Here is a 57,671-nt window from a genome sequence, read left to right on the forward strand (position 1 = left end):
TGCACCTGGCGGTGCGGGCGCTGCGCGGCGGCGAGTGCGACAGGGCGCTGGCGGGCGGGGCGTGCGTGATGGCGACCCCGGAGATGTTCACCGAGTTCAGCGCGCAGGGAGGGCTGGCCCCGGACGGCCGGTGCAAGCCGTTCTCCGCCGGCGCCGACGGCACCGCCTGGGCCGAGGGCGCGGGGATGGTGGTGCTGGAGCGGTTGTCGGATGCGGTGCGTGGGGGGCGTCGTGTGCTGGCGGTGGTGCGGGGGTCGGCGGTGAATTCGGATGGGGCGTCGAACGGGTTGACGGCGCCCAGTGGTCCGGCGCAGGAGCGGGTGATCGCGGATGCGTTGGGTGATGCGGGGTTGGGGCCGGGGGATGTGGACGTGGTGGAGGCGCACGGGACGGGGACCAGGCTGGGGGACCCCATCGAGGCGGGCGCCTTGGCGGCGGCGTACGGGCGCGGCCGGGAGCGGCCCCTGGTCGTGGGGTCGGTCAAGTCGAACATCGGGCACACCCAGGCGGCGGCCGGGCTCGCGGGGCTGATCAAGTCCGTGCTCGCGATGGGGCACGGGCGCGTCCCGGCGACGCTGCACCTGCGGGAGCCGGCGCCGCACATCGACTGGGGGAGCAGCGGCCTGGTCCCGGCGGCCGAGGCGGTGCCGTGGCCGGAGACGGGGCGGCCGCGCCGCGCGGGGGTGTCGTCGTTCGGTGTGAGCGGCGCCAACGCCCACGTGGTGCTGGAGGAGCCGCCGACCGGCTCCGGGGCGGCAGGGGAGGTGCCCACTGAGGAGGAGGGCACCGGCGAGGAGCGCGCCGGAGGGCAGGGGCGCACCTGGCCGTTCGTGCTCTCGGGGGCCGACCCGCAGGCCCTGCGCGAGCAGGCGCTCCGCCTGGCGGACCATGTGCGGGCGAACGAGGGGTACCGGCTGCGGGACGTGGCCTACTCCTTGGCCACCACCCGCACCGCGATGGCTCGGCGCGCCGTCGTCCTCGCGGACGGCCGGGACGCGCTCCTGGACGGCCTGGCCAGGGTGGCCGGGGGCGAGGACGTGGTCGTTCCGCCGTGCCCGGGGGCCGATCCGGGGCCGCGGACACCGCCGTCCCCGGGCCCCGCACCCCGCTGCGACCCCGACGGGCCCGTGTTCGTCTTCCCCGGGCAGGGGACGCACTGGGAGGGCATGGCCGCCGGGATGCTCCGCGACTCGGCCGCCTTCCGGCAGGCCCTCCACGCCTGTGCCGACGCCCTCCGCCCGCACGTCGGCTTCGATCCCGTGGCCGTCGTGCGCGGCGATCCCGGCGCGGCCCCGCTCTCGCGGGTCGACGTCGTCCAGCCCGCCCTGTGGGCGGTCATGGTCGCCCTCGCCGAGGCCTGGCGCGCCGAAGGCGTCGCCCCGTCGGCCGTCGTCGGCCACTCCCAGGGCGAGATCGCCGCCGCCTGCGTCGCCGGGGCCCTCTCCCTCGAGGACGGCGCCGCCGTGGCCGCCAGGCGCAGCGCGGCCCTGGTGGAGCTGGCGGGCACCGGCACGATGGCCGCGCTCGCCCTGCCCGAGGAGCGGGTGCGCGCCCTGCGCGCCCCGGTGCACGTCGCCGCGCTCAACGGCCCCGGGTCCACCGTCGTCTCGGGCACCGTCGAGGCCGTCGACGCGGCCGTGGCCGAGTGCGGGGCGGCCGGTGTCGACGCGCGCCGCATCGACGTCGACTACGCCTCGCACTCGCCGCTGGTCGAGCCGGTGCGCGAGCGGGTCGAGCAGGCCCTGGCGGGCATCGCGCCCCGGCCCCCCGAGGTGCCGTTCCACTCGACCCTGCTCGGCCGCCCCCTGGACGGGGAGCCGCTCGACGCCGCCTACTGGTACCGCAACCTGCGCGGAACGGTCCGCTTCGCCCCGGTGGTGCGGACCCTGGCCGACGCCGGGAGCGGCCTGTTCATCGAGGTCAGCCCGCATCCGGCGGTCACCCCGGCGGTCTGGGCGACGCTGGAGGAGGCGCACGCCCCCGGCGCCGCCGTGGGCACCCTGCGCCGCGGCGAGGGCGGCGGGTCCCGCTTCACCGAGGCCGTGGGGGAGGCGCTGGCCCGGGGCGCCGCCGCCGACCCGCGCCGGGCCGAGGGCGGCGGGCGGCTGCTCGCCGCGGCAGCGGCGGCCTTCACCCGGGGCGCCCCCATCGACTGGGGCCGCTTCTTCGCCGACGGGCGCACGGTGCCGCTGCCCACCTACCCCTTCCAGCGGCGGCGGTACTGGCTGGCGCCCGCCCGCCGCCCCGGTTCCGCCGCGGCGGCCGCCGACCCCTCCGAGGGCGCGTTCTGGGAGGCGGTCGACCGGGAGGACGCCCACCGCATCGCCGAAGCCATCGGCGTCGACGGCGGCGAGCCGCTGAAGGCGGTGCTGCCCGCGCTCGCCGACTGGCGCCGCCGCCGCTGCGCCGACCGGGAGCAGGACGCGCTGCGCTACCGCGAGGAGTGGGTGCGCACCCCCGCGGCCGGGCGGTCGGCCCTGGAGGGCACCTGGCTGCTGGTGGCCGAGCGCGGCGGAACCGGTGCGGCCATGGCCCGCGCCTGCGCCCGCCGGATGGAGGAGCACGGCGCGCGCACCGCCCCCGTCGAGGTCGACCCCGGAACCGGCCGCGAGGGGCTGCGCCGCGCGCTGGCGGGCGCCCCCGGGCCGGTCGCCGGGGCGGTCTCCGTCCAGGCGACCGGAGAGCAGGGCCCGGCCTCCGCCGCGGCGCTGCTCCAGGCGCTCGGCGACGCCGCCGTCCCCGCACCGCTGTGGTGCGTCACCTCCGGGGCGGTCGCGGCCGCGCCCGGAGACCGCGTCGGCGACCCGAGGGACGCGGCCGTATGGGGGCTGGGCCGCGTCGCCGCCCAGGAACACCCCGCCCGGTGGGGCGGGCTGGTCGACCTGCCGCCCGGCCCGAGCGGACGCGACCTCGATGTGCTGTGCGCGGCGCTCGCGCGGCCCGGCGGGGAGGACCAGTTCGCGGTCCGCCCGCAGGGCCTGCTGGTGCGGCGGCTGGTGCGGGCGCCCCTGGAAGGGGCGGCCCCGCCACGGCGGTGGCGCCCCTCGGGCACGGTCCTGGTCACCGGCGGAACCGGCGCGCTCGGCGCGCAGACCGCCCGCCGCCTCGCCGCGGCGGCGGACCCGCCGCACCTGCTGCTGGTGGGGCGGCGCGGGCCGGACGCGCCCGGCGCCGCCGGCCTGGCCGACGAGCTGCGCGCCGCGGGGGCGGGCGTCACCGTGGCCGCCTGCGACGTGGCCGACCGCGCGGCCCTGGCCCGCGTGCTGGAGGGGATCCCCGCCGAGCGGCCGCTGACGGCGGTCGTGCACACCGCCGCCGAGCTCGACGATGCCCCGGTCGACGCGCTCACCCCCGAGCGCATCGGACGGGCGCTGCGGGCCAAGGCGGTCGGCGCCCTCAACCTGCACGACCTCACCCGGGACGCGGAGCTGGACGCGTTCGTGCTGTTCTCCTCGGCGGCGGCGCTGGTCGGCGTCTCCGGCCAGGGCAACTACGCGCCCGGCAACGCGGTGCTGGACGCGCTCGCCCACCACCGGCGCGGTCTGGGGCTGGAGGCGGTGTCGGTGGCCTGGGGCGCCTGGGCCGACCAGGGCATGGCCGCCGACGGCACCGGGGACCGGCTGGTCCGCCACGGCCTGCCCGGCATCGACGCGGCCACGGCGGTCGAGGGGATGCGGCGGGCCGTCGAGCACGGCGACACGGCGGTGGCGGTGGCCCGCTTCGACTGGTCGCGCTTCCCGGCGGCCTTCACCGCCGTGCGGCCCTCCGCCCTGCTCGACCTGATCCCCGAGGCGGCCGCGGGCGGAGCGGACGGCCCCGGCGGCGGGGGCGGGTCCGGCACCCTGCGCGGGCGGGTGCAGGCCGCGGACCGTTCCGAGCGGCGGCGCCTGCTCCTGGCGGCGGTGCGTGCCGAGGCCGCCGCGGTGCTGGGGCACCGCGCCCCCGGCGACCTCGCCGACGACCGCAGCTTCAAGGACCAGGGCGCCGACTCGGTCACCGCCCTGGAACTGCGCAACCGGATCGCCGGGGCGGTGGAGGAGCGGCTGCCCGCCTCGGTCGTGTTCGACCACCCCACCCCCGCGGCGCTCGCCGCCCACCTGGACGGCCTGCTGTCCGGGGCCGCCGACGGGCCGGACGCCGCCGGCCCCGCACGGGAAGGAGACGAGGAGAGGCTGAACCGTGCCCTGGCGGTGCTGGAGGAGGTGCTGCCGGGGCTCAAGGAGGGGGCGCCCGCGCGGGCCGCGGCCGAGGAGCGGATGGAGGCGCTGCTCGCCGGCGTGTCCTCGGCCTCCCGCGACGAGCTGTTCGCCCTCATCGACGAGGAACTCGGCGACGCGTGAGCCGCGCCGCACTCCCCCCGAAATCCCCGAACGGAGACGCCGCATGGCCGACGATGCGAAACTCCTCGACTACCTCAAGCGCGCCACCGCCGACCTGCGCCGCACCCGCGGGCGCCTGCGCGAACTGGAGGAGGCGCGCCGGGAACCGATCGCCGTCGTGGCGATGGCCTGCCGCTACCCCGGCGGCGCGGACACGCCCGAGGGCCTGTGGTCCCTGGTGCGCGGCGGCGGCGACGCCGTCGCCCCCTTCCCGGACGACCGGGGGTGGCGGGACGTGCGCGGCTACGCCGACAGCGGCGGCTTCCTCAAGGGGGCCGACGCGTTCGACGCGGCGTTCTTCGGGATCAGCCCGCGCGAGGCGGCGGCGATGGACCCGCAGCAGCGGCTGCTGCTGGAGGCCGCCTGGGAGGCGGTCGAACGGGCCGGGGTGGACCCGACCGCGCTGCGCGGCACCCGCACCGGCGTGTTCGCGGGCGTGAGCCACCTCGACTACCGGGAGTGCGCGGCCGGCGCGGAGGACGAGGCCGAGGGGTACCTGCTGACCGGGACCGTGGGCAGTGTCGTCGCCGGGCGGGCGGCCTACGCCCTCGGGCTGGAGGGGCCCACGATGACGGTCGATACGGCGTGCTCGTCGTCGCTGGTGGCGCTGCACCTGGCGGTGCGGGCGCTGCGCGGCGGCGAGTGCGACAGGGCGCTGGCGGGCGGCGTGACCGTCATGAACGGGCCGTCGCTCTTCGAGGAGTTCTCCCGGCAGGGGGCGCTGTCGCCGGACGGCCGGTGCCGCGCGTTCGCGGCGTCGGCGGACGGGACGGGGTTCGCCGAGGGGGTCGGGCTGCTCATGCTGGAGCGGTTGTCGGATGCGGTGCGTGGGGGGCGTCGTGTGCTGGCGGTGGTGCGGGGGTCGGCGGTGAATTCGGATGGGGCGTCGAACGGGTTGACGGCGCCCAGTGGTCCGGCGCAGGAGCGGGTGATCGCGGATGCGTTGGGTGATGCGGGGTTGGGGCCGGGGGATGTGGACGTGGTGGAGGCGCACGGGACGGGGACCAGGCTGGGGGACCCCATCGAGGCGCACGCGCTCATGGCCGCCTATGGGAAGGGCAGGGAGCCGGGGCGGGCGCTGCGGATCGGGTCGGTCAAGTCGAACATCGGGCACACCCAGGCGGCCGCCGGGGCGGCGGGGGTCATCAAGACGGTGATGGCGCTGAGGCACGAGGTGCTGCCGGGGTCGTTGCACATCGACGCGCCGACGCCGCACGCGGAGTGGGACGGCACGGTGCGCCCGGTCGCGGAGAACGAGCCGTGGGCGCGCGCCCCGGGGCGGCCGCGCCGCGCGGGGGTGTCCTCGTTCGGCGTGAGCGGGACCAACGCCCACGTGGTGCTGGAGGAGGCGCCCGACCCGGACGAGAGCGGCGCAGGGGCGGGCGCGGAGGCGGGCTCCTCCGGCGGGTCCGCCGACCCGCTCCCGTTCGCGCCCCGGCCCGGCAGGCCGCTGCCGTGGGTGCTCTCGGCCCGCACCCCCGACGCGCTGGCCGCGCAGGCCCACAGGCTCGACTCCCACCTCGCCGGTCCCGCGGCGGCGGAGGGCCCCGCGGCCCTCGGGCGGGCGCTCGCGCGGTCCCGCACCGCGTTCGAGTACCGGGCCGCCGTCGTGGCCGGGGACGCCGACGCCGCACGCACCGGCCTGCAGGCCCTCGCCGAGGGCCGCACCGCCCCCGGCGCGGCCCCGGACGGGGTGCGGATCGTGCCCGGCGGGCGGGCCGGGGCACCCGGCCGCACGGTGTTCGTCTTCCCCGGCCAGGGCCAGCAGTGGGAGGGCATGGCCCACGACCTCCTGCGCGAATCCCCCGCCTTCGCCCACCGGATGGGCGAGTGCGTGGAGGCGCTGCGCCCGCACGTGGACTTCGAACCGCTGGCCGTCCTGCGCGGCGACCCGGGCGCGCCCGCCCTCGACCGCGACGACGTCGTGCAGCCGGTGCTCTGGTGCATGATGGTCTCCCTGGCCGCCCTGTGGGAGTCGTGCGGCGTGCGCCCCGACGTCATCATCGGCCACTCCCAAGGGGAGATCGCGGCCGCCTGCGCGGCCGGGGCCCTGTCCCTGGAGGACGCCGCGCGCATCATCGCCGTGCGGGGCCGCGCACTGCTGGCCCTGGCCGGGCGCGGCGCGGCCGCCTCGGTCGGGCTGCCCGTCGGCAGGATCGAGGAGTGGATCGCCGACGACGGCGCCGAGCTCGCCCCGGCGGCCATCAACGGGCCCGAGTCCGTGGTGGTGAGCGGCGATGAAGGCGACCTGGAGCGGCTGGAGGCCTGGTGCGCCGCACAGGGCGTGCACAGCAGGCGGCTGGCGGTCTTCTTCGCGGCGCACGGCCCGGCCGTGGAGGACGTGCGCGAGGACGTCCTCGCGGGCCTCGCCGGGGTGCGGCCGCGCACCGCCCGGGTGCCGCTCGTGTCGTCGGTGACGGCCGGGCCGGTGGACGGGGCCGAGCTGGACGCCGAGTACTGGTTCCGGAACCTGCGCCGCCCGGTGCTGTTCGCCCCGGCGGTCGGCCGCGCCGCCGAGGACGGGGCGGGGCTGTTCATCGAGGTGTCGGCGCACCCGGTGGCGCGGGTCGGGCTCGCGCAGACGCTGGGGGAGGCCGGTGCGGCCGTGGGCACCCTGGCGCGCGGGGAGGGCGGCCCCGACCGCTTCCTGGCGTCGTTGGCCGAGGCCCACCGGCACGGGGCGCGCCCCGACTGGGACCGCCTCTTCCCCGAGGCGCGCGGCCCCCACCCCGACCTGCCCACCTACCCCTTCCAGCGGCGGTCCTACCGGCTGCGGCCCGCGCGGCCCCGGGGGGACCTGGCGGCGGCGGGGCTGGAGGACGGCGGCCACGCCATGCTCGGCGCGGCGGTCGACAGCCCGGGGGGTGAGCGCGCGGTGCTGACCGGGCGGCTGGGCCTGGCCGACCAGCCGTGGCTGGCCGAGCACGGCACCGGCGGCCGGCCGCTGCTGGCGGGGACGGGCCTGCTCGACCTGGCCCTGCACGCGGCCGCGGCGGCGGGGGCGCCGACGGTGGAGAGCCTGGAGCTGCTCGCGCCGCTGTGGATCCCCGCGACCGGGGACGTGCGCCTGCACGCCGAGGCCGGGCCGGGGCCGGAGCCGGGGGCGTGGCGGCTGAGGATCCACTCCCGGGAGGGCGAGGGCGACTGGCGCCTGCACGCCGAAGGCGTCGCGGTCGGGGAGGAGGCGGCCGACGGCCCCGCCGGAGGCGGTGGGCCCCGGGACGACGAGGCGCAGGACCACGCGTCCGCAGCCGAGGCCGGACGGGTCCCTCCCGGCGGGCGTGCACCGGACCGGGGCGGGGCCGACCGTGTGCCCGGTTCGGCGCATGAGGCGCCCCCCGGGAGCGCGGGGCCGGGATCTCCGGCGCATTCCTGGGCCGGCCACCCTCCGTTCCCTGCGCAGTGGCCGCCTCCCGGGGCCGAGGAGGTCCCCCTCGACTCCTCCTATGCGCGCATGGCCGAGATCGGCTACCACTACGGACCGGCCTTCCGCGGGCTCCGGCGCGCATGGGTGCGCGGGGAAGGCGTGGGGGCCGACGTCTACGGCGAGGTCCGTCTTCCGGACAGTCTGGAAGCCGACGGATACGGCCTCCACCCGGCCTTGCTCGACACCTGTCTGCACGCCATGATCGCCGTCCTCCCCGAAGTGCGGGGCGCGGGCGCCGCCTCCGCCGCGCGGGTGCGGATGGCCTTCTCCTGGGAGGGCGTCCGCCTGCACGCGGCCGGTGCCCGGGCCCTGCGGGTGCGCATCACCGAGACCGCCCCCGGCGTCCACCGGGTGACCGCCGTCGACCCCGCCGGTGCGCCGGTGCTCACCGCCGACGCCCTCACCATGCGGGATGCGGCCGGCACCTCGGCGGCCGAGGCCGCGGGGGCCGCCGCCTACCGGCTGGAGTGGCGCCCCCTGCCCGAGACGGAGGGCGCCGCCCCGGCCGCCCCCGCCGGCCTGGCGGTCCTGGGCGGCCTGCCCGCCCCGGTGGGCGGGACCGCCCACCCCGACCTGGCGGCCCTCGCCGCGCACGTCGACTCCGGCGCCCCCGCCCCCTCCGTGGTGGCCGCGCCGGTGCCGGCGCCCGACCCCGGGATCCCCCGCCCCCGCGGCGGCGCCCGCCCCGGCCCCGGCTCCGAAGCGCGCGGCGCCGTCCGGCGCACCCTGCGCCTCCTGCAGGCCTGGCTCGCCGACGAGCGGTTCTCCTCCTCCCGGCTGGCCCTGGTCACCCGCGGCGCGGTGGCCACCCGCCCCGGCGAGCCCGTCCCCGACCTGGCCGGGGCCGCCGTGTGGGGCCTGCTGCGGGCGGCCCAGACCGAGCACCCCGGCCGCTTCCTGGCCGTCGACGCCGACCCGGCGGCCCCCGGCGCCGCCGACCCGGCCCACGCGCTCGCCGCCGGGGAGCCGCAGGCCGCCGTGCGCGACGGCCGGGTCCTCGTGCCGCGGCTGGCCCCCCCGCGGCAGCGGCCCCCCGCCGACCCGGCCGACCGCACCTGGCGCCTGGTGCCGGACGGCAGCGGCCGCATCGACGGGCTGGAGCGCCGCCCGCACCCGGGCGCCGACGGCCCGCTCGCCCCCGACCAGGTGCGCATCGACGTGCGCGCCGCCGGGCTGAACTTCCGCGACCTGCTGCTGGCGCTGGGCTACTTCCCCGGCGGGGAGCCGATCGGGTTCGAGGCCGCCGGGACGGTCACCGCGGTCGGCGCCGACGTGCGCGACCTGGCGCCCGGCGACCGGGTGATGGGCCTGGTGGTGGGCGCGGTCGGCCCGGTCGGCACCGCGCACCGGGACACCCTGGCCCGCGTCCCCGACGGCTGGTCCCTGGCGCAGGCCGCGACCAGCCCCGGGGTGTTCCTGACCGCCTACCACGCCCTGGTCGGCACGGCCGCCGTCCGCCCCGGTGAGCGGGTGCTGGTGCACGCGGCCACCGGCGGCGTCGGCATGGCGGCCGTGCAGATCGCCCACCACCTGGGCGCCGAGGTGTACGCCACCGCCGCCGCGCACAAGCGGCACCTGCTGCGCGCCGTCGGCCTGCCCGAGGAGCGCATCGCCGACACCCGCACCCCCGGCTTCGCCGAGCGGTTCCTCGCCGCCACGGGCGGGCAGGGCGTGGACACGGTGCTCAACTGCCTGACCGGCGAGATGCTGGAGGCGTCGCTGCGCCTGCTGCCGCGCGGCGGCCGCTTCGTGGAGCTGGGCCGGACCGACCTGCGTGACCCCGCCGAGGTGGCCGAACGGCATCCCGGCGTGCGCTACCACTGCCTCGAACTGCCCAAGGTGGCCCCCGAGCGCGTCGGCGGCATGCTCACCGACCTGCTGTCCCTGTTCGAGCGCGGCCGCCTGCGCCCGCTCCCGGCCGCCTGTCTGCCGGTGGGGGAGATCGGCGCGGGCCTGCGGCGGCTGCAGATGGGACTGAACACCGGGAAGCTCGGGCTGACCGTGCCCCGGCCGCTCGACCCGGCCGGGACCGTCCTCATCACCGGCGGGACCGGCGCCCTGGGCGGCCTCGTCGCCGAGCACCTGGTGAGGGAGCACGGGGTGCGGAACCTGCTGCTGCTGAGCAGGGGCGGCCCCGGCGCCGCAGGGGCGGAGCGGCTCGTGGAGCACCTGCGGTCCCTGGGGGCCGAGGCGGTCGTGCGGGCGTGCGACGTCGCCGACCGTGCCGGCCTTGAGCGCGCCGTGGCCGCGGTGCCGCCGGACCGCCCGCTCACCGGGGTGTTCCACGCGGCCGCCGTCGTGGACGACGCGACCGTGGAGGCCGAGACCCCCGAGCGGTCGGGCCGGGTCTTGGCCGCCAAGGCCGAGGCCGCCTGGGCGCTGCACGAGCTGACCCTTGAGGACGACCTGGCGGCGTTCGTGCTGTTCTCGTCGGCGGCGGGCGTGCTCGGCAGCGCGGGGCAGGGCTCCTACGCCGCGGCCAACGCCTTCCTCGACGGGCTGGCCGCGCACCGGGCCGCGCTCGGACTGCCCGCACTGTCGCTGGCCTGGGGCCTGTGGGACGTGGAGAGCGGGCCCGCCGGGCGCCTCGGGCGCGCCGACCAGGCGCGCATGGCGCGCGCGGGCCTGGTGCCCATGCCCGCCGACGCCGGGACCGGCCTGCTCGACACCGGACTGGCGGGGGAGCGCACCCACCTGGTGCCCATGCTGTTCGACCCCTCGGGGCCGCGCGAGCACGCCCGCCGCGCCGGGGCGGTCTCCCCGGTGCTGGGCGACCTGGTGGCCCCGGCGCGCCCGCGGCGCCGGGCGCTGCGGGCCGCCGCCCCCGAGCGGACGCGGTCCCGGCCGGACGCCGCCTCGCTGGCCGCGCTCCCCGAAGCCGAGCGGTGCGCCGCCCTCCTGGAGACGGTGCGCGGGCACGCCGCCGAAGTGCTCGGCCACGCCGACGCCGCGGCCGTGCCCGCCGACGCCGAGTTCCTGGAGTCGGGGTTCGACTCGCTGACCGCGGTCGAGCTGCGCAACCGGCTCGCCACCGACCTGGGGCGGCGGCTCCCCGCGGGGCTGGCCTTCGCCCACCCGACGCCGGAGCGGCTGGCCGCGCACCTGGCGGAACTGCTCGCCGCCGACGCCCCTCCCGCCCCCGTCCCGCCGGCCGCGGGCGGGGAGAACCCGTCCCGGGAGGGGCACGGCCTGGTCGACCTCATGCTCCGTGCGTGCAGGACGGGCAGGGCGGCGGAGGGGATACGGATGCTGGAGGCCGCGGCGGCGCTGCGCCCGGTGTTCGAGTCGGCCCTCGACGCCGGGGACGTGCCGCCTCCCAAGCGCCTGGCATCGGGGCCCGGCTCGGCGCCGGTGCTGGTGTGCGTGCCGTCGCTGCTGATGAACTCCGGGCCGCACGAGTACGCGCGCTTCGCGGCGGCCGTCGAGGGGCGGGCCGAGGCGCTGTGCCTGACCCACCCGGGGTTCGCGGCGGGGGAGCGGCTCCCGGCGGCGGTGGACGCGCTGGTCGAAATGCACGCCCGCGACCTGCGCGAACGCGTCGACGGGCGCCGGTTCGCGCTGGTCGGGCGGTCGTCGGGGGCGTGGGCGGCGCACGCGCTGGCCGCCCAGCTGGAGAGCGCGGGCGTGCGCCCGGCCGGGCTGGTGCTGCTGGACCCGCCGATGCCCGACGACGGGCGCCTGCACGAGGTGGCGGCCCAGGTCCTGCTGGAGCGCGAGGAGGAGGTGCGCCTGGCCGACGACGCCCGGGCGACCGCGAGCGGCGGCCACCTGGCGCTGTTCCGGGGGTGGGCGCCGGAGCCCGTGGCGGCGCCCGCGCTGGTGCTGCGCCCGGAGGACGGCGCCCCGGGGGACGGCGGGCGGGTCCACCGCTTCACCTGGGAGCCGCCGCACGAGGCGGTGGTGACCGGCGGCGACCACCTGACGATGCTGGAGGGCCGCGCCGCGGACACGGCGGAGGCGGTCCTGCGGTGGCTCACAACGGCGGAGGACGGCGGCACGGCCCCCCGCCACCGGTGCGAACCGGTCCGCTGAGGAGGGGAAGGGCCGGTGGCGGGGTGTGGGCCCCCGCCACCGGTGCCCACAGCCGTCAGGGGCCGTCCTCCCCGCGTCCGCGCCGGATGCCGAACGCGTGGAGCAGATCGGCCAGGGCCTCCCTGCAGTCCCGGCGCCGGCGCGGATCCTTCGACAGGGCGATGGCCAGTGCCAGGATCGCCCCCACCGCCGTTACGGCCACGCACAGGACCGCGGCCGTGCCCACGGCGAGCGCCAGGGCCTCCCGGCCGCCTGGAAGGGCCAGTCCACCGGCCAGACCGCCGCCGAGCAGCAGTCCGGCCGGGGCCAGGGACGCGCGGGCGGTGGCACGGTCGGATGCGCCGGTGGGCGTTCGGGAGGACGCGGGAGAGGGAGGCGGCTCTTCGGACAAGGGCACCGGGTCTCCTTTCCGGAGAAACACGAAAGACCGGCCCGCGGAAATCGCGGACCGGCCTTCGGGTGTGGTCGGGACGGTGGTGGCCCGGCTGTGGAGGACCGGGGCGGGGACGGCGGAAATGAAAAAGGACCCCGGATCTTCCGGAGTCCTCTTATGATGATGGTCCGGTGAAGGTTGCCCTTTTCCTGGACGCGTCCGTTGATTATAGCATGCCGCTGTATCGTCGCCGGAGGTGAATAGCGCTACTGACGTGCGGGTTCCCGGGAATTCGAAATACTGCTGTGGGGTGGATCACGGACGATTCTCCCTCGGGAACGCGAGGCGGATCCGCCGATTCAGCCGCGTTCGTCGAGCCCGTCGAGCCATGCGCCGAATACCGCCTCCGCCGCCTCGGCGAGGGCCGGGCCGTAGGCCGCGGCGTCGGCGCGGACCGTGCGCGGGTCCACTTCTGCCGCCGCCAGCTCGTTCGCGTGGCCGATCAGCCACTGCTCGATCCGCGTGTGGTCGGCCTCCAAATGGAATTGCAGGCCCAGCGCGTTCGCTCCGAGGCTGAAGGCCTGGTTGGGGAAGTCCGGCGTCTCCGCCAGGCGCTCGGCTCCTTCGGGGATCGCGAACTCGTCACCGTGCCAGTGCAGCACCGGCGACCCGGCCAGGTGCTTCAGCGGCGACGCCTCCCCGGCGGCCGTCAGGCCGAGCGGAGCGTACCCGATCTCCTTGCGGCCCGCGGCGGTGACGTCCGCCCCCGCCGCGAGGGCCATGAGCTGGGCGCCCAGGCACACGCCGAGCGTCGGGGCCCCTGCCTCCAGGCGGCGGGCGACGGCCTCGGTCTCCCCGGCCAGGTAGGGGTAGGTGCCGGTCTCGTAGGCGCCGACGGGGCCGCCGAGCACCACCAGCAGGTCGGCTCCCTGGACGGTGTCCCCGTCGAGGGCGTCCACCCCGGCGTCGAGGTAGGACACCCGGTAGCCCCGGCGCTCCAGGATCGGGCCGAGGATGCCGAGGTCCTCGAAGGCGAGGTGGCGCAGGGCCACAGCGGTGCGGGTCGGTGCGGTGCTCATCGGGGCCGGGGTCCTTCCAGGCGTGCTGCGATCGGGGTCTTCGGGGGCGGGGCGGGGGTGCCCGTCGACGATAGTGGACGGACGCCCCATAGGAGAGAATCACCCGTGTGACCGGATGGTGGGTGGGGGACCTTCTGATCGGCGCCGCCGCGGCCGTGCTGGCCGTGTGGGCGGCGCTGGTCATCGGGCTGCTGGCGCTCCGCCCGCGCGGCGGGCTGCTCAAAGAGGCGGTGCGGCTGCTGCCCGACGTGCTGCGCCTGGTCCGCCGCCTGGCCGCCGACCGCGGCCTCCCGCGCGGGGTGCGTGTCCGCCTCTGGCTGCTGATCGCCTACCTGGCGCTCCCGATCGACCTGGTCCCCGACGTGGTGCCGGTGCTGGGCCACGCCGACGACGCCATCATCACGGCGGCCGTCCTGCGGTCGGTGGTCCGCCGCGCGGGCGCCGGCGCCGTGCGCGCCCACTGGCCGGGGACCGACGACGGCTTCGCCGCCCTGTCCCGGCTGACCGGCCTCGACGCGCACTGACGGTCCGGGGCGGATACGGGCCGCTCGTCAGTTGTGGCGGGCGGTCTCCAGCGGGCTCGTCGCGAGGTAGACCGTGTTGGAGGACTCTCCCCCTTGCAGGGGGTTGGGGAAGCGCACCTCCTCTGCGCGGGCGGTGGTGAAGACCTCCCTCAGCCGGGCGGTGAACCCCTCGTCGGGCGGGTCGTTCGACCACAGGGCGAACACCCCGCCCCCGGCCAGCATGCGCCGGGCGAAGGCGGTCAGGCCCTCGGTGGTGTAGAAGCCGGAGTGCTCAGGGTTCAGGACGTGCTCGGGGGAGTGGTCGACGTCGAGCAGCACCACGTCGAAGGCGCCTGCGTCGCCCTTCAGCGCGTCCGGCTCCTCGTCCCCGCGTGCGATGGCGAAGAAGTCACCGTGCACGAACGTGCAGCGCTCATCGGCGGACAGGACCGCACCCGCCGGGATGAGCCCCTCCTTGTGCCAGTCGATGACCTCGCCCAGCGCCTCGATCACGACCAGGGCGCCGACGCGGTCGTCCTCCAGCGCGGTCTGCGCCGTGAATCCGAGCCCCAGCCCGCCGACCGCCACCCGCAGCCCCCGTCCGGCGGCGCCCGGGGCGAGGCCCGGTTCCGCCAGGGCCAGGCGGGACATCTCCTCCTCGGCGGCGGTGAACGCGCTGGACATCAGGAAATCGTCGCCCAGTTTGATCTCGTGGACCTCGCGGCCGAGCACCGGGTCGAGCCTGCGGCGCAGGCTGATGTCGCCGATGGGCGTGGGGCGCAGGTCCAGCACCTGGAATCGTCGGCTCATGGGCGTCCTGTCCTGTCCGATGCGGGTCGCCGGGCCGCCCTGGGGTGGCGGCGGCCCGCGCCACGCTATCGGAGTCGGCCGCCGCCCGAGTGCACCGGCGCCGATTCCGTCACCAGTGCCGACTACGATCCGCGCGTCCGTGCATTCGAAGAGTCAGAGGTGGACCGGTGTTGTACAAGCCTGTCGTCGTCGCTCTGCGCAGGGACCCTGATCAGGGGTTGGAGCGGCGATTGGACCTGATCATGCGTCCCTTCGTCTGGGACCCCGATGGAGGCGGCACGGGGGAGACGGAGGAAGAGGAAGGGGCCGGCGCCGCCCGGTGCGACGGATGGCGTATCGGAGGCCGGTGGGCCGGGTGGTTCCTGAGCGCGGCGGGCCACCGCGGACTCGTCGACCCGGCGCCCTTCCCCGAGGACAGCCCGCTGGCGGGGCGCATCGCCCGTGACGGCGGCCCCAAGCGTCACCTCGACCTGGATCACGTCCGAGCGGCGGCCGAAGCGGAGGCGTGGCGCGGCTGGCCCGCGTTCGACGAGCGGCGGCGGTCGCCTTTCACGGGCCGGTTTCGCGAGCCGGAGACCGCCGCGTTCGTGCGGAGTTCGATCGGTACGCCGCCGCTGAGCGGGGCCGGGCCGTCGTGGATTCGGTACTGGTGACCCTGGAAGGGGAATGGGCCGAGGGGGACGGTCCGAGGTTCGGCGGCCACCCGTGCCGAATGGACGACTACATCGACGCCCTGGACGGCGATGTCTGGCTCGTCTGCCTCTGTGTCCACCACTGGGCGAGCTCCGCGGGCGGGCCGCCGGGTGTCCGGCGGCCCCCCCGACCGGTCTCAGAAGGCGTCGGGGTACAGCTCCTGGGAGATCTGTTCGACCGCGTCGATGTTGCCGAGCGTGCCCGGGAACAGGTGGCTCTTCTGGACCGCGATCAGGCGGCCCTCCTCCACGGCGGGCACGTCGGGGAAGGTCTCCTCCAGGTAGTCCCGGGTCTTCTTCTCCGAGTCGGCGTCCGACACGCTGAAGACGATGGCCTCCGGGTCGCGGCTGATGATCTCCTCCGGGCTGATCTCGGCGGCGAAGAAGTCGGCGAACTCGGGCGCGTCCGGGTCGAACACGTTGTCCCCGCCCGCCTGCGCGATGATGTCCGCCTCGATCCCGGCGCCGATCGCCTGCAGGGAGTTGCCGTCGACGAAGACCTGCGCCACCGACAGCCGGTCCACGCCGTCGAGCGCCGACTCCACGTCGGACAGCCGCGCCTCCGCGTCGGCGGACAGCTCGGCGGCGGTGTCCTCCTGGCGCAGGATCGCCCCCAGGTTCTCGATGTCGGTCAGCACGTCGGTCACCTCCGCGCTGCTCCGGCGGTCCAGGCACCCGCCGGTCGCCACGTAGGCCTGGGCGCCGTTGTCCTTCAGCTGCTCGATGCTGGCGAAGCCCTGCTCGGCGGTGAACTCGTACTCCGTCGGCGAGACGACGAGGTCCGGGGCCGCCGCCAGCAGGTCCTCGCGGGCGGGCGGCGCGTCGGTGCTGAGCACCGGGACGTCGGCGGTCCGCTCGGCCACGTCGTCCGGGAGCGCGGAGACGTCCGTCTGCGCCTGGCCGGACAGGGAGTCCGCGGCGCCGAGGCGGACGAGCAGCTCGGTCTGCGAGGGCATCATGCCGACGATGCTGCCGGGCGCCGCGTCGAACGACAGCTCGCGCCCGCAGTTCGTGACCGACACCGTCTCGCCCGAGCCGCCGCCCGCCTCCTGGTCGGCCGTGACCCCCGTCCCGCACGCCGACAGCACCAGGGGTGCCGCGGCCGCGGCGGTGAGCACGCCCAGTGGGCCCCGGCGGCGGGACCGGTTCGGCGGGGAGGAGGGGGAGGTGCTGCGGATCATGGGCGGATGCTTCCTTCCGGGGCTGTGAGGGACACCGGGGTTCCCTCGGGTTCGGGTGCGGTCTGCGGGCTGCGCGCGTCGAAGAGGAAGTGGCGCCGCCCCGACCGCGGGTGGTCGACCGCGGTGGAGTCGACGTCGAACGCCGACCGGATCAGTGCGGTGTCCAGGACCTCGGTCGGCGCGCCGAGCGCGGCCAGGCGCCCGTCGACCAGGACGCCGACCGCGTCGCACGAGCGCGCGGCCAGGTTCAGGTCGTGCAGGGCGACCAGGACGGTCTTGTCGGTGGCCCGGATCAGGTCGAGCAGTTCGAGCTGGTGGGCGATGTCGAGGTGGTTGGTCGGCTCGTCGAGGACGAGGACCGGCGTGTCCTGGGCCAGCGCGCGGGCGAACAGCACCCGCTGCCGCTCGCCGCCCGACAGCGCGGAGAAGGCGCGCCGGGCCAGGTGCGGGGCGCCGACCCGCTCCAGGGCGCCGAGGGCGACCGCCACGTCGCGGTCGGAGTCGTTGCCGAACCCGCGCCCGTGCGGGATGCGGCCGAGCAGCACCATGTCGAGGACGGGGATCTCGAACTCCTCGCTGTGCTCCTGCGCCATGACCGCCACGCGCAGGGCCATCTCCCTGCGGCTCAGCGAGGCGGTGTCCGCCCCGTCCAGGAGCACCCGCCCCGACGACGGGGCCGCGACGCCGGAGACGGCGCGGAGCAGCGTGGACTTGCCGCTGCCGTTGGGCCCCAGCATCCCGAGGACGGTCCCCGACGGGACGGAGACGCTCACCTCGGACACGACCCGCCGTCCGCCCCGGTGCGCGTCCAGGTCCTCGATGTCGACCCTCATCGGCCCACCCCCGCGCTCTCCGCGCGGTCGCGCCGCAGCAGCCACAGGAAGAACGGCGCGCCGACCATGGCGGTCAGCACCCCGAGCGGGATCTCCGACGGCTCGGCGAGGGTGCGCGCCAGCAGGTCGGAGGCGGCGAGGAACACCGCCCCGGCGAGCACCGCGACCGGCAGCATCCGCCGGTGGTCGGAGCCGACGATGATGCGGGCGATGTGCGGGATGATCAGCCCGACGAACCCGATCCCGCCCGAGACGGCCACGACCGCGCCGGTCAGCAGTGCCGCCGCGACGAGGACGGCCGTGCGCAGCCGGTCGGCGTGCACGCCCAGCGAGGCCGCCGCCTCGTCGCCGACGAGCAGGGCGTTGAGGGCCCGCGCGCGCAGCGCCGCGAACACCCCGACGGCGGCCAGCGCGGCGGCGGGCAGCGCCAGGGAGCCCATGGTGGCCGCCGACACCGACCCGAGCAGGAAGAACATGATGCTGAAGACGTTCTGCGCGTCGGTGGTGATGGTGAGGTAGCTGGTCACCGCGCTGAACAGGGACCCGAGCGCGACCCCGGCCAGGATCAGCCGCTGCGGCGCGATCCTCCCGTTCTTGCGGGCCAGGAAGTACACCGCGCCGGTCGCCATGAGCGCCCCCGCGAAGGCGGAGGCGCCGATCCCGAGGGAGCCGATCCCGATCCCCAGCACGATGTAGGTCACCGCCCCCACTCCCGCACCGGCGGAGACGCCGAGGATGTAGGGCTCGGCGAGGGAGTTGTGCACCACCGCCTGGATCAGCGCGCCCGCCAGCGCGAGGGAGGCCCCCGCCAGGGCGGCGAGCAGGGCCCGGGGCAGCCGGAACTGCCAGACGGCGTTGTCCTGCACCGTGGTCAGGGACCCGTCGGACATCCACGGCATGCCGGGCACCAGGTGCCCGGTGACGATGCGGAGGGCGTCCATCGGGGACACCGCGATGGTGCCGGTGCTCGTCGAGACCAGGACCACCGCCGCCAGCGCGAGCGCGAGAGCCGGGACCAGGATGCGGGCGGCGCGCACGCCCCGCAGGCGGGGAGCGCGGGCCGCGCCCGGACCGGGGGGAGCGGCGCGCCGTTCCGGCGGGCCCGGCGGGGAGTCGGGGGAGCGGTCCGGGGCCCTCACCCCAGGGCTCCGGTCGGTCGTCTCCGGCATGGAGTCACAAGCCCTTTCCGGCCTCAGGGGTCATGGTTCGGGGTACGGACGCCGACCGTGCCGGGCGGGCCGCCGTCGCGGCGAAGCCCAGGACGGCGGCGCCCAAGAGGTGCAGGCTGTCGAGGTGGTTGCCGCCGTGGCCGGTGCGCGGCGCGCGCCACAGGGCGGCTTCGCCGCCGGCGCGGCGCAGCGCCTCGACGACGGCCAGGGTGTCGTCGGCGGCCACCCGGGAGTCCTCGTCCAGCACGATGCCGAGGAAGCGGGGCGGTCCGGCGGCGCCGGCCGGCAGGTTCCTCGCGCGGTGCAGCGGGGAGATCCGCCGGAGGTGTTCGTTGCGCCCGTCCCGCTCGGGGCCGGGCTCTTCGGTGCCGTCCGGCCCGCCGAACTCGCCGATCCAGTGCCGTCCGAGCGGGTGCGCATCGAGGTTGAGCAGGTCGAGCGGGGCGGCGGTGCTGACCACCCCGGCGCACAGCCCCGGGGAGCCGAAGGCGCAGCTGGCCGCCACCACCCCGCCGTGCGAGGCGCCGACCAGGACGAGCAGGTCCGGCCGGGTGAGCCCGGCGGCGGTGAGCCCGCGCGCGACGGCGGCCAGGTCGTCGATGCCGCGTTCCTTGGCGGCGCCCCGCCCGGCCTCGCGCCAGGCGGCGCCGTGCTCGCCGCCGCCCCGGATCTGGGCGATGGCGTACCGGCCGCCGTGGCCGACCCAGGCCGGGACGGTCGGCTCGAAGGTGGCCAGGCTCGGGACGCCGAAGCCGCCGTAGCAGGTGAGGATCAGCGGGGTGGGCCCGGCCGCGTCCACCGGCGACGTGACCACGACGGGGACGTCCGTCCCGTCGTCGGCGGGGAAGGCGAGCCGCTCGGTCCGCGCGGGGACGGGTGCGGCCCCCTGTGCGGCGGTGGCCGGTTCCGTGGCCCGGTCGGAAGCCCGGTGCGTGCGGTGCTCCACGCGGCGGTCCTCGCACGGCTGCCCGGCGGCCGCGTGGGCGCGCGGGGAGGGTGCGGACTCGGCGGCCCCCTGCGCGGCGGTCCGGTCCGTGGGCAGGGAGGCGCTCTGCTCCCTTCGGGAGGCATGGCGCAGCAGCTCATCGGCCGCGACCACGCGCGGAGGAAGGACCGGGCCTTCGATCAGGACGTCGAACCGGTCCGCGTCGGCGCCCACGTCCGTCGCGACGGCCGGTTCGCCCCGGTACACCACCGGGGACTCGTCGACGGCCTCCCCCTCGCGGAGGCGCACCAGCACGCTGCGGCCCGCGCGCACTCCGGCCGCGAGCACCTCGCGCAGGGCGCCGCCTGCACGGGCGGCGACGGAGGTGACCCGCAGGGAGGCGTCCTCCCAGGACCACGTCTCGGAGCCGTCGCGCGCATCGAGGACGGTGATGCGCCTCCCGGTGTCCACCAGCACGCCGTCCCCCGCGCCGAGGACCCGGACGACCGCCGGGAACGTGCCGAGCACGGACCCCGTGGCGCGGTCGGTGAGCACGGTGGCGGCGCCGGGACGGCTCTCGGCCAGCAGCCCGCGCTCCCCGCCGGGGAACAGGCGGAGGCGCGCGCCCGTCGGCGCGTCCGAGGTGCGGACGGCCCCGGTCCGGGCGTCGAGTTCGACGAACCGGTGCGACCCGCCCGCCACGAGTTCGGCGCGGGAGGAGTCCTCGCTCCAGAGCACGGGGTCGTACCGGCAGCGCACCTCCGCGTACGTGCGCGCCCCGCCCGTCGCGGTGTCGACCAGCACCAGGGCGGCGTCCTCGTCCGCGCGCTCGGCCAGCTGGACGGCGATGCGCCGCCCGTCCGGGGAGGGCGCCATGCGCAGGATGTGCCCCTCGGGTTCGAAGACCGGCACGGCGCCGCCGCCCGCCGCGGCGCCGCCGACCCGGTAGATGCCGCGGCGCTCGCGCCCGGGGAGCCTGCTCAGGGCGAATCCGCGGTCGGGCAGGCCGGGGCGCCCGTGGTGCTCCCATTCGGCCAGTGCGGCGTCGAGGGCGGGGACGGTCTCCGGGCCGTCCGGGGACGGTGCGCCCGCCATCACCGGCCGACCGGGTCGAAGGCGCCGCCGTGCCAGTACAGGTGCCCGCCCTCGTCGAGTGGGCCGGGCACCGCGACGGTGTCGAACCGGTCCTCGCCGATCAGGTGGAGTTCGCCGTCGCCTCCCCTGGTCACCGCGGCGGTCGTCCCGGACGGGTCGAGGGCGACGGCCCTGCGCTGCGCGGGCGCGTCGCCGACCGGGTCCCAGGGCAGGTGCCCGGGCTCGGGCGGGTGCGACATCGCGGGGAGGGCCCTGCGGAACAGGGGCTCCGGCTCCGGGCCGACCCGGTCGATGACCGTCAGCGCGTCCCCGTCCGGGTGGATCGTGGCCACCGCGGCCCGGCCCCCGCCGAGCGCGAACCGGAACGCCAGGCCCGGCGGCAGCTCCAGCGCCCGCGCGTCACCCGTGGCGAGGTCGACGTCGACCAGGTGGTTGGTCCACTCGGTCCACCGCGCCGGGGAGGCCGGTCCGCCGCGGACCACCCCCACGGCGCGGCCGGTGGCCGGGTCGAAGCGCAGGTAGAAGGCGCGTCCGGGCACCGGCCAGGGCACGGTGCCGACCATGCGCGGCACCCCGCCCTCGACGGTGAACCGCTCCAGGCCCCGGCCCGTCGCGGTCGCGGCGGTCCCCGTGCGCTGGTCGACGACGTCGCCGTGGCCGTCGTCGGCGATGTCCTCGGCGACGGCGCCGGTGACGCGGGGCACGTGGGCGCCGGTGCCCAGGCACCGGGCGAGCGGGAGCGCCTCGACGGCTCCGGGCTCGCGGTGGCGCAGCACGACCGTCGGCGCGCCGTCCTCCCGGTCGGGCACCACCAGCGCGCCGGGCTCGCCCGTGCGCGAGCGGAACCGCACCGCGTCCCCGCTCTGCAGGTCGGCGACGGTGACGACGTCGCTCCACGGGGCCTCGTGGGCGCCGAGGCCGGTCGTCACCACCACGTAGCGCCCGGAGGGGTCGCAGGCCAGGTGCTCGGCGGGGATCGCGACCGGGATGCGCCGCCCACCTCCGGGGCCGTGCACCACGAGCGCCCCGGAGCGGTCGTCGGCGAAGGCCCATTGCGCGTCGGTCGCGCCGTCGCTCGGCAGCGCCAGAACCCCGGCGTGCTCGGCGAGGTGTCCGCTGCTCAGGGGCCGCACACCGGTGCCGTCGGCGGTGTAGGTGCGACCCGCGCGGTGGTCGGCCACGAAGAGCTGTTCGGGATTCATGGGGGAAACGGTATTGGAAATGATTATCGTTCTCAAGTAAAGTGCGCACCGCTCCCACGGGAGTACGTGTCGGAACACGTCCGACACGTCCTGTCGCAATGAGAGGACACCGCCATGGACCAGCAGATCGCCACCGAGGTCGCCGAGTCCGAGCAGCTGGCGCACCTGTCGGCCTCGCACTCCAACGCCCTGGTCGCCAACCCCTTCGACGAGGCCGTGGCCGTCGAGGCCGAGGAGTCCGAGCAGCTGGCCCACCTGTCGGCCTCGCACTCCAACGCGCTCGTCGCCAACCCCTTCGAGTGACCGGATCCGGCCGAACCGTCTGACCGCGCCGCCGCCCCCTGAGGCGCGGCCGGTCCGACCTGGAACCCCGGTGGGGGGGTCGGCGGACCGCCCGACCGGGCCCCTGTCACGAGAGAGGGCGCAGATGACCACCGACCCCCGCATCGCCCGCGTGCCGGGAAGCGGCGCCGACGCCCTCCTCGGGCGCGACGGCTCCGGCGCCGTGCGCACGTCCTCGGGCCGGTTCCTCCGGCTGCAGAACCCGGCGCCCGGCCTCATCGGCGCCCTCACCGGAGAACCGGGGGAGGACACCGGCGGCGGCGACGGCGCCGCGGGCGCCGCGTACGCGGAGAGGCTCGCCGCCGAGATGGCCGCCCGCGAGACCGACGACGCCGAGCGCCGCTGGCCCGGCGGACGGCGGGACGTCGCACTGGTCGGACAGGGCGCCCCCGTCGACGCGCTGGCCGGCGCCCTGGCCGAATGGGGCCTGTCCGCGGCGCGCTTCCCCGCCGCTGCGGACCTGCCCGCCGACCGCGCCTGGGACCTCGTCATCGCCTACGCCGACGCGCCCCGCGAACGCGCGGGATGGGACGCCCTCGACGGGCTCCCCGAGCGCGGCGCCGCCTGGCTGCGCGCCTACCGCGAAGGCGGGGTGTGCTTCGTCGACCCCATCGCCGTCTCGGCCGAGGACCCCACCGCCGAGCAGGTCCGGCGGCGCCGCCTGGCGGCGAGCCCCGTGCCCGGCGACCTCGACGCCTGGCAGCGCGGAGCCGCCGCCTCCTCCGACGCCCCTGAGCCGCTCTCCTCGGCCGCGTCCACCCTGCTGGCCGGCCGGATGCTCACGGTCGCCCTCGCCTGGGCGCAGCGGACGGACGCGCTGGAGGGGTACCGCGGCACGCTCTTCAAGTTCGTCTCCGCGAACGGGGCGCTCACCGAACACCCGGTACTGGCCTACGACGCACCGCCCGCCATCGACGGCGCGGCGCCCCGCCCCTCATGACGGACGGGCGCGGGCACCGCGGACACCGCGGACACCAGCAGGGGAGCGACCACCGGTGCCGCATGCCGGACGGCACCCTCCTGCGCGGACGGTGGTGGCAGGCCGCAGGGGAGGCGCGGGGCCTCGTGCTGATCCGCACCCCCTACGGTGCGGACCGGCACGCCCCGACCGCGCGGTCGTGGAGCGCGCGCGGGTACCACTGCCTCGTCCAGGACGTGCGCGGACGGTACCGGTCGGAAGGGGAGTGGTCGCCCTACGCCCACGAGCACCGCGACGGGGGACGGGTCCTGGACCTGATCACCGCCGAACACCCCGGCCTGCCCGTCGTCCTCTACGGGGCCTCGTACGCCGCGCACGCCGCGCTGGAGGCCGCGCGCGCCGCCGCGGGACCGGGCCCGGTCGCGGCGGTCATCGCGCTCGTACCCGCGCTCGGCCTGGCCGAGACCGCCTGGGACGCCGACGGCCGGCCGCAGGTCCGGCACCGCATCGGATGGTGGCACGAGCACGGCCGCACCCGCCGCCCCGAACTCCCGCTGTCTCCGGACGAGCTCGACCAGCGCACCGCGCAGGCGCGCGAGCACGGCGTCATCGAGGCCGCCGACCACTGGGGCTGGACACCGGAGGCGCGTGCGGCCTGGCGGCGGCTGTGGACCGCCCCGCCGCTCGACCTGTCGGCGCGCTACAGCCGCGTCACCGTGCCCCTGCTGGTGATCAGCGGGGACGAGGACTTCTTCCACCACGACGCCCAGCGCCTGGCGGGCGCCTGGAACGCCCCGAGCCACTTCGCCAGCGGCCCCTGGGGGCACCTCCTCGTCGGCGGCATCGCCGATGGGGAACTGCGGGCCCGCATCGCCGGGGCCGGGGGGCTGAAGCACATCATCGACCCCTGGCTGTCCGCGCACGGGCTGCCCGGCGCCCCGGCGGAGTGGACCGGCATCCTCGCGTCCGCGCTCGCGTCGGCGCCCCCGGGCGCGCTGCGCACGCGGTCGCTTCTCGACCCCGTGTCCGGAGCCTGGCGCCACGAGAGGGCCGCCCATGCCTGAGCCTCCCGCTCTCGTCGATCTCGGGACAAACGCCCCTGCAAGCGCGGTTTCAGCGTCGATTCCCCCGAGATCAACGCGGGTCTCGCCCTGTCCTCCGCACCTCCGGCCGTAAGGAACCGCCGATGACCCTGACGAAGACCGACGCCCACCCTCCGGCCGCGCCGGACGCGGCGGCCGACCGGCCGGTGCTGCCCGTCGACGCGCTGGTCGACCCCGAGTGCGGCATCATCAGATCCGTCCGGGAGGTGCCGCACCCCGCCGGGGCCCCGGCCTCCTACACGGCGATGACCGCGGCCGTCGCCGACGCGCGCCGCCTCGGCGAGTGGCCCGCCGACCGCGTCTCCCTGGGCACCACCTTCGGCGACGCCGGCCAGGCGAGGATCGCCGCCATCGCCGAAGGGGTCGAACGCTACTGCGGGAACTGGCTCCCCGCCGAACTCCCCCGGGAGGAGCTGCGCATCTCCACCCGCGCCGAGCTCCAGGCCGACGGCGCCGACGTGATCGGCGCGGCCGAACTGCCGGTCTTCGCCCCCTGGCAGTACGACCGCGACCGGTTCCCCTACCACCGGCTCACCGACGACACCCCGACCCTGTGGACGCGGTGCGGCGACCTCGACGGCACCCTGACCTGGGTGCCCGCCTCGCTCGTCTACCTGAACTGGCGGCAGTCGCGCTTCCGGCACCTGCCCCGCACCCACCACCTCAACTACGCGGGCATCGCCACCGGCCAGGGCGCCGACGACGCGCGGGACCGCGGGGTCCTGGAGGTCGTCGAGCGCGACGCCCTCGAACTGTGGTGGCACCTGGACGGGCCGACCTTCGGCATCGACCCGGCGAGCGTCCCCGGGCTGGAAGAGGACCTGGGCGCGAGCCCGCTGAAGGTGTCCCTGGCCGCCATGCCGTCGGAGTTCGCGCCCGCCGTCGCGGCGCTCGTGCACGACGGGGAGCGCGGAATGTACGCCGCGGGCTTCTCCGCCTCCTGCGACCCGGTGCGCGCCGCCCGCAAGGCGGTCCTCGAAGCGGTCCACACGTGGGTGTACACCCAGGGCTGCACCGCCGCCGACGGGTGGGTGTTCCGCGCCGTCGAGCAGGGCCTGATGGCCCGCGGGCTCTACCTGGACTTCCGCGAGGACGCCTCCTACCTCGACGCCGCCGGGGACCAGTGCGGGAACATCATCGACCTGGGCGCGCACGTCCAGCTCTGGCTCGACCCGCGCATCCACGGCGAGGCACGGCGCTTCACGGAGCCGGACCTCGGCATCCGGCCGATCACCGCCATGGAGCCGGTCGAGATGAGGGAGGTGTACCGGCGCCTGGCCCGGCGCGGCCACCGCATCCTCACCCGCGACCTGACCACGTCCGACATCCGCCGTACGCCGCTGCGCGTGGTGCGGACCCTCGTCACCGGGCTGGTCCCCAACGCGCCCGCCGCCTTCGCCTACCTCGGCATGCCCCGCTTCCAGGAGGCCGCCGCCGAGCGCGGGTGGCGCACGGAATGGGACGGCGGCCCGGACGACTTCACGCTCATCCCGCCCCCGCACATGTAAGGCTCCCGTGTTCTCCACCGACCATCCGACAGCGGCGCCGCCCGGCATTGCGCCCGGCCTTCCGCCCGACCTGGCGCGTGCTTGGGCCGCCGACCCTCCCGGGGCGGCGCGCCCTCCCGGGCCGCGCGTGAACCCGTGGCGTGCGGCCGGCGCCGTCCCGGCGGCGGTGCCCGAGCGGCTCCGGGACCTGCTCGACGGCCTGTGGTCCGGACAGGGGTACCACCGGCTGGACGACGGGACCGCGACCGCCGTCCTTAGGCGCCCGGTGCCCTCCGCAGGCGGGGCCTACCCGGTGCAGACCCACGTGGTCGTCGGCGCCTCCGCGGCGCGCGGGGGCGGCGGGCGCTCCCTGGAGCCGGGCCGGTACGTCTACGACCACGACCGGGACACGCTGCTCCGGCGCGATGGAGCCGCTGGGCCGGGGGCGGCGACCCACGTGGTCCTGACCGTGCAGCCGGGCCGGAGCTACGGCCGCTACCGCCACCGGGCCTGGCCGCTGTGGATCGCGGACACCGCTTACGCGCTCGCCGCCGTGGAGTTCCTGATCCGCGCGGGACGCCCGCGCCCCCTCACCGTGCGCCTCGGCCCGGGGGCGCCGCTGCGCCGCCTGCTCGGCGTCCCGCGCGCGGGCGAGCACGCATGGTGGACCCGGAGCGGGCTCGCCCCGGAGATCCCGCTCGCGTCGGTCGAGCTGCCGGAGACGTGGGCGGTGGACGCCGGACGCCGCGACGCCTTGGCCGCGCGCCGCTCTCCGGCGCTCAGTGAATTCGCCGCGGCGGCACGGGCCCGGCCGCCGCACGCCGCCGGGGCGACCGGTGGGCCCCTCGGGGCGCGCTCGGTGGCCGAGGCGTCCGGGCAGGCGTGGGTCCTCGGGGCCCACCGCCTGGAGGCCTGGTCCGTCCCGGTGGACGCGGACGCGCCGGCCGCCGCCGTCGCCGACGTGCTGTGGCGGGCGCACAGGGAGGCGGCCCACCTGTGCTACTCGGGCGTGCTGACGGGGGACCGGCGCTCTCGGCCCGTGTCCGGCTTCCGAGCGGCGAACGGCCGCTGGATCGTGCACGCCCTGGCGATGCTCCCCCCACGCCCGGATGAGGAGGCCGCGGCATGATGATCGTCCGAGAGCTCTGGCGGGAGGCGGCCCGCTTCCCCGCCGCGCTGGCGTGGAGCACCGGGCTGCTGGCGCTCGTGTTCCTCACCCACGTCGCCCAGGCCGTCGCGATCGCCTGGTCGATGTCGGCCGTTCTGCGCGGGCGGCCGGAGGACGTGCTCGCCGCGCTGGCGCTGATCGTCGGGATCGCGCTGGCGCGGACCGTGCTCTCGCTCGTCCAGGCCTCGGCCGCCGCCGGGCTGGGCGGCCGCGTCCGGCAGGCCCTGCGCCGACGCGCGATGCGGGCCGCCCTCGTGCCCGAGCGGCTGCACGACACCGACGCCCGCGACGGGTCGATGCGGTCCGCCCTCGGCGACGGCATCGACGGCACCGACGCCTACGTCTCCAAGTACATCCCCGCCATCGCGCAGGTGTTCCTGGCCTGCCCGGTCATCGTCGCCGCGCTGGCGGTGCTCTCCCCGGCGGCGGGGCTGTGCGTCGCGGCGGGGATCGTACTGGCGCTGCTGGGGCCGATGGCGTGGAAGCGCATGATGGCCCGGCGCGGCCTGGACCACTGGGACAGTTACGAGGACCTCGGCTCCGACCTCCTCGAATCCCTGCGCGGCATGGCGACCCTGCGCACCCTGGGCGACGTTCCCGGAACCCGGCGGCGGCTGCACGCCCGCTCCGAGGCGCTGCGCCGCGCCACCGAGCGGGTCATGCGCGTCTCCCTGGCCGAGACCGCCGTCATCGACTTCGCGGTGCAGGCGGGCGTCGTCGCCGCGGCGGTCGCGGCCCTCGGCCACGCCGCCGCCGGGCAGGGACCCGCCATCGAGGTGTACCTGATCCTGCTGCTCTCCTCCGAGGCGTTCCGCCCGGTCCGCGACCTGTCGCGGCACTGGCACGCCGGGTTCCTCGGGCTGACCGCCATACCCGGACTCGCCCGGATCGGCGCCTTCGCCGCCGGGAGCGGTGCCGCCGGGAGCGGCGCCCCCGGGGAGGGACTGGCCGGCGCCCCGCCGCACCCCGCCGGCCCCACCGCGGAGCAGGCCGGGGAGCTGCGCGTCACCGGGCTGGGCTTCGGCTACCCCGGCGCCCGCGACGACGTCCTCCACGACCTCACCCTGACCGCGCGGCGCGGATCGCTCACCGCGATCACCGGGGAGTCCGGAGCGGGCAAGTCCACCCTGTTCGACCTGGTGCTCGGCTTCCTGACCCCGGACAGGGGCGGCATCGCCCTGGACGGCCGCCCGGTGCGCCCCGACGACGTCGCCGTGGTCTCCCAGCGGCCGGTGCTGTTCGCCGGGAGCGTCCGTGACAACCTCGCCGCCACCCGCCCCGGCGCGGCCGCCCCGGACGACGCCGACCTCGCCGCCGCGTGCCGCTCGGCCGGGATCCTCGACGAGATCCGGCGCCTGCCGCACGGGTTCGACACCGAGGTCACCGAGGCGGGCACCAACCTGTCGGGCGGACAGCGCCAGCGCCTCGCCCTCGCCCGCGCCCTCCTCGCGCGCCGCCCCGTCCTGCTCGTGGACGAGCCGACCAGCGCCCTGGACGCGGCGCGCGCCGCGGAGGTCGTCGACACGCTGCACCGCGTCGCCCGCGACCGGATCGTCATCATGATCAGCCACCGCCCCGAGACGCTCACCGGCGCGGCCCACGTGCTGCGGCTGGACGCCGGACACCTGGAGAGGAGCGCCCCGTGACCACCGTGTCCGCGCTCCGGGCCCTGCGCGGCCTGCTGCCCGCCCTGCGCCCCGAATGGCGCGGGATGCTCTGGAGCTACCTGGTCGGCACCGCGAGCGCGCTCGCGCTGGCCGCCCTGACCGTCCTCACGGCGTGGGCGGTCGGCCGCGCCGTCGTCGAAGGCGCGCCGCCCGGACCCGCCTGGTGGGCCGCCGTCATCGGGCTCGTCCTCCTGCGCACCGTGCTGACCTGGCAGGAGATGGACGTCTCGCACGCCCTGGCCTACCGGGTGCTGGCCCGGCTGCGGATGGCGCTGTTCGACGCCTACGCGCGCAGCGTCCCCGGGCGGCGGCGCGAGCACTCGGGGCGGGCGGCGGCCGTCGCCATGGGCGACATCGAGAAGCTGGAGTTCTTCTACGCCCACACCCTGGCGCAGATCGGGGCCTCGCTCACCGTGTTCCTGGCCGCCCTGGCCACCGCGGCCGCCGTGCTTCCGCAGGCCGGGGCGGTCATGCTCGCCGGGAGCGCGGCGGTCGGGGCCTCGGCGTTCGCCTGGGCGCGCACCGCGCGGCGGCTGGGCGAGCAGGAGCAGCGCGAGCGGTCGGCCCTGTCCGCGCGGATGGTCGACGCGCTCGGCGCGCTGCGCGAAGTGCTCGCCTACGGGCTCGCACCGCGCATCGTCGCCGAGACCGACGCCGCCACGGCCGGGGCCGTGGCGACCGCGCGCCGCCGGGAGCTCGTGGCACAGCTGGTCACCGCCCTGCGGGAGCTGATCGTGACGGGCGTGGTGATCGGGGTCATCGCCGTGAGCGCCTCCGCCGCGGGCGTGCTGTCCGGGTCCGGCGCGGCGGAGGCCGGGGGGACGGGCGCCGCGCTGTCCCCGGCTCTGCTGCCCGCCCTGGTGGCGCTGGCCGTCGCCGGGGTCGCCGCGACCACGGAGGCCGCCACCACGCTCACCCAGCTCCACCCCCTGGTCGCCGGGGCCGACCGCGTCGCCGCCGGGATCGGCCGACCCCCGGTCGTGTCCGAGCCGACGGCGGCCCGGGGGCTGCCGGAGGGGCCGCTGGGGCTCCGCTTCCGGGAGGTGGGCTTCGCCTACGACGGCCGGGAGCCCGTGCTCGCGTCCTGGTCCGCCGAACTCGCGCCCGGCGAGCACGTCGGCCTCGCCGGTCCCTCCGGTGCGGGCAAGAGCACGGCCGTCGCGCTGGCCGCGCGCCTGTGGGACCCCGCCTCGGGGGCCGTCGAACTGGTCGGCGCCGACGGGCGGGCGGCCGCGCTCACCGACCTCGCCGACGCCGACCTGCGGGCCGCCGTCGCGCTGGTCGACCAGGACGCGACCCTGTTCCACGGCACGGTGCGGGAGAACCTCCTGCGCGGGAGCGGGCCGCGCCCCGACGCCGAGCTGGCCGCCGTGCTGGAGCGGGTCGGCGCCGACGGGTGGATCGGCCTCGACGACGGCCTGGGCGAGAGCGGGGTGCGCCTGTCCGGGGGGCAGCGGGCGCGGCTGTGCCTGGCCCGCGCCCTGGTCCGGGACCCGCGCGTGCTGCTGGTCGACGAGGTGACCGCCAGCCTCGACCCGGCGACCGAGCGGGCGATCTCCGATGTGATCGCCGGTTTCGACGGCACCGTCCTCATCGCCTCCCACCGGGCGGAGACCCTGTCCCGGTGCGACCGGGTCATCGGCATCGGCGCGTCGGCCGGCCGGGACCCCGAACCCGGCCTCCTGTGAGCGGCCGCCCGCTCCTTCAGGAGGGGCGGCCGGGGATCACGACGCGCGGGTCGGAGCCCCCGGGACACGGAGGCGGAGACGTTGACTTCCTCCCACTCCTGCAAGGAGGGGGGATTCCTACGGCTCGCGCCGTTGGGGTTCCTGCTTCGTCGCCGACTGCCCCGTCCGGGAGGACTCCCGTTGAGGTCTTACACCGGCTCCACAGGCAGATGCCGCCAGCCCGGCGGCCAGGATGTTGCGTGACGCGTTGATGTCGCGGTCATGCACGGTGCCGCAGCCGCACGTCCAGGTGCGGACATTGAGCGGCATCCTCGCCGCGACCGTTCCGCGATCCCCGCACAGCTTGCTGGACGGGAACCAGCGGTCGATCACGACGAGTTCACGCCCGTACCAGGCGCACTTGTACTCCAGCACCTTGCGGAGTTCCGTCCACGACGCATCCGAGATGGCGCGTGCGAGCTTGCCGTTCAGTACCAGGTTGCGGACGGTGAGGTCCTCGATCACGACCGTTTGGTTCTCACGGACGAGTCGAGTCGAGGGCTTGTGGAGGAAGTCGCGGCGCCGGTCGGCGATCCGAGCGTGGACGCCGGCCACCTTGCGGCGGGCCTTGTCCCGGTTCGCGGACCCCTTGGCCTTGCGGGACAGTTGTTGCTGGGCCTTGGCCGGCCGTGCCCGGTCCTTCCGCTCGTGCTTCGGGTTGGTGACCTTCTCCCCGGTGGACAGCGCTACCAGTGAAGTGATGCCCGCGTCGGTGCCGGCCTCCGCGTTCGTGGCCGGCGCCGGGGTGATGGCGTCGTCGCACAGCAGGGACACGAACCAGCGCCCGGCCGGGTCGCGGGAGGCGGGAGACCGTCACCGTCGTGGGTTCGGCACCCTCCGGGAGGGGACGCGACCAGCGGATGTCCAGCGGTTCGGACATCTTCGCCAGCGTCAGCCGCCCATCACGCCACGTGAACCCGGAGCGGGTGTACTCCGCCGACGCTCGGGACTTCTTCTTCGACTCGAAGCGCGGGTACTTGGCCCGCTTGTCGAAGAAGTTGGTGAAGGCCGTCTGGAGGTGTCGCAGCGCCTGCTGAAGCGGGACGGACGACACCTCGGTGAGGAAGGAGAGTTCCTCAGTCTTCTTCCAGCCGGTGAGCGCAGCCGACGACTGCACGTAGGAGACGCGGCGCTGCTCGGAGTACCAGGCCCGCGTGCGCTCCTCCAGTGCCCGGTTGTACACGAAGCGGACGCAACCGAACGTGCGAGACAGCTCAGCTGCCCGCTTGACCTGCTGCGTCATACCTCACGTTCTATCAGCTCCCATGTGAATGCCGGGTGTTGGCCGTGGACGCCGGTCCGCCCTGGCGGCGAACCGGTTTCGCCTGCCCCACTGCGCGGCAGCGGCCCGTTCGGTGGGCCCGGCGGGTGCCTCCAGGGCGGTGACGGGCCCCTGACTGATGCGGCGCGTTATGCGGTCGACCGCCTCCAGGCCGCCGGGGCGGTCGCGGGCGACGATCAGCCATTGGTAGGGGTGCACCGGGGCGGTGTCGATGCGGGCACGGAGGTCCATACCGGACTCCTTGGGGGAGAGGTGGTCCTGGGGCGGCGGTGGTCCCGGGGGAGAGAGCGTCAGCGGACGTCGAGGACGACGGTGCCGGGGCCGGACGGCCCGTCGGAGGCGTCGGAGGCACCGGTGCGGCGCACGACGCGGGAGACGCAGGTGCACAGCTTGTCGGAGGCGGCCTTCTGCCGCTCGCTGAAGAACACGTCGCGGTGGTCGACGGCCCCGTCGACCGCGAGGACGTCGACCTGGCACAGGCCGCACTCGCCCTTGCGGCAGTCGTACATCGTGTCGACCCCGGCGCGGTCGAGGGCCTCCAGGAGCGACTCGCCCGCCCCGACGGTCGTCTCGACGCCGAGCCGGGGGACCCGCGCGACGAACTCCTCGGCCTCGAACCAGCCGCTGTTGCCGAAGGTCTCGTAGCGCAGGTTCGGCAACGGCAGCCCCCTTTCGAGCCAGCGGCGGCGGACCGCGTCCATGAGGCGGATGGGCCCGCACATGTACAGCTCGGTGTGCTCGTCGACGCCGCCGACCAGGCCGGGCACGTCGAGCCCGGTGCCCTCGTCGTCGACGTGCGCCTCGAGCCGGTCGCCGTGCTCGCGCTCCAGCTCGCGCAGGAAGGCCATGCCCGGACGGCTGCGGCCGACGTAGACCAGGCGGTACTCCGCTCCGAGCCGCCGCAGGACGGCGGCCATGGCGCGGAGGGCGGTGATCCCGATGCCCCCGGCGAGCAGCACGTAGCACGGGGCGCCCACCCGCAGGGGGAAGTTCTGCAGGGGCGCGGTGACCTCGAGCGCGTCCCCGGGGCGGAGCGCGTGCATGAACGCCGAGCCGCCGCGCGAGGTGGGGGACAGGCGCACGCCCAGGGTCAGCTCGGTGCCGTTCGCGCCGGACGCGACGACGGAGTAGGAGCGGACCCCGGCCGGGCCGTCACCGGTCCGCACGTCGACGTGGGCGCCGGGGTCGGCGCGCACGGGCTCCTCCGCGGCGATGGTGATCCTGGCGATCCCCTCGGCCGCCGGTCCGGTGGAGACGACGCGGCCGCGCAGCCAGCGCACCTGGTTCGTGCCGCTCATCTCAGCGCACCGCCCCGGCGGTGTCCGGGGCGGCGGCCGCCCGCTCGGCCTCGACCATGCGCTGGACGATGCGGCGCACCCACATCCCCCCGGCGTCGATGTTGAGGTTGTAGAACTCGTGGCCGGGGTTGGCCTCGATCGCCTTCTGCTGGGCGGTGAGCATCTCCTCGTCCTCGCCGAACACGCCGTGGACGCCGTCGCGGAGCTGGGTCGTGATGAGCTGGCTCTCCAGGCGGTAGTTGCGCATGAACGCCCAGAAGTACAGCGCCGAGCGCTCGTCGACCGGGGAGATGGTGTTCATGACGAACCCGTTGACGCCCCGGCTGCGGTCGCCCTCGGGCGCGCCGGTCCCGGCCTCGGCGACGCCGACGTCGATGCGGATCGTCGAGGGCGCCTGGAACTCGATGATCTGCCAGCGGTCGACCTTGCCGCTGAAGCCGGGGAAGCGGTCGCGCATGTTCTTCAGCCAGAACGGCGGCGGGTCGATGCCGTGCATCCACCGGGTGACGGTGACGGTGTCCTCGTCGTGGGCGACGTCGAAGTCCGACCCGCTGAGCTCGGCCTGGCCGATCGTGGAGGAGTGGACGAACTCCTCGTGGGTGAGGTCCATGAGGTTGTCGAGCACGAGCTGGTAGTTGGCCCGGACGTCGATGGTGCGCCCGTCCCCGGCCCATTCGGGCGAGTCCATCTGGAACATGTCGGGGACGGCGCCGGGGTCGGCGAGCGTCGGGTCGCCCGTCCACACCCAGATGAACCGGTGCCGCTCGACGACCGGGTACGAGGCGACCATCGCCGAGGGGTTGACCGTCTCCTGGGCGGGCATGTGGGTGCAGCGCCCGGCCGCGTCGTACCGCAGGCCGTGGTAGGGGCACTGGATGCCGTCGGGGCCGACGAGCTCGCCCTTGGACAGCGGGGCGAGACGGTGCCAGCACGCGTCGGCGAGGGCGACCGGGCGGCCGTCCTCGGTGCGGTAGAGCGCCAGCGGGGTCCCGGCGACGGTGCGCGCCAGGATCGCGCGGCGCCCGACCTCGTGGTCCCAGGCGGCGGCGTACCAGGCGTTGCGCGGGTAGGCCATGTTCTTCGCGGTCGCCCCGGAGGGGCCGAGGTCGGTCATGGGGCCTCCTTGCGGAAGGAACTATCTATCGACATAGATAATTCGTGAAGGAGGTCACACACTAACTATCGATATAGTGTTTGACAAGGCCCCGAGACGAGAGGGACGGAGGCGGGATGAGCCTGCGCTACGCGCTGCTGGCACTGCTCACGGCCGAGCCGCTCACCGGCTACGACGCCGTCAAGCGGTTCGGGGGGTCGGTCGGGTACGTCTGGCACGCCCCCGACTCGCAGATCTATCCCGAGCTGCGGCGGATGGAGGGCGAGGGGCTGATCGAGGGCGAGCAGGTGCGCTGGGGCCCCAACAGCACGAAGACCCGCTACTCGATCACCGGCGAGGGCGTCCGCGCGCTCCGGGAGTGGCTGGAGGCCCCGATCCCCTACGCGCCGCTGCGCGACGTCTCCCGCATGCGGGCCGCCTACTTCGAATGGGCCGGGCCCGAGAGCGCGCGGGAGAACCTGCGCAGGCACATCGACTACTACACCGAGCAGGTCGGCCGCTGGAAGGACATGCGGCAGGCCATCCTCAGCGCCGAGCACCCGAGCATCGCGGCCCGGCTGGAGAAGTACCCGGCCGAGGAGCACGAGCGGATCATCGCCTACAAGGCCTTCGCCTACGAGGGCCTCATCGCCCGGGGCGAGGCCGAGATCGAATGGGGGCGCAGGGGCCTGGACCTCATCGACGAGCTGGAGGGCCCCTCGCAAGCGCGTGGGGAGCCCGGGAGCTGAGGCGCACCCAGGGGTGAACGGGCCGCCCGGGGCACGGCAGAGTGGCCGCATGGACTTTCGGTCGTGGTGCGGCGGACGGCGTTCGGCGCGAACGGCGGTGGCGGTGGGAGCGGTCGTGCTGCTCGCGGGCGGACCGTCGGCGGCCGCCTCGGCGGCCGTGGGCGGGGAGCGCGTGGTCACCGCGTTCGACGCCGACATCTCCGTGACGTCGGACGGTGTGGTGGAGATCCGGGAGGAGATCACCTACGACCTGGGCGAGGGGCCGGGTGGGCAGGTGCACCGGGAGATCCCGGCGGCGGGGAGCATCGACGGGCAGGACGCCGGGGAGTTCGGTCTGGCCGGGGTGCGCGTGGAGGACTCCGGCGGAGTGATCGCCACCGACGTCCGCGAAGGGGAGGAGCGGACCGAGGTCACCATCGGCCGGTCCGGAACCGACCCCGCCCTGGAGGGCGAGAAAACATTCGTCATCGCCTACGAGTACCGCGACGTGCTGATCGCGGACGACCGGGAGCGGCCGCGGCTGTTTCTGGACGTCGTCGGGTCCGGTTGGGAGGTCCCGGTGGAGTCGGTGCGGGCGCGGGTGGACGTGCCCGGGCAGGCCGCGTCCGCCAGGTGCTACGCGGGGGAGCCCGGGACCCGTGACGGGTGCGCCGACGTGCGGCGGGACGGAGGCCGCGTCACCTTCACCGGCGACCGCGTCGAGCCGGGGCAGGCCTTCACCGTCGACGTGTCCGTCGCGGACGGCGACATCCCCGTGCCCGAGTCGGCGGGCGGGGGCTCCGGCTCCGAGGAGATGAGTGCGCGGGACCTCATCCTCGTCGTGGTGGTCACGGTGGCGGTCATGGTGGTGATCGGGGCCCCCGCACTGGTGCTCGAAGCGCGCGTGGAGAAGACCCGGGGCGCGAGCGGCGCGCCGGGCTCCCGAGGGGGCATGGGCGGCGGAGGCGCCGGAGGAGCGGGCGGTGGCGGTGGTGGCGGTGGAGGCGCCGGAGGGGGAGGCGGTGGAGGCGGGGGCGGCTGACGCCGCACGCAGGGCCGGGCAGTACACCTAGGGCCTGTCTGGAGTTCTGCGGTGTCCCGCCGAGTCGCGGTCCTCCCGTGGCCCCAGCGACACGGCTCCCCGTTGATCTCGGGCGACTCGGGCTTAGGAGCGCCGTGGTTTCCATCGTTCAGTGCACCTTTTCGTAGGTGTGCTGGACGGTAGGAGCAGATCGTTGCCCGAGCAGGGGTTCTGACGCCGGGGCACCGCCAGGCGCCGGGGTGGGACACCCCCGCCGAGCGCCTGGCCGAGCTGGTCGCCCCGGACCCGACGCCCGGCCCGTAGTTGCACTCACCCGTTGACATCGCCCGCCGTCATGAGCCCGACTCGCCCGGGACCGGCGGCGGAGGGGCCGGGCGAGGGGGGACTCCGGACAGGGCCGAGGTCAGGCGGGCGCCGCCGTGGCCCGGACTCCGGCGAGGACCACCCCGACGATGCGGTCCGCGTCCGCCCGGGTGAACGGGCGCGTCCCGCGGTTGACGATGAGGTGGACCGGTCCGGAGAGCATCTCGCCGAGGAAGGAGCCGTCGACCGGGGGCAGCTCGCCCCGGTCGGCCGCGGCGTCGATCCGGCGCTGCAGGGCGGCCACGCGCCGGTCGAGGATCCCGGCCACCGCCTGCCGGACCGCGGGGTTCCCGCCCGCGGGCTGGACGGCCTGTTCGAGCGCCCTGCCGAACGGCGTCTCCAGGCCGCCCGCCATGGCCACCAGGAAGTCCACCAGGTCGCGGTGGACGTCGCCGGTGTCGGCGACCGAGGCGAGGTCCTCGGCGTAGCGCAGCAGCGCGTCCGCGACCAGCCTCTCGCGGTCCGGCCAGTTGCGGTAGACGCTGGTCTTGTGCACGCCCGCGCGCTCGGCGACCTCCTCGTAGCGGAAGCCCGAGACCCCGTCGCGCGCGACGAGTTCGGCGGCCGCGGTGAGGATGCGCGCGCGCACCCGCGCGGTGCGGCCGCCGGGGCGCCGGGCGGGTCGGCGGCCGGGGGCGCCCCCGTCGGTCTCGTCGGGCATCGCCGCCCCACCTCTCTATTCCCCGTACGGGTGCCGATTGTGGCCAGGTGCGGCTTTGCGGTGCAAGCCGGGGCAGGGCTAGGCTCATTAAAAGCAACAGGAAGTTGCTTTTAGTGAGGAGCAGCCACGTGAAGATCCTCGTCTCCGGAGCCGGCATCGCCGGGCTCGCCTGCGCACACGGACTCGGCGCCCGCGGGCACGCCGTCACCGTCGTCGAGCACGCCCCGCGCCTTCGCCTGGCGGGCACCCCCGTCGACATCCGCGGCGACGCGCTCGCGGCCGCCGACCGGATGGGACTGCTCGGCCGCATCCGGGAGCGGCGGCTCCGGATGAGCGAGCTCAGCCGGTTCGTCGACGCCGACGGCGCGCCGGTGGCCCGCGTCCCCGTGGCCCGCACCGGCGACTCGCCCGACGACGTCGAACTCCTCCGCGGCGACCTCGTGCGCCTCCTCGCCGACGCGCTCCCGGACACCGCCGCGGTCCGCTTCGACGACTCGGTCGAGGCCCTGGCCGACGACGGCGACGGTGTCGACGCGCGCTTCCGGTCCGGCGGCAGCGACCGCTACGACCTCGTGGTCGGGGCCGACGGCCAGCACTCCCAGGTGCGCGGACTCGTGTTCGGGCCGGAGAGCGGGTACCTGCGGCACCTCGGCGTCTACATCGCCCTGGCCGACCTGCCCGGCGCGGCGCCCTCCGACGAGGTCAACCTCGTGCACAACGTCCCCGGCATGATGGCCGGGGTCTTCCGGTACGGGGACAGGACCGTCGCGGTCCTCCAGTTCCGCTCCGGGCCGCTCGACTACGACCACCGCGACCTGGAGGCCCAGAAGCGGATCCTCGCCGAGGCGTTCGCGGGGCAGCGGTCGTGGAGGATTCCGGAACTGGTCGAGGCGGCCCTCGCCGACCCGGCGCTCTTCTTCGACTCGGCGGGCCAGATCCGTATGCCGGGCTGGCACCGGGGCCGGGTCGTCCTCGTGGGCGACGCCGGGTACGCCCCGGCCTTCCTGTCGGGACGGGGCGCCTCGCTCGCCCTGACCGGGGCCCAGTTCCTCGCCGAGGAGCTCGAGCGGTGCGGCGGCGACCCCACCGCCGCGTTCGAGCGGTACACGGACCGCCAGCGCCCCTACGTGAAGCGCGCCCAGGACAGGGTCCACGCCAGCCGCGACCGCCTCGTCCCCGCCACCTGGGCCGACATCGCGGCCCGCAACGACGCCCTGCGGGCGGCCGAGACCGCCGCGCGCTGACGCCCCCTCACCGACCCCTCATCCCCCCTGACGCCTGGAGACGACGCATGGTGGACGACGTACGGACGGCGCCCGATCCCGGTGCCCGGGAGCACCGCTGGAGCGGGCGGCTCATCCTCTGGGCCGCCGTACTCACCCTCGCCAATGTGCTGGCCGACGTGGCCATCACCTCGCCCCTCATGGTCCTGCCGCAACTGCTGGACCACTTCGACACCGACCAGGCGGCCTGGCTGAACGCCAGTGCGATGCTGGCCGGGGCCATCTGGTCGCCCCTGCTGGCGAAGGCCTCCGACATCCACGGCAAGCGCCGCGTCCTCCTCGGCACCCTGGTGCTCGCCTGCGCGGGCGCGCTGGTCTGCCTCTTCGCCCCGAACATCTGGGTGTTCCTGGCGGGACGGCTCCTCCAGGGCGCCGCGCTCGCCGCGATCTTCATCTCCGTGGCCCTCGTGCGCCAGATCTGCCGTCCGCGGGTGGCGATGGCCGTGGTGGGGATCGTGACGTCCGGCGCGTCCCTGGTCGGCATCGTCGAGCCGTTCCTGATGCGGCCGGTCATCGACGCCTTCGGGTTCCGGAGCGTGTTCATCGCGGCGGCGGTGCTGGCCACGGCGGCGGCTCTGGCCGTGCGGTCCTTCATCCCGGAGTCGCCGGTCCGCGGGGGCGGCCGGATCGACGCGGGCGGGGCGCTCCTGCTCGGCGGCGGGCTCGGCGCGGTGCTCGCCTACGTCAGCCTGGGCCGGGACCTCGGGTGGCTGTCCGGGGGCATGCCCCTGCTGGCGGCGGCCGGTGCGGCGGCGCTCGCAGCCTGGGCGTTCCTCGCCCTGCGGGTGGAGGAGCCCGCCATCGACATCCGGGCGCTGAACCGGCCGGTCCTGCTGACGCTGCTGGCCGTGGTCCTGGCCGCGGGCTCCTTCCGGAGCATGCTGCAGCTGACCGGCATCGTCGCCCAGGTCCCGCCCGGGATGGGGCTCGGCTACGGGCTGGGGGAGGGGGAGGCGGTCGCGGTGCTGCTCGCCACGCCCTCGGCGGGCATCATGCTCGGCGGCACGGCGGCCGGGTGGATCGCGGGGCGGCTGGGCCCCGAGGTCCCCCTCCTCGGCGGCATCGCCGTCGGGGCGGTGGCGACGTTCGCGATGCTGGGCGGCGTGTCGGTGCTCCCGGTGGCGATCGCCTGCGCCGCCATGGTCGGCATCGCGGCCGGTGCGATCAGCGCCTCGGGGTACAACCTGGCGACCGGTGCCGAGTCGCCCGAGCGGCAGGGGACGACCGCCGGGCTGGTGTCGGTGGTGATGGCGCTGGGCTCGGTCGTGTTCAACTTCGCGGGCGCCGAGGTGCTCAAGGCGACGCAGGTCCCCGGGGTGACCGCCGACGGCGCGCCGGTGAGCACGGCGGGGGGCGTGTACCTCTACGTGGTGCTGGCCGGGGTCCTGTTCGCTCTGGCCGCGGTGCCCGCGGCCAAGCTGGTGCGTGACCGGGGCGCTTAGCCGCGGCGCCGTCAGGGGCGGTACTTCGGCGGGCCTCCGGGGCCGTCCCCGTGGCCCCGGCCGTGCGGACCGCCGCGCCCCGGGCGGCCGCGCTGCTTGCCGAGGTACCGCGACGCCCCGCCGAGGGCCTTGTCGATGTGGCGGTCGTACTTGCCGCCGGTGCGCTGCTTCACGGTCTCCCCGGCCTTGCGCAGATGCCGGTTCGCCGCGTCGGGGTTCCTGCGGACGTAGCTGAGGACCTGCTTCAGCAGCTTCTGCAGGTTCGCCATCGTGCTCACCTCGTTCCCGTACACCGCCGGAGGGGGCGGGTCCCCTCCCCGGACCGGTGATGCGACATGTCGCGTCACCGCCGAGTGTAGGAAACGATCGCGCGATGCCCGGTACAGGCGGGGCCGGGGGAGCGCGTGCGGCCGGTGCGTCACTCCGGTGCCCCGGTCCCGCGCTCCCGCGGGCGGGCGCGCGGGTCGTCGCGGGCCGCCGCCAGCCACTCCAGGCCCGCGGTGCCGCGCACGACCGGATTGGACAGCTCTCCCACGCCGTCGATCGCGATGCGGACCACGTCCCCCTCCTCCAAGGTGAAGTCCATGTCCGGGACGATCCCGGTCCCCGTGGCGAGGACCGCCCCGTCCGGGAAGGGCTGACCGGCGAACAGGTGGGAGAGCAGGTCGTCCGGTTCGCGGCGCAGGGCCGACAGGCCGATGTCCCCGGTGAACGCGGCCGCGCCCGCGCGCTCCACGGACATCGACACGCGCAGGGCGCGCCAGTCGGGCACCAGCCAGGCCGGGCGCACCACCGGCGCCAGGGCGCAGCTCCCGGCGTAGACCTTGGCCTGGGGCAGGTAGAGCGCGTTCTCCCCTTCGATGCTGCGCGAGCTCATGTCGTTGCACACGCCGTACCCCGCGACCTCGCCGAAGGCGGTGGCGAACAGGGCGAGTTCGGGCTCGGGGACGTCGAGGGCGGAGTCGCGGCGCACCGCGACGGGTTCGCCGCCGGTGACCACGCGCCAGGGGACCGCCTTGAAGAACAGTTCGGGCCGCCGCGCGTCGTACACCCGCTCGTACAGGTCGGCGTCGGTGCTCTCCTCGCCGCGGGCCTCGCGGGAGCGGTCGTAGGTGACCCCGCTCGCCCACACCTCGGTGCCGCCGTCGACGGGCGGCAGCAGGACCGCGTCGGCGGCGGGGACGGCGGCCTCCCGCCGGGCCCGGTCGGCCAGGGCGCGGATCTCCGGCAGCGGCAGGCGCAGCAGGGCGGCCATCGTCCCGGCGCCGGGCACGGGGTGGACGGCGGCGCGGCCGGCGGAGTACCAGCCGACGCGTGCACCGCCTCCGGCACCGCGGGGGTCCTGGTCGGGGTCGGTGAGATAGCGAACGAAACCGTCCACGGTCGGTACCAGCCTCTCCGGAGTGCCCCGCGGCGCGGGGGGTTGACGCCCGTCCGCCCCCTGTCTAGCGTCAGTTTCAATATATTGGCAAGTGTTCGATATTTCGGACAGTGAGGAACGCCCCCCATGCCCCACGCCACCGCGCCCGGCCGGGACCTGCGCAGCCGCCACTGGTTCGGCGCCGACGGCCGCTCCGGCATGCTCTACCGCTCCTGGATGCGCAACCAGGGGTTCGCCGACGACGTCTTCGACGGGCGCCCCGTCGTCGGCATCGCGGTGTCCGGATCCGAGCTGGCGCCCTGCAACGCCCACCTGTCCCGCATCGCCGAGTCGGTCAAGCGCGGCGTGTGGGAGGCGGGCGGGCTGCCCCTGGAGTTCCCCGTCATGGCCCTGGGCGAGACGGTGCTGCGCCCCACCGCCATGCTCTACCGGAACCTGCTGGCCATGGAGGCCGAGGAGCTGCTGCGCGCCAACCCCCTGGACGGCGTCGTCCTGCTGTCCGGCTGCGACAAGACCACCCCCGGCCTGCTCATGGCGGCCGCCAGCACCGACCTGCCCGCACTGATGATCACCGGTGGGCCCATGCTCAACGGCAAGTTCCGCGGGGAGGACATCGGCTCGGGCACGCACGTGTGGAAGTTCGAGGCCGAGGTGCGGGCCGGGCGGATGAGCGAGGCGGACTGCGCGTTCGCCGAGTCCTGCATGTCGCGCTCCAACGGGCACTGCATGACCATGGGGACCGCCTCCACCATGGCCTGCATGGCCGAGGCGCTGGGCATGCAGCCGCCCTTCGGCGCCACCTGGCCGGCCGTCGACGCCCGCCGGTACGCGATGGCCCAGCACTCCGGCCGGAGGATCGTGGACCTGATCCGCGAGGACGTCCGCCCCTCCTCGATCATGACCCGCGAGGCCTTCGAGAACGCCGTCCGGGTCAACGCCGCCATCGGCGGCTCCACCAACGCGGTCGTGCACCTGCTGGCCATCGCCGGGCGCCTCGGGGTGCCGCTGGAGCTGGACGACTTCGACCGGCTGGCCCGCGACGTGCCCACCCTGCTCGACCTCATGCCCAGCGGGCGGTTCCTGATGGAGGACTTCTGCTACGCCGGGGGCCTCCCCGCCGTCATCGCCGAGCTGGGCGACCTGCTGCACACCGGCGCGGCCACCGTGACCGGTGGGCCCATCGACGCCCCGGCGCGGGCGGGGGAGGCGCCCTGCCACGACCGCCGGGTCATCCGCCCCATCGACGACCCGTTCAAAGCCGCGGGCACCGGCACCGCCGTCCTGCGCGGCAACCTCGCCCCCTCGGGGGCCGTGGTCAAGCAGTCCGCCGCCGACGAGCGCCTGCTGGTCCACCGCGGACGCGCCAGGGTCTTCGACTCCCCGGAGGAGTACTACGCCGTCGCCGAGGACCCCGACCTGGACGTGGACGCCGACACGGTCCTGGTGCTGCGCAACTGCGGCCCCTCCGGCTACCCCGGCATGCCCGAGGTCAGCAACGTCCCCCTGCCGTCCCGGCTGCTCGCCCAGGGCGTCACCGACATGGTGCGGGTGTGCGACGGGCGCATGTCCGGCACCGCCTACGGCACCGTGGTGCTCCACGTCGCCCCCGAGGCCGCCGTCGGCGGGCCGCTCGCCCTGGTCCGCGACGGGGACGAGGTGGGGCTCGACGTTCCCGGGCGCGCGCTGACCCTGCACGTGGACGAGGGGGAGCTGGAGCGGCGCCGCGCCGCCTGGACGCCGCCCGCGCCGCTCGCCGACCGCGGCTGGGTCCGCCTGTACTGCGACACCGTGCTGCAGGCCGACCGCGGCGCCGACCTCGACTTCCTCGTCGGCTCCAGCGGGGCCGAGGTGCCCCGCGAGTCGCACTGACGGCGCGCGGGCCGCGCCGGCCGCAGTGCCCGGCCGCGCGCACGGGCCCCGGCCGCCGCCCGGTATAGCCTGGTCGGCGACCGGCGCCCGAAGGAGGACGGCACGCAGATGGCACGGCGCACACCCGCGGTCCAGCGCAGTCTGGACATCCTCGAACTGTTCCTGGACGGCCGGGACTCGGTCAGCGCGCCGGAGATCGTCGAGGAGCTGGAGCTGCCGCGCACCACCGTGCACGAGCTGCTCAACACCCTGGCCGGGCGCGAGTACCTGCACCGGCACCCCGACGTGCCGGGCCGGTACCAGCTGGGCATCCAGCTCTTCCGGCTCGGCAGCCGCTACTCCGAGGGCCTGGACGTGCCCAAGCTCGGCCAGCGCGTCGCCCAGGAGGTCGTCCAGGCCTGCAACGAGACCGCGCACGTGGCGGTGCTCGACGGCCTGCACATCGTCTACATCGCCAAGGTGGACAGCTCCCACGCCGTGCGCATGGTCTCCAGCCTGGGCCGCAGGCTCCCGGCGCACTGCACCGCGCTCGGCAAGGCGCTGCTGGCGAGCCTGCCCGAGGCCGAGCTGGAACGCCGCCTTGAGACCGGGCCGCTGGAGGCCCTGAGCGAGCGCAGCATCACCGACCCCACGCGCCTGCGTGCGGAGCTGGACCAGGTGCGCCGAGAGGGGTGGGCCATGGAGGAGTGCGAGGCCAACCCCGACGTGTGCTGCGTCGCCGCGCCCGTGCGCGACCGCTCCGGACAGGTGGTGTCCGCACTGAGCATCTCGGTCCCGGCGCACCGCTGGTCCCCGGCGCGCCGCGACGAGCTGCGCGGGGTGGTGACCGAGGCGGCCGACCGGTTCACCGCGCTGCTCGGCGGTGCGCCCGCGCCGGCCGCCCGGAGCGGGCCGGCCGGTCAGCTCAGCAGGTAGAGCAGGCAGGTCCCGGCGAAGGCCAGCGCGCCCACCGCCGTCGCCTGCACGGTCCAGGTGCGCAGCATGGTGGCGGTGTCCATCCCGAGGAACCCGCGCACCAGCCAGAACCCCGAGTCGTTGACGTGCGAGAGCACGATCGACCCGGCCGCCACCGCCAGCACGGTCAGGGCGAGCTGGAAGGGGGAGTGGCCGCCCGCCTCCACCGCGGGGGCGATGAACCCGGCGGCGGTGGTGGCGGCGACCGTCGCCGAGCCCTGGGCGACCCGCATCACCAGGGCGATGAGGAACGCGGCGAGCAGCAGCGGGATGCCGAGCGCGTCCAGGCGCCCGGTCAGGGCCTCGCCGATGCCGCTGCGGGTGAGCACCGCGCCGAACATGCCGCCCGCGCCGGTGAGCACGATGATGCCGCAGACGGGGGCCAGGGCCCGGTCGATGAGGCGGTCCAGCACGTCGCCGCCGTGCCGGCGCCGCCACCCGAGCAGCCACAGCGCCATGAGCACCGTGATGAACAGCGCCGAGGGGGTGGCGCCGACGGCCGCGGCCGAGCGCACCCACAGCGAGCCGGGGTCGACGGCGCCGGCGACCGCCAGCGTCTCCAGGCCGGTGTCGAGGAAGATCAGCCCGAGGGGCAGGAGCAGGAGGAACAGCAGCACCCCCATCCCCGGGGGCGGGCCGTCCAGCTCCCGGTCGTCCTCGCCGCCGAAGATGGCGGGGACCGGCAGGTCGTGGCGGCGCCCGAGCCACAGGCCGAGCCGGTAGCCGCCCAGGTACCAGGCGGGCAGGCCGACGGCCAGGCCCAGCACGACGACCAGGCCGATGTCGGCGCCGATGATCTCGGCGGCGCCGACCGGCCCGGGGTGCGGCGGCAACAGGGCGTGCACCACCAGGAACGCGCCGGTGGCGGGCAGGGCGTAGAGCAGCACCGATCCGCCCATGCGCCGCGCGACGGAGAAGATCACCGGCAGCATCACCACGAACGCGGCGTCCAGGAAGATCGGCAGTCCGAACAGCAGCGAGGCCACGCTCAGCGCCAGCGGGGCGCGGCGCTCGCCGAACAGGCGCAGCAGGCCGTCGGCGAGCACGGCGGCCCCGCCGGAGACCTCGATCATCCGGCCCAGGACGGCTCCCAGGCCGACGAGGAGGACGACGGATCCCAGGGTGGAGCCCATGCCCTCGGTGAGCACGGGGACCAGCTCGTCGGGCGGGACGCCGGTGGCGAGCGCGGTGGCGGCGCTGACCAGGATGAGCGCCAGGATCGCGTTCAGGCGCAGGCGGATGATGAGCAGCAGCAGGACGGCGACGGCCAGGACGGCCACCGTGAGCAGCCAGCCGTCGGGCAGGGCGGCGGTCTCGTTCATGGGCGGCATGGGTGCGGTGCCTCTGTCTCGGGGGGTGGTGGGGCCGGGGCGAGCGCGGCCGGAGCAGGGGGAGCAAGTTCGAAATATCGAACAGCTTTCGTTATTTCGGGCACATTAATTCACCGGTGTGACCGGGGTCAACCCCGGATGTGGCCTCCGTCACGGCGTTGACCCCCGTGGGGGTGCCCTCTAGGGTGAGTTCGAAATAAGGGATAGCGTTCGGTATTTCGAATATCAGGAGTCTCCATGAGTGCCCTGCTGGATCCGCTCGGGCTGCCGCCGACCGGTGGGCCGCCCTCCTCGCCCCGCGCGTTCCCCGGGGGCGGGTCCTGGCGGCTGGAGATCCCCAGCGTCGAGGGCCCCGACGCGCTCGCCGCCGTGGTCACGGCGGCCGACGGGCTCGGCGTGCCCGTGCACCGCGTCTCGCAGGGGTCGGGGGTGGGCATGCTCACCGACGCCGAGATCACCGACATGGTGCGGACCGCCGCCGACCGCGGCATCGAGCTGTGCCTGTTCGCCCGCCCCGGCGCGAACTGGGACATCGGTGCCGCCTCCGCGAGCGCCGCCGGCGCCCCGGTCGCCCGCAGCCGCGGGCGCGGCCAGCTCGCCGCGGGCGTCGCCCAGGCCGAGCGGGCCGCGCACCTGGGCGTGCGCAGCCTGCTGGTCGCCGACGAGGGCGTGCTGTGGGCCCTGCACCTGCTGCGTGAACGCGGCGACCTGCCCGCCGACCTCCAACTCAAGGTCTCCGTGATGGCCGGACCGGCCAACCCGGCCGCGCTGCGGGTGCAGGAGCTGCTGGGCGCCGACACCGTGAACGTGCCCTCGGACCTGACCGTCCACCAGCTCGCCGAACTGCGCGCCGGGTCGGCGGTGCCCGTCGACGTCTATGTGGAGGCGCCCGACGACCTCGGGGGATTCGTGCGCCACCACGAGATCGCCGAGATCGCCCGCGCCGCCGCGCCCGTGTACATCAAGTTCGGCCTGCGCAACGCCCCGGACGTGTACCCGGCCGGGGAGCAGGTGGCCGCGACCGTCCTGGCGGCGTCCCGGGAGCGCGTACGCCGCGCCCGCCTGGGCCTGGACGAGCTGGCCCGCACGGCGGGCGCCCCCGAGATGGCGCCCCTGGGTGAGCGGGACCAGCCCGTCCTCGACCGCTTCCCGGCTCCGCCGGGCACCGTGGGAGGAGGCGCGGACGGCTGACCGCCGGGACGGGGGAGGAGGGGCGGCGCTCGTCGGTGCGCGCCCTCCCCGTATGGGCCGACGCGGCGGGGGCGGTCGAATGGCCTCCGCCACTGTGGGGGTTGACGCCGATCACACGGAACGCCACATTGGACTAGCCAATGTGCCACTCGTTCGACGTCTCCCCTCCGAGCCGCCGACCCGGGCACGCACCCCCCTGTGCCGAGGAGGCGATGTGTCGGTCGAACTCATCACGGTCCTGGCGATGGCGGCGGTCTTCGCCGTCGCCATGGCCGTCCCGGTCAACATGGGGGCCGTGGCGTTCGCCGCGGCCTTCCTGGTGGGCACCCTCGCCGTGGGGATGACCGCCGACGAGATCCTCGCGGGCTTCCCCGGCTCGCTCTTCCTCATCCTGGTCGGCGTCACCTACCTCTTCGCCATCGCCCAGACCAACGGCACCGTCGACCTGCTGATCCGCTGGGCGGTGGCGGCCGTGCGCGGCCGGGCCGCACTGCTGCCGTGGGTGATGTTCGCGACCGCCTCGGTACTCACCGCCATCGGGGCGCTGAGCCCCGCCGCGGTCGCCATCGTCGCGCCTGTCGCCATGGGCTTCGCCGCGCGGTACCGCATCGACGCCCTGCTGATGGGCGCCATGGTGGTGCACGGCGCCCAGGCGGGGAGCTTCTCGCCGGTCAGCGTCTACGGGGGCATCGTCGCCGGGATCCTCGACGACCTGCCCATCGCCATGAACGCGATGGCGGTGTTCGCTCTGACCTACGCGTTCAACCTCGCGTTCGCCGCCGTGCTGTACCTGGTCCTGGGCCGCCGGACGGGCGGCACCGGGGGACCCGCGCAGCGCGCCTCGTCCGGGCGCGTCCGAAAGGCGGAGCGCGCCGCGGTCGGGGCGGGGGCCCCGGCGGGCCCCGGCGGCTCCGCGTCCGGCGACGGCATCGGCCACGGCGACGGCATCGGCCACGGCGACGGAGGACCCGGGGCCGGGACCGCGGACCGGCCGGCCGACGACACGCCCGCGTCCGACGCCGGGCAGGGCCCCGCCCGCATCGGGCTCCCGCAGGTCCTGACCCTGCTGGGGCTGGCCGTCATGGTCGTGCTGACCGTCGGCTTCCAGCTCCACCTGGGTGCGGTGGCGATGGGGGTGGCCGTCGTCCTGGCCCTGGCCTTCCCCCGGCAGCAGAAGGAGGCCGTGGACAAGATCAGCTGGCCCATCGTGCTGCTCCTGTGCGGCGTGCTGACCTACGTCTCGGTGCTGGAAGAGGCCGGCACCATCGAGTGGGTGGGCGATGCGGTCGTCGGCCTCGACGCGGCCCTGCTCAGCGCCCTGGTGCTGTGCGCGATCGCGGCCGCCGTCACCGCGGTGGCCTCCTCCACGGCGATGCTCGGCATGCTCATCCCGCTGGCCGCGCCCTTCCTCATGCAGGGGGACGTGTCCACCACCGCGATGATCGCCGCGCTCGCGATCTCGGTGACCATGACCGACATCAGCCCGTTCTCCACCAACGGCGCACTCGTGCTGGCCAATTCGCGCACCGGCGACGCCCAGCGCTTCTCCCGTCGGATGCTCGCCTACACCGGTCTGACGTGCGTCGCCGCCCCCCTGGTGTCGTGGGCGGCGATCGTCGTGCCCGGCGTGTTCTGAGCGGCCCCCGTCCGGGGCGGGGCCGCGGTCCCGCCCCGGTTAGTCGGTGACCGGCGGCACGTCCGAGACCAGGAGCAGGTGCGCGTACATGGCGTCCGCCGCCGCCCGGGAGTCGCCGCCGCGGATGGCCTCGGCGATGCGCTCGTGGCCCGCCAGGGACCGGTCGGGGCGGTCCGGCTGGGACAGCGACTCCACCCGGGTCTGCATGATCATCGGCGACAGCTCGGCCATCATCCGGGCCAGCAGGCCGTTGCGCGCGGCGCGGGTCACGGCCTCGTGGAAGAGCCGGTCGCCGGAGACGCCGCGCTCGCCCGAGGCGATCTCCGCGCGCATCACCCCGATGGCCGCGTCGATGCGGGCGATGTCCTCCTGGTCGCGCCGGGCCGCGGCCAACTCGGCGAGCTTGACCTCCAGCGCCTGGCGCGCCTCGATGGTCTCCGCGCGCCGGTTGTCGCGGTCCCGCAGCACCTGCAGGACCTGCTCCTCGGTGGGCACGTGCCGGATGATCGCGCCGTCCCCGTGGCGCACGTCGAGGACCCCCTGCACCTCCAGGGCGACCAGCGCCTGCCCCAGGGACACACGGCTCACCCCCAGGTCGGCGGCGAACTCGCGCTCGGAGGGCAGCCGGTCGCCGGGGGCCAGGCCGGCCTCCCGGATGTACTCGATCAGCCGCTCCACCAGCTGCTCGTAGAGCCGCGGGCGGGCGAGGCGACGGGGGCGGGGCGGCTGCTTGTCGCTCATGGGTCCCTTCGCGTGGGCCGGTTCGGCGGCGGGGCGTGCGGGTGCTCGGCGGGGTCCTGTTCGGATCATAGCTGGCGCAGTGGCCCGTCCACTGGGCCGCATGAGGCCGCGGTCACCTCTTTCCGCCCGATCTCCGGGGCGCTATTGACGAATCACGCTGTGGGCTATTGGCTAGTCCAATAAGCCAATGATCCACCGAGGAGGCGCAGTGGCACGAACGACGGAGGCGCGCGGCCGGGCCTCGGTGCGAGAGTTCCTCGCCGGGCTGCTGGACCCGGGGACCTTCGTGCCGTGGGACGGGCCGTCCGCCGGGGACCCGCCCCACGGCGCCGGCCCGGAGAGCGCGCCCGAGTACGCGGCCGAGCTGGAGCGGGCCCACCGCACCAGCGGCGCCGACGAGGCGGTCGTCTGCGGGGAGGGGAGGGTCCGCGGCCTGCGCGTGGCCGTCGCCGCCTCGGAGTTCTCCTTCCTCGGCGGCTCCATCGGGGCCGCGGCCGCCGAGCGGCTGACCCGGGCGGCCGAGCGCGCCACCGACGAGGGCCTGCCCCTGATCGCCGCACCCGCCTCGGGCGGAACCCGCATGCAGGAGGGCACCCGGGCCTTCCTGGCCATGGCGAAGGTCTCCGCCGCCATCGCCGAGCACAAGAGCGCCGGGCTGCCCTACCTGGTGTACCTGCGCCACCCGACCACCGGCGGCGTCCTGGCCTCCTGGGGATCCCAGGGCCATGTCACCCTGGCCGAGCCCCGCGCGCTCATCGGATTCCTCGGCCCGCGCGCGCAGGACGCGATCCTCGGGCACCGTCTGCCCGAAGGCGTGCAGTCGGCCGAGAACCTGTACCGGCACGGCCTGGTCGACGCCGTCGTGGCCCCCGAAGCCCTGGGGGAGGAGGCCCACCGGCTTCTGACGCTGATGTCCGCAGGAGGCGGCGCCGTTCCGGCGCCCCTCGCCGAAGCGGTGGACGAGCAGGCGGGGCCCGCACCGGCGGGGGAGGCATGGGACTCGGTCACCCGCACCCGCCGCGCCGGGCGTCCGGGCCTCGTCGGCCTGCTCCGCCACGCGGCGGAGGAGGCCGTGCTCCTCCACGGCACCGGGGACGGTCGGGCCGACCCGGCGATGACCGCCGCCTTCGCGCGCTTCGGCGGCACCGCCTGTGTCCTGGTCGGGCAGGACCGCGCGGCGCAGAACGGGGGGAGCGCGCTCGGCGCCGGGGCGCTCCGCACCGCACGGCGCGGCATCCGCCTGGCCGCCGAGCTGCGCCTGCCGCTGGTCACCGTCATCGATACGCCCGGGGCCGCGCTCAGTGCCCACGCCGAGGAGGAGGGCATCGCCGGAGAGATCGCGCGCTGCCTCGCCGACCTGGCCACCTTGCCCCAGCCCACCGTGTCGGTGCTGCTCGGCCAGGGCGCCGGGGGAGCGGCGCTCGCCCTGCTGCCCGCCGACCGGGTGCTGGCCGCACGGCACGCCTGGCTCAGCCCGCTCCCCTTCGAAGGGGCCAGCGGCATCGTGCACCGCACCCCGGACCGGGCCGCCGAGGTCGCCGCGGGCATGGGCGCCCGCTCCGCGGACCTGCGCGAGGCCGGAGCGGTGGACCTCATCGTCGACGAGCGCGGCGACGCGGCCGACGAGCCCGAGGCCTTCTGCCGCCGCATGGGCGCGGCGATCGGGCACGGGCTGGGCAGCGTGGCCGCAGAGGAGGCCGGGGTGCGGCTCGCCCGCCGCCGCGCCCGCTTCTGGAACCTCGGGACCGCCTGAACGGCGGCTCACGGACCGGCCCTTTCACCGAGCCCGTCATGACCGCCCCGCCGGGGCACCGACCAGGGAGCAGGACACCGAGATGGAGAACCCCACCGACACGGCCGCCGGCCCGCGCGAGACCGGGGGACCGCTGGCCGGGACCGTGGTCGCCGACCTGAGCCGCGCGCTGGCCGGGCCGCACGCCGCGATGCTGCTGGGCGACCTCGGCGCCCGGGTCATCAAAGTCGAGCGCCCCGGCAGCGGCGACGACACGCGCGGCTGGGGCCCACCCTTCGCCGGTCCGCAGGAGGAGCCGGTGAGCACCTATTTCCTTTCGTGCAACAGGAACAAGGAGTCCGTCGAGCTGGATCTGAAGGCCGAGGAGGGCCGCGAACAGCTCACCCGGCTGCTCCGCGTGGCCGACGTGCTGGTGGAGAACTTCCGGCCGGGTGTCCTCGACCGGCTCGGCTTCGGAGCCGAGCGGCTGCGGGCGATCAACCCGCGCCTGGTGGTCTGCTCCATCACCGGCTTCGGGCACGACGGGCCCGAGGGCGGCCGGGCCGGGTACGACCAGATCGCCCAGGGGGAGGCCGGGCTGATGAGCCTGACCGGCCCCGACCCGCACACCCCGACCAAGTCGGGGGTGCCCATCGGTGACCTGCTGGCGGGGATGAACGGCGCCCAGGGCGTGCTGGCCGCGCTGTACGAGCGGGAGCGGACGGGGCGCGGGCGGATCGTGCGTACCTCTCTGCTGTCCTCGATCGTGGGCGTGCACGCCTTCCAGGGCACCCGGTGGACCGTCGCGGGCGAGGTGCCGCGGGCGATGGGCAACCACCACCCCTCGATCGCCCCGTACGGCGCCTTCGCCTGCGCGGACGGGGTGCTCCAGGTGTCGGTCGCCAGCGAGGGGCAGTGGGACCGGTTCGCCGCGCTCGTGGGCCTGGAACCGGGGGACTCCCGGTTCGCCTCGAACGCCGACCGGGTGGCCAACCGGGAGGAGCTGACCGCCGAACTGGAGCGGCGGTTCAAGGAGGACGGGCGGGACCGCTGGCTGGAGCGCCTGACCGGGATCGGCATCCCCTGCGGGGCGCTGCGCACCATCGACGAGGTCTACGAGTGGGAGCAGACGCGCTCCCAGGGCCTGGTCATCGAGGTCGACCACCCCGGCCTGGGGCGCATCGAGCTGCCCGGCCCGGCGATCCGCTTCGACCCCGACGGTGCGGCGGAGGACGAGCCGGCAGGGGACGGGCGGACGGCGCCGACCGGGGGCCACAGGCCGCCGCCGATGCTCGGCCAGCACACGGCCGCCGTACTGGCCTGGCTGGACGCCACCGCCGGCGAGCGCACCTGAGCCGCCCCCAGAGCGTGTCGTTCCCCCGTAGGTGAGGACGACCCGGTCGTCGGCCAAGCCGTCGTCGAGCTCATCGACGAGGTCGTCGTACTCCTCATCGGACACGTCGCGGCCGAACGCCGTCGCCGTGCCTTCCGCGCGGTCGACGGTCAGGGAGGCGTCCTCGGGAAGCACCGCCCCCACAGGCCGATCAGTGCGGCGTTCCCGCGGCCGCTGCCGGGCTCCGGCTCGCCGCCGATCGGCCGCCTCACGCTCCAGCGGAGGCTCAGGTTCTTGGTGCGCGGGGTGGACGGCGGCGGGGCCCGCCGCCGGTGACGAGCCGACCGCTGAGCACCCTGCATCCGCACCCGGAGGTGCTCCGGAACGCATGCGCCGGAGCGCCGCCCGACATGGACGAGGCGGCCCATGCCTCAGTCGCTGGGGAAGGCGGCCCCGGTGAGCTCTTCGGAGATGTGCCAGATGCGCCGGGCGTCCTGAGGGCTGCGCAGGCGGCTGTAGAGCTTCTGCTCACCGGGAGGACCCCCCAGGTGCCCGGGGCCGCTGGGGCCGTACAGTCCGCCGCCCCTCGCGGTGGGGGAGGTGGCGGCGTGCAGTGCGGGGAGCTTCGCGCTCTCGACCGTGCCGATGAGGATTCCGCGGGCGGACAGGGCACGGAAGAGGCGCACGCTCAGGGTGTCCCTGGCGCGGCCGACCTCGGGGCGGGCGGCGAGCAGGCTGGTCGGGGCGACCCCCGGATGGGACAGATTGCTGGTGATGCCCCAGCCGGCGGCCTCGCTGCGCCGGTTCAGCTCGAGGCCGAAGAGGCCGAACGCGATCTTCGACTGGCTGTAGGCGGCCATGCCCGTGTAGGACCGCTCCCAGTTCAGGTCCTCCCAGTTGATGGCGCCCTGGTTGGCCGCGACGCTGATCTGCGAGGTCACCCGGGCCCGGCCGGCGCGCAGCAGCGGGAGCAGGCGAGCCGCCAGGGCGAAGTGGCCCAGGTGGTTGGTGCCGAATTGCAGTTCGAACCCGTCGTCGGTGGTCTGCCGGTCGGGCGGGGTCATGACGCCCGCGTTGTTGATCAGCAGGTGAATGGGCTCGTCCTCCTCCAGCAGAGCCGTGCCCAGAGCGGTGACGGAGGCGAGCGACGCCAGGTCGAGCGTGCGCAGCGACACGTCCGCGCCGGGGGCCTTCCGGCGGATCTCGGCGAGTGCCGCCTCGCCCTTACGGGCATTGCGCACGGGCAGGACGACCTGGGCGCCGGCCGCGGCGAGGCGGGATGCCGTGCCGAGGCCCATGCCGTCGCTCGCCCCGGTGACGACGGCTCGTTTCCCGTGCAGGCCGGGGATGGTGATGTCGATGTCTCGGCGTGGCATCAGGGTCGCTTTCCGATCGGCTGGTCGGCGGTTCTCAGCCCGGCCTCGGCTCCTGGCGGGGGCGGATGATGCCGCCGGAACCGCCAGTGGCCGGCGCGACACGGCGGGCGGGTGCTGGGCACGGCTGGAGCCGTTTCGTACCAGGGTCCCGAACGCGGGTCCTCCCGGAGAGGTGTGACGCGCCGTCCTGCCTGCTCGGGTATGTGATCGAGTCTCGGACGGCGTCCTGGCCGCGGCAAGCCGCGAGAGGGGGATCGACGGTCCGTGGATGCCGGGACGCGCGAGCGGTAGGAACATGGCAGGGAGAAGCGGCATGGTCGGTGAAAGGGGCGCACGGTGATCGATCGGCCCGGTCTGGCGGAGTTCCTGCGACGCTGCCGGGAGGCTCTGCGACCCGAGGACGTCGGCCTCCCGCGGGGACGGCGCCGTAGGACCGGCGGGCTGCGGCGGGAAGAGGCCGCTTCGCTGTGCCACATGTCGACCGACTATTACGCGCGGCTCGAGCGGGCACGCGGTCCTCGGCCCTCCGAGCAGATGCTCGCCTCCATCGCGCAAGGCCTGCACCTGTCCCTCGACGAGCGCGACCACCTGTTCCGGTTGGCCGGACAGACCCCGCCCGTGCGGGGCGCGGACAGCACGCACATCGGCCCCGGATTGCTGCGCATCCTCGACCGCCTGCACGACACACCGGCGGAGATCGTCACCGAGCTCGGGGAGACGCTGCGGCAGACCCCGCTCGGCATCGCGCTCACCGGCGACCAGACCCGCTACAGCGGCCCGGCCCGCAGCATCGGCTACCGCTGGTTCACGGACCCGGCCGCCCGAGAGCTCTACCGCCCCGACGACCACGCGCACCTCAGCCGCGTGTTCGCCTCGGGGCTGCGCGCGGTGGCCGCGCTGCGGGGCCCCGGTTCCCGCGCGGCCCACTACGCCGACCTGCTGCTCGCGCACAGCGAGGAATTCCGCCGGGTCTGGAACGAGCACGAGGTCGGTGTCCGGCCGGACACGGTGAAACACTTCATCCACCCCGAGGTCGGCGCACTGGAACTGACCTGCCAGACGCTCGTCGATCCGGACCACGCGCACCTCCTGCTCGTCTACACCGCCACCCCCGGCAGCGCGAGCCGCGAGAAGCTGCGGCTGCTCTCGGCCGTCGGGGCGCAGGCGCTTCCCTGACGGGTTCGGTCCGCCGCGGCCGCACACGCGGCGCCGCCGCGAGGCGGTTCACTGCGGTGCGTCACTGGGCGGTCCATCCGCCGTCGGCGGGGAGGAGCGCGCCGGTGATGAAGGAGGAGGCGTCGGAGGCGAGAAAGGCGACGGCCTCCGCGATCTCGTCCGGGCGTCCGATGCGGCCCAGCGGGTGGGCCGGGCCGAAGGAGGCGAGCATCTCCCGGCCGTTGTCGACGACGCCGTCCATGATGTCGGTGTCGATGACGCCGGGCAGGACGGCGTTGGAGCGGATGCCCTTGGGACCGCCCTCGATCGCCAGCACCCGGGTGATCTGGGCCAGGGCGCCCTTGGAGGCGGCGTAGGCGGTCTGGGTGGCGAAGGCGACGACGGACGAGACGGAGGCGATCGAGACGATGGCCCCGCCGCGGCCGGCCGCCTCCATGGCGCGGAAGGCCTCGCGGGCCTGGAGGAAGTTGCCGCGGGCGTTGACGCGCAGGATGGCGTCGAAGTCGTCGGCGGTGGTCTCGGTGACGGGTTCGTTGAGGGTGCGGCCGGCATTGTTGACCAGGATGTCCAGCGAGCCGAAGCGGCTCGTGGCCAGCTCCGCGGTGGCGCGGGCGCGGTCTTCGTCGGCGACGTCGCCGACGAGGGCGGCGATGGTGTCCGGGTCCTCGGCGGCCAGGTCCTCGACGGCCGCCGAGCGGTCGGTGACGACCAGGCGGGCGCCGCGGGCGTGCAGCAGGGTGGCGGTGGCGCGGCCGATGCCGCGGGCGGCACCGGTGACGACGGCGACGCGGCCGGTGAGGTCCCAGGGGGCGGGCAGGGGTGCGGTCATGCGGTTCCTCCAGTGGTGTTCAGCGGGTCGGCCGGCCCGTCGTCTTCGGAGCGGGGTGTGGCCGTGCCGTCGAGGCTGCCCTGGTCGTCGGTGAGACGGGAGAGGCGGGGTCCTCCTGGGTGCAGCGCACCCAGGAGGACGGCCGGACGCCGGTCTACCCTGGGGTGTATGGCAGCACGCACCGAGCTCGGCGCCTACCTCTCCGCCCGCCGCGCCCAGGTCACCCCGGCCGAAGCGAACCTCCCGGCCACCGGCCATCGCCGTGTGCCCGGGCTGCGCCGCGAGGAGGTCGCCCTCCTCGCGGGCGTCAGCGCGGACTACTACATCCGCCTGGAGCAGGGGCGGGAGCGCTCGCCCTCGGCCCAGGTGCTCGACGCGCTGGCCGCCGCGCTGCGGCTGGGCGAGGACGGACGGCTGCACCTCTTCCACGTCGCGGGCGTGGGGCCGCGCGCCGCGGCGGCCGCCGTCACCGACCGGGTGGAGCCCAGCCTGCTGGCCCTGATGGACGCCTGGCCGCACAATCCGGCCATCGTCTACAACCGCGCGTACGACGTCCTGGCCTCCAACGCCATCGCCGACGCCCTCTTCCACGAATGGACGCACTCGCGCAACCTGATGCACGTGGTCTTCACCGACCCGGCCGCCCGCGCCTTCTACCGCGACTGGCACGAGGTCGCCCGCAATTCGGTCGCCGGCTTCCGCCTCGGCCACGGCGCGGCCCCGGACGATCCGCGGGTGCGGCAGGTGCTGGGCGAACTCATCGACGCGAGCCCCGAATTCGCCGAGCTGTGGTCCCGCCACGACGCCCGTGGCAAGGCCCTGGAGCGCAAACGCTTCACCCACCGCGCCGTCGGCCCGCTGACGCTGACCATGCAGACCTTCGACGTGCGCTCCGCCCCGGGCCAGGAACTGGTCGTCTACCATGCCGAGCCCGCCTCCCCCGACAACAGCGCCCTCGCCCTGCTCGGCTCCCTGGCCGCCGGCACGACCGCCCGGGGGGCCGGCGCCTGAGGGGGCGGCCGTTCAGACGCCGGAGTTCGACCGGGCCGGTTGTCCCTTCTGGGAAAGGAACGCCATTCTCGGGCCGCCCGACCGTGCGAGGATCTGACAAGCAATTGACGGCCGGTGACATTCAGCGACGCGCGATCGCTGCCTACCTTGGAGAAGCAGTGAGTGATCCGCTCGCGTTCCTCTGAAAGGAATAGTCATGGCCGAACACGCCGCCCCCGACGCTCCGGTCCTCGACGCCGCGACGGAGGCCGCCATCGAATCACTGGCCAACGGCCTCGGCTACGCTTCCCGGTCGCCCGTCTTGCGGACCCCCGCGGAGCACGGTCTCGCGTACGAGGAGATCTCCTACCCGTCGTCCGACGGAGTCCCGCTCGAGGGCTGGTTCATCCCGGCCGAGGGATCGACCAAGCTGATCGTCAGCATGCATGCCTTCGGATTCAACCGGTACGGATTCCCGAGTCACGTCGAGCCGTGGAAGTCCGCGTTCGGGCCGGGAAACGACACCGAGATCGACTTCACGCTCGACTACAAGGTCCTCCACGACCACGGCTACAACGTCCTCGCCTTCGACTTCCGCAATTGCGGCCTGAGCGGCGACGCCAACGGCAACCGGATGTCGAACAACCACTTCGAGACCCGTGACGTGATCGGGACCCTGGACTACATCCGCTCCCGGCCGGACCTGTCGTCCATGGCGCTCGGCATCTTCGCCCGCTGTATGGGCGCCAGCGTGGCATTCCGGGCGGTCCACTCCCGTCCGCAGGCGTTCGACGACGTCACCTGCCTGGTCGCGCCGCTGCTCCTGTCTCCACGCGTCTTCGTGGAGGCGACCCTGAAGGGAGCAGGCCTGGGAGAGCACATCGACGAGGTGGATCGCCGATTCCAGCTCCTGACGAGCAGGCCGCTGGCTGATGGGAACGTCGAAGAATGGGCGCCGTCGGTCACTATGCCCACGCTCACTTACGGTGTGTACGACGACGCGATCACCCGCCCCTACGATCTCGAGAATGCCTACGCGGCCCTGGGCGCGACTGAGAAGGACATGTTCTGGATCGAGGACGAGACGGTTCGCTGGGCTGCCTACCAGTACTTCCAGCGTCACCCGCAGCGGATCTTGGACTGGTTCGACACCTACGTGAAGTGATGCGAGGCGCGTGTCCGGAGAGGGTCCACGCCCCGAACGCGCACCTCACACCCGATCAGAAGGCCCCATGGAATCCCGTCGTACATCTCTCATCGAGGCAGAGCTGCGCAAGCGTGTCATCGCGGCGTTCGACAGGCCTGAAGAACATGCCGCGATCGACGACGTCGCGCTCCATGTGGCCCGCGGGCCCGTGGCGCCGATGCTCACGCATTTCCACCCGACGCTGTACGTCGTCCTGCAGGGCGCCAAACGGCTCATCCTCGGCGGTCGGCAGATCGACTACCACGGCGGTCAGCTGGTCCTGATGGGCGTCGATCTTCCCGCGTTGGTCGAGATCATCCAGGCCACCGAGCCGGCGCCGTACATAGCAGTCGAGCTGGCAGTAGACCGGCGGGTGCTCGGCGAGCTGGTGGCGCAGATGCCGCCACGCCCGCCGGGCCGTGGCCGGCCGGTGGGTGTCTACCCCCTGCCCGCTTCGGCAGTGTCGGCGACGTCCCGGCTGGTGCAGCTCATGGAGTCGCCGACCGACGCACGCATCCTCGCCGAGGGCGTGAAGCGGGAGATCCTGTACCGGGTGCTGAGCAGCGGGGGCGGGGACGGGCTCCTGCAGATGGTGCGTGCCGAGGAGACGCTCGCAAGCATCGGCCAGGCGACCGACTGGA

Annotated in this window: 42 protein-coding genes and 1 pseudogene (1 of these 43 running past the window's edge); 25 read left to right on the forward strand and 18 right to left on the reverse strand. The window is 75.5% G+C overall.

What is annotated here, in order from left to right:
- Together O4U47_RS16140 and O4U47_RS16145 are read left to right on the forward strand one after the other, a co-directional pair.
- Positions 1-4,340: type I polyketide synthase (locus O4U47_RS16140; protein WP_270678691.1), on the forward strand; the 4,340-nt coding region annotated here is incomplete at its 5' end.
- A 43-nt stretch (positions 4,341-4,383) separates the two neighbouring features.
- The gene (locus tag O4U47_RS16145) at positions 4,384-11,838 is read left to right on the forward strand and encodes a type I polyketide synthase (protein WP_270678692.1); all 7,455 of its coding nucleotides are present in this window, start codon (positions 4,384-4,386) and stop codon (positions 11,836-11,838) included.
- Positions 11,839-11,893: 55 nt separating this feature from the next.
- Here O4U47_RS16145 and O4U47_RS16150 read toward each other — a convergent pair whose 3' ends face one another.
- Both O4U47_RS16150 and O4U47_RS16155 read right to left on the reverse strand, forming a co-directional pair.
- Entirely contained in the window at positions 11,894-12,235 is a 342-nt protein-coding gene (locus O4U47_RS16150; RefSeq protein ID WP_270678693.1) for a hypothetical protein, read from the reverse strand.
- A 335-nt stretch (positions 12,236-12,570) separates the two neighbouring features.
- Positions 12,571-13,290 (reverse strand): glutamine amidotransferase, encoded by a 720-nt coding sequence (locus O4U47_RS16155; RefSeq protein ID WP_270678694.1) that lies wholly within the window; start codon positions 13,288-13,290, stop codon positions 12,571-12,573.
- Between the two features lie 107 nt (positions 13,291-13,397).
- On the opposite strand from O4U47_RS16155, the gene O4U47_RS16160 reads away from it, so the two are divergent.
- Positions 13,398-13,814, forward strand: a complete 417-nt coding sequence (locus tag O4U47_RS16160; RefSeq protein ID WP_270678695.1) for a YkvA family protein — start codon at positions 13,398-13,400, stop codon at positions 13,812-13,814.
- Between the two features lie 27 nt (positions 13,815-13,841).
- On the opposite strand, the gene O4U47_RS16165 is transcribed toward O4U47_RS16160, so the two are convergent.
- Positions 13,842-14,603 (reverse strand): polyamine aminopropyltransferase, encoded by a 762-nt coding sequence (locus O4U47_RS16165; protein WP_270678696.1) that lies wholly within the window; start codon positions 14,601-14,603, stop codon positions 13,842-13,844.
- A gap of 167 nt (positions 14,604-14,770) precedes the next feature.
- Between O4U47_RS16165 and O4U47_RS16170 the strand changes: the two genes are divergently transcribed.
- On the forward strand, positions 14,771-15,256 hold the full coding sequence (locus O4U47_RS16170) for a hypothetical protein (RefSeq protein ID WP_270678697.1): 486 nt from the start codon (positions 14,771-14,773) through the stop codon (positions 15,254-15,256).
- A 176-nt stretch (positions 15,257-15,432) separates the two neighbouring features.
- On the opposite strand, the gene O4U47_RS16175 is transcribed toward O4U47_RS16170, so the two are convergent.
- The 5 genes from O4U47_RS16175 to O4U47_RS16195 all read right to left on the reverse strand — a co-directional run bounded on the left by O4U47_RS16175 (position 15,433) and on the right by O4U47_RS16195 (position 21,700).
- The gene (locus O4U47_RS16175; RefSeq protein WP_270678698.1) at positions 15,433-16,476 is read right to left on the reverse strand and encodes an ABC transporter substrate-binding protein; all 1,044 of its coding nucleotides are present in this window, start codon (positions 16,474-16,476) and stop codon (positions 15,433-15,435) included.
- Complete coding sequence (locus O4U47_RS16180; RefSeq protein ID WP_270678699.1) at positions 16,473-17,309, reverse strand: ABC transporter ATP-binding protein; 837 nt, start codon at positions 17,307-17,309, stop codon at positions 16,473-16,475. Before O4U47_RS16180 ends, O4U47_RS16175 begins: the two co-directional genes overlap by 4 nt.
- A complete protein-coding gene (locus tag O4U47_RS16185; RefSeq protein ID WP_333563653.1) occupies positions 17,306-18,331 on the reverse strand; it encodes a FecCD family ABC transporter permease in 1,026 nt (341 codons plus the stop codon). The genes O4U47_RS16180 and O4U47_RS16185 overlap by 4 nt, the downstream gene beginning before the upstream one ends.
- Before the next feature lie 151 nt (positions 18,332-18,482).
- Positions 18,483-20,498 carry a prolyl oligopeptidase family serine peptidase gene (locus O4U47_RS16190; protein ID WP_270678701.1) on the reverse strand — a complete coding sequence of 672 codons (2,016 nt, stop codon included), beginning with the start codon at positions 20,496-20,498 and terminating at the stop codon, positions 18,483-18,485.
- Complete coding sequence (locus O4U47_RS16195) at positions 20,498-21,700, reverse strand: hypothetical protein (RefSeq protein WP_270678702.1); 1,203 nt, start codon at positions 21,698-21,700, stop codon at positions 20,498-20,500. The genes O4U47_RS16190 and O4U47_RS16195 overlap by 1 nt, the downstream gene beginning before the upstream one ends.
- Before the next feature lie 114 nt (positions 21,701-21,814).
- Between O4U47_RS16195 and amiA the strand changes: the two genes are divergently transcribed.
- The 7 genes from amiA (at position 21,815) to O4U47_RS16230 (ending at position 30,074) form a co-directional block, all read left to right on the forward strand.
- Positions 21,815-22,003: a streptamidine family RiPP gene (gene amiA, locus O4U47_RS16200; RefSeq protein WP_270678703.1), complete on the forward strand. Its 189-nt coding sequence runs from the start codon at positions 21,815-21,817 to the stop codon at positions 22,001-22,003.
- Positions 22,004-22,127: 124 nt separating this feature from the next.
- Positions 22,128-22,982, forward strand: a complete 855-nt coding sequence (locus O4U47_RS16205; RefSeq protein WP_270678704.1) for a hypothetical protein — start codon at positions 22,128-22,130, stop codon at positions 22,980-22,982.
- A gap of 62 nt (positions 22,983-23,044) precedes the next feature.
- Positions 23,045-24,025 (forward strand): CocE/NonD family hydrolase, encoded by a 981-nt coding sequence (locus tag O4U47_RS16210; RefSeq protein WP_270678705.1) that lies wholly within the window; start codon positions 23,045-23,047, stop codon positions 24,023-24,025.
- 122 nt (positions 24,026-24,147) lie between these two features.
- Positions 24,148-25,572 carry a YcaO-like family protein gene (locus tag O4U47_RS16215; RefSeq protein WP_270678706.1) on the forward strand — a complete coding sequence of 475 codons (1,425 nt, stop codon included), beginning with the start codon at positions 24,148-24,150 and terminating at the stop codon, positions 25,570-25,572.
- A 127-nt stretch (positions 25,573-25,699) separates the two neighbouring features.
- Positions 25,700-26,680: a nitroreductase family protein gene (locus tag O4U47_RS16220; RefSeq protein WP_270678707.1), complete on the forward strand. Its 981-nt coding sequence runs from the start codon at positions 25,700-25,702 to the stop codon at positions 26,678-26,680.
- Complete coding sequence (locus tag O4U47_RS16225; protein ID WP_270678708.1) at positions 26,677-28,365, forward strand: ABC transporter ATP-binding protein/permease; 1,689 nt, start codon at positions 26,677-26,679, stop codon at positions 28,363-28,365. The genes O4U47_RS16220 and O4U47_RS16225 overlap by 4 nt, the downstream gene beginning before the upstream one ends.
- Positions 28,362-30,074 (forward strand): ATP-binding cassette domain-containing protein, encoded by a 1,713-nt coding sequence (locus tag O4U47_RS16230; RefSeq protein ID WP_270678709.1) that lies wholly within the window; start codon positions 28,362-28,364, stop codon positions 30,072-30,074. Before O4U47_RS16225 ends, O4U47_RS16230 begins: the two co-directional genes overlap by 4 nt.
- Positions 30,075-30,191: 117 nt before the next feature.
- On the opposite strand, the pseudogene O4U47_RS16235 reads toward O4U47_RS16230, so the two are convergent.
- From O4U47_RS16235 to O4U47_RS16245, 3 genes and pseudogenes are all read right to left on the reverse strand, one after another.
- Positions 30,192-31,356: pseudogene (locus O4U47_RS16235) on the reverse strand (RNA-guided endonuclease InsQ/TnpB family protein).
- A gap of 329 nt (positions 31,357-31,685) precedes the next feature.
- Positions 31,686-32,693 (reverse strand): PDR/VanB family oxidoreductase, encoded by a 1,008-nt coding sequence (locus O4U47_RS16240; RefSeq protein WP_270678710.1) that lies wholly within the window; start codon positions 32,691-32,693, stop codon positions 31,686-31,688.
- A gap of 1 nt (position 32,694) precedes the next feature.
- Positions 32,695-33,807, reverse strand: a complete 1,113-nt coding sequence (locus O4U47_RS16245; protein ID WP_270678711.1) for an aromatic ring-hydroxylating dioxygenase subunit alpha — start codon at positions 33,805-33,807, stop codon at positions 32,695-32,697.
- 116 nt (positions 33,808-33,923) lie between these two features.
- Between O4U47_RS16245 and O4U47_RS16250 the strand changes: the two genes are divergently transcribed.
- Both O4U47_RS16250 and O4U47_RS16255 read left to right on the forward strand, forming a co-directional pair.
- Positions 33,924-34,535: a PadR family transcriptional regulator gene (locus O4U47_RS16250; RefSeq protein WP_270678712.1), complete on the forward strand. Its 612-nt coding sequence runs from the start codon at positions 33,924-33,926 to the stop codon at positions 34,533-34,535.
- A 49-nt stretch (positions 34,536-34,584) separates the two neighbouring features.
- Positions 34,585-35,556: a DUF2207 domain-containing protein gene (locus tag O4U47_RS16255; protein WP_270678713.1), complete on the forward strand. Its 972-nt coding sequence runs from the start codon at positions 34,585-34,587 to the stop codon at positions 35,554-35,556.
- 403 nt (positions 35,557-35,959) lie between these two features.
- Here the strand turns inward: O4U47_RS16255 and O4U47_RS16260 are convergent, their stop codons facing one another.
- Entirely contained in the window at positions 35,960-36,580 is a 621-nt protein-coding gene (locus O4U47_RS16260; protein WP_270678714.1) for a TetR/AcrR family transcriptional regulator, read from the reverse strand.
- A gap of 128 nt (positions 36,581-36,708) precedes the next feature.
- On the opposite strand from O4U47_RS16260, the gene O4U47_RS16265 reads away from it, so the two are divergent.
- On the forward strand, positions 36,709-37,824 hold the full coding sequence (locus O4U47_RS16265) for an FAD-dependent monooxygenase (RefSeq protein WP_270678715.1): 1,116 nt from the start codon (positions 36,709-36,711) through the stop codon (positions 37,822-37,824).
- A 47-nt stretch (positions 37,825-37,871) separates the two neighbouring features.
- Positions 37,872-39,305, forward strand: a complete 1,434-nt coding sequence (locus O4U47_RS16270) for an MFS transporter (protein WP_270678716.1) — start codon at positions 37,872-37,874, stop codon at positions 39,303-39,305.
- Between the two features lie 11 nt (positions 39,306-39,316).
- Here the strand turns inward: O4U47_RS16270 and O4U47_RS16275 are convergent, their stop codons facing one another.
- A complete protein-coding gene (locus O4U47_RS16275; protein ID WP_270678717.1) occupies positions 39,317-39,574 on the reverse strand; it encodes an antitoxin in 258 nt (85 codons plus the stop codon).
- Between the two features lie 149 nt (positions 39,575-39,723).
- Positions 39,724-40,686 carry a fumarylacetoacetate hydrolase family protein gene (locus tag O4U47_RS16280; protein WP_270678718.1) on the reverse strand — a complete coding sequence of 321 codons (963 nt, stop codon included), beginning with the start codon at positions 40,684-40,686 and terminating at the stop codon, positions 39,724-39,726.
- A gap of 126 nt (positions 40,687-40,812) precedes the next feature.
- On the opposite strand from O4U47_RS16280, the gene O4U47_RS16285 reads away from it, so the two are divergent.
- Complete coding sequence (locus O4U47_RS16285; RefSeq protein WP_270678719.1) at positions 40,813-42,555, forward strand: IlvD/Edd family dehydratase; 1,743 nt, start codon at positions 40,813-40,815, stop codon at positions 42,553-42,555.
- A gap of 108 nt (positions 42,556-42,663) precedes the next feature.
- Positions 42,664-43,470, forward strand: a complete 807-nt coding sequence (locus O4U47_RS16290) for an IclR family transcriptional regulator (protein ID WP_270678720.1) — start codon at positions 42,664-42,666, stop codon at positions 43,468-43,470.
- On the opposite strand, the gene O4U47_RS16295 is transcribed toward O4U47_RS16290, so the two are convergent.
- Positions 43,455-44,831, reverse strand: coding sequence for a GntP family permease (locus tag O4U47_RS16295; RefSeq protein ID WP_270678721.1), 1,377 nt, complete (start codon positions 44,829-44,831; stop codon positions 43,455-43,457). The genes O4U47_RS16290 and O4U47_RS16295 overlap by 16 nt on opposite strands.
- Before the next feature lie 246 nt (positions 44,832-45,077).
- Here O4U47_RS16295 and O4U47_RS16300 point away from each other — a divergent pair, with 246 nt between their 5' ends.
- On the forward strand, positions 45,078-46,031 hold the full coding sequence (locus O4U47_RS16300; protein ID WP_270678722.1) for a hypothetical protein: 954 nt from the start codon (positions 45,078-45,080) through the stop codon (positions 46,029-46,031).
- A gap of 214 nt (positions 46,032-46,245) precedes the next feature.
- Positions 46,246-47,667, forward strand: a complete 1,422-nt coding sequence (locus tag O4U47_RS16305) for an SLC13 family permease (protein ID WP_270678723.1) — start codon at positions 46,246-46,248, stop codon at positions 47,665-47,667.
- Positions 47,668-47,706: 39 nt separating this feature from the next.
- Here the strand turns inward: O4U47_RS16305 and O4U47_RS16310 are convergent, their stop codons facing one another.
- On the reverse strand, positions 47,707-48,408 hold the full coding sequence (locus tag O4U47_RS16310) for a FadR/GntR family transcriptional regulator (RefSeq protein WP_270678724.1): 702 nt from the start codon (positions 48,406-48,408) through the stop codon (positions 47,707-47,709).
- A gap of 187 nt (positions 48,409-48,595) precedes the next feature.
- Here O4U47_RS16310 and O4U47_RS16315 point away from each other — a divergent pair, with 187 nt between their 5' ends.
- Complete coding sequence (locus O4U47_RS16315) at positions 48,596-50,161, forward strand: carboxyl transferase domain-containing protein (RefSeq protein ID WP_408638982.1); 1,566 nt, start codon at positions 48,596-48,598, stop codon at positions 50,159-50,161.
- Positions 50,162-50,243: 82 nt separating this feature from the next.
- Positions 50,244-51,494 (forward strand): CaiB/BaiF CoA transferase family protein, encoded by a 1,251-nt coding sequence (locus O4U47_RS16320; RefSeq protein ID WP_270678726.1) that lies wholly within the window; start codon positions 50,244-50,246, stop codon positions 51,492-51,494.
- 410 nt (positions 51,495-51,904) lie between these two features.
- Here the strand turns inward: O4U47_RS16320 and O4U47_RS16325 are convergent, their stop codons facing one another.
- The gene (locus O4U47_RS16325) at positions 51,905-52,849 is read right to left on the reverse strand and encodes an SDR family oxidoreductase (RefSeq protein ID WP_270678727.1); all 945 of its coding nucleotides are present in this window, start codon (positions 52,847-52,849) and stop codon (positions 51,905-51,907) included.
- Between the two features lie 336 nt (positions 52,850-53,185).
- Here O4U47_RS16325 and O4U47_RS16330 point away from each other — a divergent pair, with 336 nt between their 5' ends.
- Complete coding sequence (locus O4U47_RS16330; RefSeq protein WP_270678728.1) at positions 53,186-54,025, forward strand: helix-turn-helix transcriptional regulator; 840 nt, start codon at positions 53,186-53,188, stop codon at positions 54,023-54,025.
- A 61-nt stretch (positions 54,026-54,086) separates the two neighbouring features.
- Here O4U47_RS16330 and O4U47_RS16335 read toward each other — a convergent pair whose 3' ends face one another.
- Positions 54,087-54,854, reverse strand: coding sequence for an SDR family NAD(P)-dependent oxidoreductase (locus O4U47_RS16335; protein ID WP_270678729.1), 768 nt, complete (start codon positions 54,852-54,854; stop codon positions 54,087-54,089).
- A gap of 168 nt (positions 54,855-55,022) precedes the next feature.
- Here O4U47_RS16335 and O4U47_RS16340 point away from each other — a divergent pair, with 168 nt between their 5' ends.
- From O4U47_RS16340 to O4U47_RS16350, 3 genes are all read left to right on the forward strand, one after another.
- A complete protein-coding gene (locus tag O4U47_RS16340; protein WP_270678730.1) occupies positions 55,023-55,865 on the forward strand; it encodes a helix-turn-helix domain-containing protein in 843 nt (280 codons plus the stop codon).
- Positions 55,866-56,061: 196 nt separating this feature from the next.
- Positions 56,062-57,009 (forward strand): alpha/beta hydrolase family protein, encoded by a 948-nt coding sequence (locus O4U47_RS16345; RefSeq protein ID WP_270678731.1) that lies wholly within the window; start codon positions 56,062-56,064, stop codon positions 57,007-57,009.
- A gap of 67 nt (positions 57,010-57,076) precedes the next feature.
- On the forward strand, positions 57,077-57,671 hold the 5' portion of the coding sequence (locus tag O4U47_RS16350) for an AraC family transcriptional regulator (RefSeq protein WP_270678732.1). Its footprint extends 329 nt past the window's final position; only the first 595 of its 924 coding nucleotides appear in the window; the start codon lies at positions 57,077-57,079; its stop codon lies off the right edge, out of view.

It is taken from the genome of Nocardiopsis suaedae (assembly GCF_027706745.1).
Lineage (GTDB): Bacteria > Actinomycetota > Actinomycetes > Streptosporangiales > Streptosporangiaceae > Nocardiopsis_A > Nocardiopsis_A suaedae.

Excerpts from the sequence above, each read along its gene's own strand:
- O4U47_RS16145 (WP_270678692.1), top strand. The coding sequence starts at position 4,384 with ATGGCCGACGATGCGAAACTCCTCGACTACCTCAAGCGCGCCACCGCC.
- O4U47_RS16155 (WP_270678694.1), bottom strand. The coding sequence starts at position 13,290 with ATGAGCACCGCACCGACCCGCACCGCTGTGGCCCTGCGCCACCTCGCC.
- O4U47_RS16165 (WP_270678696.1), bottom strand. The coding sequence starts at position 14,603 with ATGAGCCGACGATTCCAGGTGCTGGACCTGCGCCCCACGCCCATCGGC.
- O4U47_RS16175 (WP_270678698.1), bottom strand. The coding sequence starts at position 16,476 with ATGATCCGCAGCACCTCCCCCTCCTCCCCGCCGAACCGGTCCCGCCGC.
- O4U47_RS16180 (WP_270678699.1), bottom strand. The coding sequence starts at position 17,309 with ATGAGGGTCGACATCGAGGACCTGGACGCGCACCGGGGCGGACGGCGG.
- O4U47_RS16190 (WP_270678701.1), bottom strand. The coding sequence starts at position 20,498 with ATGGCGGGCGCACCGTCCCCGGACGGCCCGGAGACCGTCCCCGCCCTC.
- O4U47_RS16195 (WP_270678702.1), bottom strand. The coding sequence starts at position 21,700 with ATGAATCCCGAACAGCTCTTCGTGGCCGACCACCGCGCGGGTCGCACC.
- amiA (WP_270678703.1), top strand. The coding sequence starts at position 21,815 with ATGGACCAGCAGATCGCCACCGAGGTCGCCGAGTCCGAGCAGCTGGCG.
- O4U47_RS16205 (WP_270678704.1), top strand. The coding sequence starts at position 22,128 with ATGACCACCGACCCCCGCATCGCCCGCGTGCCGGGAAGCGGCGCCGAC.
- O4U47_RS16210 (WP_270678705.1), top strand. The coding sequence starts at position 23,045 with ATGCCGGACGGCACCCTCCTGCGCGGACGGTGGTGGCAGGCCGCAGGG.
- O4U47_RS16215 (WP_270678706.1), top strand. The coding sequence starts at position 24,148 with ATGACCCTGACGAAGACCGACGCCCACCCTCCGGCCGCGCCGGACGCG.
- O4U47_RS16225 (WP_270678708.1), top strand. The coding sequence starts at position 26,677 with ATGATGATCGTCCGAGAGCTCTGGCGGGAGGCGGCCCGCTTCCCCGCC.
- O4U47_RS16240 (WP_270678710.1), bottom strand. The coding sequence starts at position 32,693 with ATGAGCGGCACGAACCAGGTGCGCTGGCTGCGCGGCCGCGTCGTCTCC.
- O4U47_RS16245 (WP_270678711.1), bottom strand. The coding sequence starts at position 33,807 with ATGACCGACCTCGGCCCCTCCGGGGCGACCGCGAAGAACATGGCCTAC.
- O4U47_RS16250 (WP_270678712.1), top strand. The coding sequence starts at position 33,924 with ATGAGCCTGCGCTACGCGCTGCTGGCACTGCTCACGGCCGAGCCGCTC.
- O4U47_RS16255 (WP_270678713.1), top strand. The coding sequence starts at position 34,585 with ATGGACTTTCGGTCGTGGTGCGGCGGACGGCGTTCGGCGCGAACGGCG.
- O4U47_RS16260 (WP_270678714.1), bottom strand. The coding sequence starts at position 36,580 with ATGCCCGACGAGACCGACGGGGGCGCCCCCGGCCGCCGACCCGCCCGG.
- O4U47_RS16270 (WP_270678716.1), top strand. The coding sequence starts at position 37,872 with ATGGTGGACGACGTACGGACGGCGCCCGATCCCGGTGCCCGGGAGCAC.
- O4U47_RS16275 (WP_270678717.1), bottom strand. The coding sequence starts at position 39,574 with ATGGCGAACCTGCAGAAGCTGCTGAAGCAGGTCCTCAGCTACGTCCGC.
- O4U47_RS16285 (WP_270678719.1), top strand. The coding sequence starts at position 40,813 with ATGCCCCACGCCACCGCGCCCGGCCGGGACCTGCGCAGCCGCCACTGG.
- O4U47_RS16290 (WP_270678720.1), top strand. The coding sequence starts at position 42,664 with ATGGCACGGCGCACACCCGCGGTCCAGCGCAGTCTGGACATCCTCGAA.
- O4U47_RS16295 (WP_270678721.1), bottom strand. The coding sequence starts at position 44,831 with ATGAACGAGACCGCCGCCCTGCCCGACGGCTGGCTGCTCACGGTGGCC.
- O4U47_RS16300 (WP_270678722.1), top strand. The coding sequence starts at position 45,078 with ATGAGTGCCCTGCTGGATCCGCTCGGGCTGCCGCCGACCGGTGGGCCG.
- O4U47_RS16310 (WP_270678724.1), bottom strand. The coding sequence starts at position 48,408 with ATGAGCGACAAGCAGCCGCCCCGCCCCCGTCGCCTCGCCCGCCCGCGG.
- O4U47_RS16315 (WP_408638982.1), top strand. The coding sequence starts at position 48,596 with ATGATCCACCGAGGAGGCGCAGTGGCACGAACGACGGAGGCGCGCGGC.
- O4U47_RS16320 (WP_270678726.1), top strand. The coding sequence starts at position 50,244 with ATGGAGAACCCCACCGACACGGCCGCCGGCCCGCGCGAGACCGGGGGA.
- O4U47_RS16325 (WP_270678727.1), bottom strand. The coding sequence starts at position 52,849 with ATGCCACGCCGAGACATCGACATCACCATCCCCGGCCTGCACGGGAAA.
- O4U47_RS16335 (WP_270678729.1), bottom strand. The coding sequence starts at position 54,854 with ATGACCGCACCCCTGCCCGCCCCCTGGGACCTCACCGGCCGCGTCGCC.
- O4U47_RS16340 (WP_270678730.1), top strand. The coding sequence starts at position 55,023 with ATGGCAGCACGCACCGAGCTCGGCGCCTACCTCTCCGCCCGCCGCGCC.
- O4U47_RS16345 (WP_270678731.1), top strand. The coding sequence starts at position 56,062 with ATGGCCGAACACGCCGCCCCCGACGCTCCGGTCCTCGACGCCGCGACG.